At 54.7% G+C, this 57671-nt stretch carries 48 protein-coding genes (2 of these 48 running past the window's edge); 25 read left to right on the top strand and 23 right to left on the bottom strand.

Annotation, left to right across the window (positions count from 1 at the left end):
* On the bottom strand, window positions 1–1073 hold the 5' portion of the coding sequence (gcvT, locus tag Q4G72_RS06230; RefSeq protein WP_303310689.1) for a glycine cleavage system aminomethyltransferase GcvT. Its footprint begins 34 nt before the window's first position; only the first 1073 of its 1107 coding nucleotides appear in the window; its start codon is at window positions 1071–1073; the stop codon falls past the left edge of the window.
* 252 nt (window positions 1074–1325) lie between these two features.
* Between gcvT and Q4G72_RS06225 the strand changes: the two genes are divergently transcribed.
* The 3 genes from Q4G72_RS06225 to Q4G72_RS06215 are packed head-to-tail and all read left to right on the top strand — an operon-like array spanning window position 1326 to window position 3779.
* On the top strand, window positions 1326–1691 hold the full coding sequence (locus tag Q4G72_RS06225) for a CZB domain-containing protein (RefSeq protein WP_303310540.1): 366 nt from the start codon (window positions 1326–1328) through the stop codon (window positions 1689–1691).
* Window positions 1692–1734: 43 nt separating this feature from the next.
* Entirely contained in the window at window positions 1735–3273 is a 1539-nt protein-coding gene (locus Q4G72_RS06220; protein WP_303310539.1) for a sensor histidine kinase, read from the top strand.
* 56 nt (window positions 3274–3329) lie between these two features.
* Window positions 3330–3779, top strand: a complete 450-nt coding sequence (locus tag Q4G72_RS06215; protein ID WP_303310538.1) for a response regulator — start codon at window positions 3330–3332, stop codon at window positions 3777–3779.
* A 56-nt stretch (window positions 3780–3835) separates the two neighbouring features.
* On the opposite strand, the gene rnhB is transcribed toward Q4G72_RS06215, so the two are convergent.
* On the bottom strand, window positions 3836–4411 hold the full coding sequence (rnhB, locus tag Q4G72_RS06210; protein ID WP_303310537.1) for a ribonuclease HII: 576 nt from the start codon (window positions 4409–4411) through the stop codon (window positions 3836–3838).
* A gap of 78 nt (window positions 4412–4489) precedes the next feature.
* Window positions 4490–4729: a hypothetical protein gene (locus Q4G72_RS06205; RefSeq protein WP_303310536.1), complete on the bottom strand. Its 240-nt coding sequence runs from the start codon at window positions 4727–4729 to the stop codon at window positions 4490–4492.
* Window positions 4730–4983: 254 nt separating this feature from the next.
* On the opposite strand from Q4G72_RS06205, the gene Q4G72_RS06200 reads away from it, so the two are divergent.
* The 8 genes from Q4G72_RS06200 (at window position 4984) to prfB (ending at window position 13555) form a co-directional block, all read left to right on the top strand.
* A complete protein-coding gene (locus tag Q4G72_RS06200; RefSeq protein WP_303310535.1) occupies window positions 4984–5598 on the top strand; it encodes an NUDIX domain-containing protein in 615 nt (204 codons plus the stop codon).
* A 43-nt stretch (window positions 5599–5641) separates the two neighbouring features.
* On the top strand, window positions 5642–6499 hold the full coding sequence (locus tag Q4G72_RS06195) for a lysophospholipid acyltransferase family protein (RefSeq protein WP_303310534.1): 858 nt from the start codon (window positions 5642–5644) through the stop codon (window positions 6497–6499).
* 28 nt (window positions 6500–6527) lie between these two features.
* Window positions 6528–6815 (top strand): Asp-tRNA(Asn)/Glu-tRNA(Gln) amidotransferase subunit GatC, encoded by a 288-nt coding sequence (gatC, locus tag Q4G72_RS06190; protein WP_303310533.1) that lies wholly within the window; start codon window positions 6528–6530, stop codon window positions 6813–6815.
* Between the two features lie 78 nt (window positions 6816–6893).
* Entirely contained in the window at window positions 6894–9878 is a 2985-nt protein-coding gene (locus Q4G72_RS06185) for a tetratricopeptide repeat protein (RefSeq protein WP_303310532.1), read from the top strand.
* Between the two features lie 11 nt (window positions 9879–9889).
* Window positions 9890–10612: an ABC transporter ATP-binding protein gene (locus Q4G72_RS06180; RefSeq protein WP_303310531.1), complete on the top strand. Its 723-nt coding sequence runs from the start codon at window positions 9890–9892 to the stop codon at window positions 10610–10612.
* A gap of 99 nt (window positions 10613–10711) precedes the next feature.
* Window positions 10712–11260, top strand: coding sequence for a cob(I)yrinic acid a,c-diamide adenosyltransferase (locus Q4G72_RS06175; RefSeq protein WP_303310530.1), 549 nt, complete (start codon window positions 10712–10714; stop codon window positions 11258–11260).
* A gap of 53 nt (window positions 11261–11313) precedes the next feature.
* Window positions 11314–12378 carry a branched-chain amino acid aminotransferase gene (locus Q4G72_RS06170; protein WP_303310529.1) on the top strand — a complete coding sequence of 355 codons (1065 nt, stop codon included), beginning with the start codon at window positions 11314–11316 and terminating at the stop codon, window positions 12376–12378.
* 99 nt (window positions 12379–12477) lie between these two features.
* Window positions 12478–13555, top strand: a protein-coding gene (gene prfB, locus Q4G72_RS06165) for a peptide chain release factor 2 (protein WP_303310528.1) whose coding sequence is annotated in 2 segments (ribosomal slippage) — window positions 12478–12537 and window positions 12539–13555 — 1077 coding nt in all. Because the reading frame shifts where the segments join, the coding sequence is not laid out codon by codon here.
* 103 nt (window positions 13556–13658) lie between these two features.
* Here prfB and Q4G72_RS06160 read toward each other — a convergent pair.
* The gene (locus Q4G72_RS06160; protein WP_303310527.1) at window positions 13659–15128 is read right to left on the bottom strand and encodes a SusD/RagB family nutrient-binding outer membrane lipoprotein; all 1470 of its coding nucleotides are present in this window, start codon (window positions 15126–15128) and stop codon (window positions 13659–13661) included.
* Window positions 15129–15141: 13 nt separating this feature from the next.
* A complete protein-coding gene (locus tag Q4G72_RS06155; protein ID WP_303310526.1) occupies window positions 15142–18438 on the bottom strand; it encodes a SusC/RagA family TonB-linked outer membrane protein in 3297 nt (1098 codons plus the stop codon).
* A 706-nt stretch (window positions 18439–19144) separates the two neighbouring features.
* Here Q4G72_RS06155 and Q4G72_RS06150 point away from each other — a divergent pair.
* Both Q4G72_RS06150 and Q4G72_RS06145 read left to right on the top strand, forming a co-directional pair.
* Window positions 19145–22300: a SusC/RagA family TonB-linked outer membrane protein gene (locus tag Q4G72_RS06150; protein WP_303310525.1), complete on the top strand. Its 3156-nt coding sequence runs from the start codon at window positions 19145–19147 to the stop codon at window positions 22298–22300.
* 38 nt (window positions 22301–22338) lie between these two features.
* Window positions 22339–23733, top strand: coding sequence for a SusD/RagB family nutrient-binding outer membrane lipoprotein (locus Q4G72_RS06145; RefSeq protein WP_303310524.1), 1395 nt, complete (start codon window positions 22339–22341; stop codon window positions 23731–23733).
* 69 nt (window positions 23734–23802) lie between these two features.
* Here the strand turns inward: Q4G72_RS06145 and Q4G72_RS06140 are convergent, their stop codons facing one another.
* From Q4G72_RS06140 to lon, 4 genes are all read right to left on the bottom strand, one after another.
* The gene (locus Q4G72_RS06140) at window positions 23803–24531 is read right to left on the bottom strand and encodes an SDR family NAD(P)-dependent oxidoreductase (protein ID WP_303310523.1); all 729 of its coding nucleotides are present in this window, start codon (window positions 24529–24531) and stop codon (window positions 23803–23805) included.
* A 107-nt stretch (window positions 24532–24638) separates the two neighbouring features.
* Window positions 24639–26051 (bottom strand): ATP-dependent protease ATPase subunit HslU, encoded by a 1413-nt coding sequence (hslU, locus tag Q4G72_RS06135; protein WP_303310522.1) that lies wholly within the window; start codon window positions 26049–26051, stop codon window positions 24639–24641.
* A 149-nt stretch (window positions 26052–26200) separates the two neighbouring features.
* A complete protein-coding gene (porQ, locus tag Q4G72_RS06130) occupies window positions 26201–27265 on the bottom strand; it encodes a type IX secretion system protein PorQ (protein ID WP_303310521.1) in 1065 nt (354 codons plus the stop codon).
* 70 nt (window positions 27266–27335) lie between these two features.
* Window positions 27336–29843: an endopeptidase La gene (gene lon, locus Q4G72_RS06125; RefSeq protein ID WP_303310520.1), complete on the bottom strand. Its 2508-nt coding sequence runs from the start codon at window positions 29841–29843 to the stop codon at window positions 27336–27338.
* A 273-nt stretch (window positions 29844–30116) separates the two neighbouring features.
* Here lon and Q4G72_RS06120 point away from each other — a divergent pair, with 273 nt between their 5' ends.
* Window positions 30117–32114: an OmpA family protein gene (locus tag Q4G72_RS06120; protein WP_303310519.1), complete on the top strand. Its 1998-nt coding sequence runs from the start codon at window positions 30117–30119 to the stop codon at window positions 32112–32114.
* A 67-nt stretch (window positions 32115–32181) separates the two neighbouring features.
* On the opposite strand, the gene Q4G72_RS06115 is transcribed toward Q4G72_RS06120, so the two are convergent.
* The 7 genes from Q4G72_RS06115 to Q4G72_RS06085 form a co-directional block, all read right to left on the bottom strand.
* Window positions 32182–32679 (bottom strand): DUF6702 family protein, encoded by a 498-nt coding sequence (locus Q4G72_RS06115; protein ID WP_303310518.1) that lies wholly within the window; start codon window positions 32677–32679, stop codon window positions 32182–32184.
* Window positions 32680–32812: 133 nt separating this feature from the next.
* On the bottom strand, window positions 32813–34123 hold the full coding sequence (gene rseP / locus Q4G72_RS06110; RefSeq protein WP_303310517.1) for an RIP metalloprotease RseP: 1311 nt from the start codon (window positions 34121–34123) through the stop codon (window positions 32813–32815).
* A 124-nt stretch (window positions 34124–34247) separates the two neighbouring features.
* The gene (locus Q4G72_RS06105; RefSeq protein WP_303310516.1) at window positions 34248–35417 is read right to left on the bottom strand and encodes a 1-deoxy-D-xylulose-5-phosphate reductoisomerase; all 1170 of its coding nucleotides are present in this window, start codon (window positions 35415–35417) and stop codon (window positions 34248–34250) included.
* Window positions 35418–35482: 65 nt separating this feature from the next.
* The gene (locus Q4G72_RS06100; RefSeq protein ID WP_303310515.1) at window positions 35483–36055 is read right to left on the bottom strand and encodes a hypothetical protein; all 573 of its coding nucleotides are present in this window, start codon (window positions 36053–36055) and stop codon (window positions 35483–35485) included.
* 101 nt (window positions 36056–36156) lie between these two features.
* Entirely contained in the window at window positions 36157–36606 is a 450-nt protein-coding gene (locus Q4G72_RS06095) for a 3-oxoacyl-ACP synthase (protein WP_303310514.1), read from the bottom strand.
* A gap of 19 nt (window positions 36607–36625) precedes the next feature.
* Complete coding sequence (locus Q4G72_RS06090; RefSeq protein ID WP_303310513.1) at window positions 36626–37471, bottom strand: endonuclease/exonuclease/phosphatase family protein; 846 nt, start codon at window positions 37469–37471, stop codon at window positions 36626–36628.
* An 89-nt stretch (window positions 37472–37560) separates the two neighbouring features.
* Window positions 37561–39057: a GH3 family acyl-acid amido synthetase gene (locus tag Q4G72_RS06085; protein WP_303310512.1), complete on the bottom strand. Its 1497-nt coding sequence runs from the start codon at window positions 39055–39057 to the stop codon at window positions 37561–37563.
* Window positions 39058–39229: 172 nt separating this feature from the next.
* Here Q4G72_RS06085 and Q4G72_RS06080 point away from each other — a divergent pair, with 172 nt between their 5' ends.
* Entirely contained in the window at window positions 39230–39661 is a 432-nt protein-coding gene (locus Q4G72_RS06080) for an OsmC family peroxiredoxin (RefSeq protein ID WP_303310511.1), read from the top strand.
* Between the two features lie 101 nt (window positions 39662–39762).
* Window positions 39763–40251: a hypothetical protein gene (locus Q4G72_RS06075; RefSeq protein WP_303310510.1), complete on the top strand. Its 489-nt coding sequence runs from the start codon at window positions 39763–39765 to the stop codon at window positions 40249–40251.
* 66 nt (window positions 40252–40317) lie between these two features.
* On the opposite strand, the gene dnaA is transcribed toward Q4G72_RS06075, so the two are convergent.
* The 3 genes from dnaA to Q4G72_RS06060 all read right to left on the bottom strand — a co-directional run bounded on the left by dnaA (window position 40318) and on the right by Q4G72_RS06060 (window position 43729).
* A complete protein-coding gene (gene dnaA / locus Q4G72_RS06070) occupies window positions 40318–41820 on the bottom strand; it encodes a chromosomal replication initiator protein DnaA (protein WP_044514885.1) in 1503 nt (500 codons plus the stop codon).
* Between the two features lie 141 nt (window positions 41821–41961).
* A complete protein-coding gene (locus Q4G72_RS06065; protein ID WP_303310509.1) occupies window positions 41962–42882 on the bottom strand; it encodes a bifunctional metallophosphatase/5'-nucleotidase in 921 nt (306 codons plus the stop codon).
* A 91-nt stretch (window positions 42883–42973) separates the two neighbouring features.
* Window positions 42974–43729 carry a 5'-nucleotidase C-terminal domain-containing protein gene (locus Q4G72_RS06060; protein ID WP_303310508.1) on the bottom strand — a complete coding sequence of 252 codons (756 nt, stop codon included), beginning with the start codon at window positions 43727–43729 and terminating at the stop codon, window positions 42974–42976.
* A 336-nt stretch (window positions 43730–44065) separates the two neighbouring features.
* Here Q4G72_RS06060 and Q4G72_RS06055 point away from each other — a divergent pair, with 336 nt between their 5' ends.
* The 5 genes from Q4G72_RS06055 to Q4G72_RS06035 all read left to right on the top strand — a co-directional run bounded on the left by Q4G72_RS06055 (window position 44066) and on the right by Q4G72_RS06035 (window position 50551).
* On the top strand, window positions 44066–45847 hold the full coding sequence (locus Q4G72_RS06055) for a methylmalonyl-CoA mutase family protein (RefSeq protein WP_303310507.1): 1782 nt from the start codon (window positions 44066–44068) through the stop codon (window positions 45845–45847).
* Between the two features lie 161 nt (window positions 45848–46008).
* A complete protein-coding gene (scpA, locus tag Q4G72_RS06050; protein WP_303310506.1) occupies window positions 46009–48129 on the top strand; it encodes a methylmalonyl-CoA mutase in 2121 nt (706 codons plus the stop codon).
* Window positions 48130–48346: 217 nt separating this feature from the next.
* Window positions 48347–49231, top strand: coding sequence for a hypothetical protein (locus tag Q4G72_RS06045; protein ID WP_303310505.1), 885 nt, complete (start codon window positions 48347–48349; stop codon window positions 49229–49231).
* 83 nt (window positions 49232–49314) lie between these two features.
* Window positions 49315–49758: a hypothetical protein gene (locus Q4G72_RS06040; protein WP_303310504.1), complete on the top strand. Its 444-nt coding sequence runs from the start codon at window positions 49315–49317 to the stop codon at window positions 49756–49758.
* 55 nt (window positions 49759–49813) lie between these two features.
* Window positions 49814–50551 carry a metal-dependent hydrolase gene (locus Q4G72_RS06035; protein WP_303310503.1) on the top strand — a complete coding sequence of 246 codons (738 nt, stop codon included), beginning with the start codon at window positions 49814–49816 and terminating at the stop codon, window positions 50549–50551.
* 27 nt (window positions 50552–50578) lie between these two features.
* On the opposite strand, the gene Q4G72_RS06030 is transcribed toward Q4G72_RS06035, so the two are convergent.
* Window positions 50579–51067: an ankyrin repeat domain-containing protein gene (locus Q4G72_RS06030; RefSeq protein ID WP_303310502.1), complete on the bottom strand. Its 489-nt coding sequence runs from the start codon at window positions 51065–51067 to the stop codon at window positions 50579–50581.
* 561 nt (window positions 51068–51628) lie between these two features.
* On the opposite strand from Q4G72_RS06030, the gene Q4G72_RS06025 reads away from it, so the two are divergent.
* Window positions 51629–52435, top strand: a complete 807-nt coding sequence (locus Q4G72_RS06025; protein WP_303310501.1) for a M57 family metalloprotease — start codon at window positions 51629–51631, stop codon at window positions 52433–52435.
* Between the two features lie 84 nt (window positions 52436–52519).
* Here the strand turns inward: Q4G72_RS06025 and Q4G72_RS06020 are convergent, their stop codons facing one another.
* Window positions 52520–53470 carry a YitT family protein gene (locus Q4G72_RS06020; RefSeq protein ID WP_303310500.1) on the bottom strand — a complete coding sequence of 317 codons (951 nt, stop codon included), beginning with the start codon at window positions 53468–53470 and terminating at the stop codon, window positions 52520–52522.
* Window positions 53471–53651: 181 nt separating this feature from the next.
* Window positions 53652–54044 (bottom strand): hypothetical protein, encoded by a 393-nt coding sequence (locus Q4G72_RS06015; RefSeq protein WP_303310499.1) that lies wholly within the window; start codon window positions 54042–54044, stop codon window positions 53652–53654.
* Window positions 54045–54180: 136 nt separating this feature from the next.
* On the opposite strand from Q4G72_RS06015, the gene Q4G72_RS06010 reads away from it, so the two are divergent.
* The 3 genes from Q4G72_RS06010 (at window position 54181) to meaB (ending at window position 57035) form a co-directional block, all read left to right on the top strand.
* On the top strand, window positions 54181–54726 hold the full coding sequence (locus Q4G72_RS06010) for an NUDIX hydrolase (protein WP_303310498.1): 546 nt from the start codon (window positions 54181–54183) through the stop codon (window positions 54724–54726).
* Between the two features lie 93 nt (window positions 54727–54819).
* A complete protein-coding gene (locus Q4G72_RS06005; protein ID WP_303310497.1) occupies window positions 54820–55902 on the top strand; it encodes a WD40 repeat domain-containing protein in 1083 nt (360 codons plus the stop codon).
* Window positions 55903–56027: 125 nt separating this feature from the next.
* Complete coding sequence (gene meaB / locus Q4G72_RS06000) at window positions 56028–57035, top strand: methylmalonyl Co-A mutase-associated GTPase MeaB (RefSeq protein ID WP_303310496.1); 1008 nt, start codon at window positions 56028–56030, stop codon at window positions 57033–57035.
* 47 nt (window positions 57036–57082) lie between these two features.
* On the opposite strand, the gene Q4G72_RS05995 is transcribed toward meaB, so the two are convergent.
* Window positions 57083–57671: the end of a M61 family metallopeptidase gene (locus tag Q4G72_RS05995; RefSeq protein ID WP_303310495.1), read on the bottom strand. The gene runs 1217 nt beyond the window's last position; the window shows 589 of its 1806 coding nt (coding positions 1218–1806); its start codon lies off the right edge, out of view — the gene reads right to left on this strand; it ends in the stop codon at window positions 57083–57085.

Here is a 57671-nt window from a genome sequence, read left to right as displayed (position 1 = left end):
TTTACGACCGTAGCCGGCTGGTTTTTGCCGCGAATCTGTACAAAGATTTTGCTACCGGGGGCACTCAGCTCGGTTTTCACATAGCCCAGGCCAATGCCTTTGCTGAGCGAGGGAGACTGGGTGCCCGAAGTTACTTCGCCCACCTTTTCACCGGCTTCGTTCACCAGCTCATAGTGGCTGCGCGGAATGCCGGGACCGTCCATCAGGAAGCCCACCAGCTTGCGCGAGACGCCCTGCTCTTTCTGCTGCTTAAGGGCAGCGGAGTTGGTGAAGTCTTTGGTGAATTTGGTAATCCAGCCCAAGCCGCCTTCCAAGGGAGAGGTCTGGTCGTCGATGTCGTTGCCGTAGAGGCAGTAGCCCATTTCCAGGCGCAGCGTATCGCGCGCACCCAGCCCGATGGGCTTCAGGCCGTAAGGCAGGCCCGCTTCCAGGATTTTGTCCCACACCTGCTTGGCGTGCTCATTGGGAATGTACAGCTCGAAGCCGCCCGCGCCGGTGTAGCCGGTGGCCGAGATGATGACATTGGGTGCACCGGCAAACGTGCCCTGCACGAAGGAGTAGTATGGAATGCTGCTCAGGTCAGTGTCGGTGAGGGACTGCAGGGCGGCAATGGCTTTGGGGCCCTGCACGGCAAACAGGCTCAGCTCGTCCGAGAGGTTTTCCATCTCGGCGCCTTTGGTGTTGTGCTGCTGAATCCAGTTCCAGTCTTTGCTGATATTGGAAGCGTTTACCACCAGCAGGTAGTCTTCTTCGGCCAGCTTATACACCAGCAGGTCGTCTACAATACCGCCTTCGTTGTTGGGCAGGCAGGAATATTGTGCTTTGCCGGGCGTGAGCTTGCTGGCATCGTTGCTGGTCACGCGCTGAATAAGGTCCAGTGCCTGCGGACCGTGCACCCGAAACTCGCCCATGTGCGATACATCAAAAATGCCTACGGCGCGGCGCACCGTGTGGTGCTCCTCAAGATCAGAAGAGTAGCGCACGGGCATATTGTAGCCGGCAAAGGGCACCATTTTCGCGCCCAACTGCTGGTGCACATCATTTAAAGCAACGGTTTTCAGATCTTCGGCCATTCGGGGTAAGAAGAAGGTGGGTGAGGAATCGAGGGAGGTAGCCGGCGGGCCGGCAAAAGCGGGAGCGAAATTAGCCAAAAGTAGTGGGCCGGAATGCTTTTGAGAGAAGGCATTATCTTTGTGGCCCGGTGGCCAGCTACTACGCCTGCCCGCCGGTTGAGCCTGGGTCGCGCTTTTCGACGCTGTGTTAGCCATTGTTCTGGTGGCCTTTTTTCTCCTTCGTTACAGATCAGCCAGCGTATATCTTCCCCTATGAGCAACGAACTGAAACAGGATTTTGAAACGGCTACCGTTAAGCACCTGCTTTTCAAATCGAAGCTGCGCTCTTTCCTGCATGGTTCTGATACGGATGAGGCACCCATTCGGGACCCCGAAGTCTGCTTACTGGGCCAGTGGATCCGCAACCACGGCCTACCGGTGTATGGACAGCTGCGCGAAACCCAGGAGCTGGACCACCAGCATCGGCTGATTCATCAGGTAGCCAACCGCTTAATGGATCTGAAGCTGGCCGGGCGCCCGGAGGAAGCGCTGGCACGTTTTGTCGAAATCGAGCAGCTTTCGGATAAAATTGTAACCCTACTCCAAACCATGCAGCAAAAGCTGCGTAACGGCGCCTAATCTACGCCAGGCTACAGGGGCCTGCTGCGTTGCTTGCCCGTGCATGAAGTTAAACCTCGCCACCAAGCTCTTTGCTGGTTTTCTGGCCATTCTGATTCTGTTTGCAGCCGTAGTGGCCGTTAACTACCAGCTTTCCCGCAAGGTATTGCGCAACCTGGAGCGCGTAGAACAGTCGCAGCGCATTACTTCTGATGCCACCTCCCTGGTGCGCAACATTATAGATATGGAATCCGGCTTTTACGGATTTATGCTGGTAGGCAATGAAACCATTCTGACCCCCTACTACCAGAGTGAACGGAAGCTGATTGACCGGTTTGCGCACATGAAGCAGTTGCTGGACCCGGCCAGCCCGCAATATGCCCGCATTCAGCGCGCTGAGCGGCTATACCACCAGTGGTCCGATTATTCGCACCTGCTGATAAGTGAAAAGCGCGCCGTGTTACGCCGGATTCCTGAGCAAACCGGCCTGACTCGGGTGGAGCACCGGGGACTGATGGAAGACCTCTCGGGCAAGAAAATCACCGACGAAATTCGCACGCTGTTTCGGGGTTTTGAAATGAGTGAGGATGAGGCCCGCATTGAACTGCGCGAAAAGCTGGCCCAAAGCGTGAACCAGACGCGCCTGCTTTCCATCATTATTACCCTGCTGGCCTTTATTCTGGGTCTGCTCTGGGCCACCTATATCACCCGCCTTATTGCCCGGCGCATCTCCTCTATGGTATCCCTGGCCACGCGCATTGCCGGCGGCGACTATACCACCCGCATTATGGATACGGAGCATGATGAAATGAGCGAGCTGGCTTCCTCGCTCAACGTTATGTCTAACACCATTAATACCACCGTGACGCAGCTGGAAGGCCGCAATCTGGAGCTCGACCAGTTTGCCTACGTGGTATCTCATGACCTGAAGGCCCCGCTTCGGGGTATTGAAAGCGCTACCCGCTGGATAGAAGAGGATATGGGGCAGGAACTGCCCACGCATATTCAGGAGTTTTTGCTGCTGATGCGTACCCGGGTGCACCGCATGGAAAACCTTATCAGTGGTATTCTGGAGCTGGCCCGGGTAGGCCGCACGCCTCAGGCCGAGGAACGGGTGAACGTGCGCGAACTGCTGACCGAAACGATGGATATGCTCAGTGCGCCGGAAGGGTTCCAGTTGAAGCTACCAGCCTACCTGCCTACTATTACCACTTCCCGGGTAGAGCTACAGCAGGTATTTGCGAACCTGCTCAGCAACTCCTTTAAGTACCACCACCAACCGGAGCAGGGCACCGTAAGTATTCGCTTCAGCGAAGACCGCCAGTTTTATACGTTTACGGTGAAAGACAACGGCCCGGGCATTGCGCCGGCCTACCATGAGCGGATCTTCGTCATCTTCCAGACCCTGACCGAGCGAGACACGTTGGAGAGTACCGGCGTAGGCTTGGCCATTGTAAAAAAGTTGGTGGAGCGCCAGGGCGGCACCATCCGCGTGGAGTCGGAAGAGGGTAAGGGTGCGGCCTTTACGTTTACCTGGCCCAAGCCGCACACACTGGGGCCTGAACCCGCGCCTAGCTTTGCTTCAGCCATTATTCCTCGCTAGCCGTATAGTCGTCGAAATCTATTTTCCCACCCCGCCCTATTGCGTTTTCTCTCGCTATGTCAACATTTGCCGCTGAGCCCAGTATTCTGCTAGTTGAAGACGACCAAATGGATATCATGAATGTGCAGCGGGAGCTGCGCAAACATGCCGTTGACGTACCATTACATATAGCCCGCAATGGCCGCGAAGCACTGAACCAGCTGCGGGGCGAAAACGGGCAGGAGAAGATTTCGAAACCTAGCGTGGTAATGCTCGACATTAACATGCCCAAGCTGAATGGTCTGGAACTGCTGGATATTCTGCGTTCCGACCCTGAGTTTGTAGGCTTGAACGTGTTTATCATGACCACCTCCGACCTGGAAACCGACCGTCTCAAAGCCCGTGACCTGGCCGTAAGCGGCTACATCATCAAGCCCCTCAACTTTGATAAGTTTGGGGAAGGCGGCTCCACGGTAGATGGCTTTAGTTTGTTTCTGGACCTGCTGCAGCTCAAGGAGAGAAGATAGTTCCAGCAGAGCATTCTTAAAGGTGGGCCACAGTTCATGGCGCAACCAGAGCTAAGCTACAGCAGCCGGAAGCCCATACGGTGGTGCTCAGTAGGCCCGTATTCCCGAATTGCAGCCCGGTGCCGGGGTGTGGGGTAACCAGCGTTTTGCTCCCAACCATATTGCGGATACTGCTTTGCCAGCTGCTGCATTCGCTCGTCGCGGAAGGTTTTGGCCAGTACCGAAGCAGCGGCAATACTTTGAAACGTAGCATCGCCGCCAATATGCAGGCTGTGCTCTATGCCGAAATATGGCCGAAACCGGTTGCCATCCACTAACAGATGCGCGGGTGTAACGGCCAGCAACGCTACAGCGCGGTGCATAGCCAGATAGCTGGCCTGTGCAATATTGATGGCTGCAATTTCCTCCGGAGAGGCTTCGGCTACGGCCCAGGCCACCGCATGCCCACATATTTCAGTGCGGGCCTGCTCCCGGCGCCGGGCGGTCATCTGCTTGGAGTCGTTGAGGTAGGTGCAACTAAAATCAGATGGCAGAATAACGGCGGCCGCAAATACGGGCCCGGCCAGGCAGCCCCGGCCAGCCTCATCCAGCCCCGCTTCGTGGGGGTGCCCTGTGTGCGTCACTAGTAGCATAGCCCGCAAAGGTAACCATGAAAAAGCCTCCCTGTGTAGTCAGAACACAGGGAGGCTTTTTCGTTTGATCGTAAGTGGTTAATGTCGGCCAGCGGTGCTGCCTATCTCGTCAGTGCCCGGTTCGCCCCGGCGGTTGCCTTGCTTATCCCGTGGCCCTTCATCTAAGGCCTCGTCTTCATCGGTACTGATGTATACGTTGGTAGTGGGCCCTAGCCCACCGTTTTGTTCAGACAGCGCAGCTTCTACCTGCGCATGCTTCAGGTTGAAGAGTGGGTCGCCGGCTTCTGGTGCTGCCGGCTTTTTAGACTGATTGGCCATAGATGCAAAAAAAGCGGCCGGAATGTGGACGGCCAGCCATTGTTCTGGTACGGCAACGCAAACCGGGAGGTTAGGCTACTATGCCACCAGGGGGCTGCTCCTGCTAACAACAAATTCACCTAAAAAGCGGCTTTTCACGCTTGGGAGCGGAAAACACACCTACCAGCGGCCATAATTATGTTAACTATGCGGAGCGCTGGTGCTTGCCCTAATCCTGCCGTACCTTTACAACGTTGGCACTATCCCAATCTGTTATGCATTCCTCTTCTTATCCAGCTCCCGACGAAACGCACAACCCCTGGCAAGTGCTGTCCACGGAAATCATGTACCAGAATCCCTGGATTCGGGTGCGCGAAGACCAGGTAATAAATCCGGGAGGAAGCCCAAGTATTTACGGGGTGGTATCCATGAAGAACAAGGCCCTCGGAATTGTCCCCATTGATGCGGAAGGCAATACCTGGCTGGTAGGCCAGTTCCGTTATCCACTGAATGAGTATAGCTGGGAAATTCCCATGGGCGGCGGTCCGGTGGAGGAAGACATTCTTCTATCGGCCCAACGGGAGTTGCAGGAGGAAACCGGCTTTACGGCCGGACGCTGGACGCGCATTGCCCGACTACATACTTCCAACTCCGTGACGGATGAAGAAGGCTTTGTTTATCTGGCGGAAGACCTCACACCCGGCGCAGTAGCTCCTGAGGAAACCGAAGTATTGCACCTATGGAAATTACCGCTGGCCGAAGCCGTACAAATGGTGATGAACGACCGAATTACGGATGCCATCAGTGTAGCGGGCCTGCTTAAGGCAGAACGAGTATTACAAAGTCGGGCGCAGGCGGCCGCAACTATTTCCGGGGGTATTGCAGTTTAGCTACCACCCACCAGTATATGTAAGCACTTTGTTTTCTTAGCATATGCGTAATCTACTGCGTTTTCTCACACACCGGATATATACTACCTGGAGCACCTTCTGGTTTGTACTTCCCTTTGTAGTCACGTATCCGGCGCAGTGGGTGTTGGGTCAGCGCCCGTCCTGGTACCGGTACCTGCATAGCTTTAACCGGGGCTGGTCGATCTTCTCCATGCGTATGTGGGGTATGCCGGTGGAAGTAGTGCGCGAGAATCCGCTACCAGCCTCGCAGCCCTGCGTGTATGTGGCCAACCACAGTTCTTACATTGATATTCCCCTGCTGTTTAAGGCCATTCCCGGATATCTCAATATTATGGGCAAAAGCGCCCTGGCCAAAGTACCGCTGTGGGGCCCTTTGTTTGGGCGCGTGTATATCACTGTAAACCGGGAAAGTGCTGTGAGCCGGGCACGGTCCATTATTCAGGCCCGCAAAAGCCTGGAAGAAGGCCGCTCCGTGGTGATTTTTCCCGAAGGCACTATTTCCAAAAAGCCCGGCCAGGAAATGCTGCCGTTCAAAAACGGCGCCTTTCAGCTGGCAATTGCCGCCGGAGTGCCCATTGTACCGGTTTCAATGCCGCTGAACCACCGCTTCCTGCCCGATCTGGACGGCAAGCTGCGGGTGCGCTATTCCCCACTCCGCATTACGCTGCACACGCCAATTCTTACTACCGGCCTTACTGCGGCCGATGCCCCCGCTCTGGCAGAGCAGGCTTTTCAGGCTATTGCCAGCGGCTTTCTGCCTGAGGCGGCTGGTATCCCGGAGCCTTCTTACCTGCGTTTACCTAAGCCGGCGCCCCCCGTTCCGGCACCCCAACAGGAGCCTATTGGGCCCGATGCAGAGTTAAGTCTGCACAAATCGTAATTTTGCCTCTCCCTAACGCCTTTCTGTTTTGAGCACCGACCTTGCTACCCTCCGCCAAATAGCTCACCTCTCCCGCTTGGAGCTTACGCCCGACAAAGAGCAGCAAATGCTGGGCGACCTGAATAAAATCCTGGACTGGGTAGATCAGCTGCGTCAGCTTGATACTACTTCGGTAGAGCCGCTCATTCATTTGTCGCACGAGATAAACGTGTTGCGGCCAGATCAGGCGGAGAACAGTGTATCTCACGCCGAGGGTCTGCGCAATGCTCCGCGCAAGGATTCCGATTACTTCCGCGTACCAAAAGTACTCGAGTAACTGGTGCCCACGCCTGTTCTCCCTTCGCCGGCAAGGCCTGCCACCTTGTGGCAATGGCCTACCTTCTGGCCTCTGCTTTTGCTGGTAGCCGCCGTGGCCCTATGGGCCCTGTGGCAATATGCTACGGGTGCCGATGCCACCGTGCCGGTTTCTACCATCCCGGCCCTGACCGACGTTCCCATAACGGTGGCCCAGGTACCTATAGGGCTGCATACGCTGCCGGTACGGGCTAATGGCTACCTGCTTACCGAAACCCACACGTCCATTGGCCCTATTATCCGGCCCTGGCTGGCCTTGGCTTGGGTAGCGGGACTGGGCCTTTGCCTGGCATATTGGGTAGCAGTGGTCACTACCCTGGCCCGCCCGGCATTTATCGGTGGAATGGCCCTGGTTATCTTCCTGCTAATGTCGCTCAACGCCGATTTACTGGGCGTTTTCAATAGTCAGGAACAATATTTCCTGATGCTAAGCCTGGCTGTATTAGGCGGTTTAGCATTTGCGCTACATTCCTTTTGGCCAACTGTTTCGCTGGGTAACCGGCTGCTATTGTTTGGGGGTTTGGTAGGTGGGCTGGGTTGCATCCTCTTTCTAAACAGCCCCGTTTCTGCAGAGCAAACTGCCTTGCATTTAGCCAGCTACGGTACGCTAGCCGGTATAGCCGCCTTGGTGCTGCTGGTTCTGTGGGTAGGTTTTGAAAATATCCGGGGCCTGCTCTGGCTAAATACTCAGGCCGAAAACCCCGGTAGCCGGTTTGGCCTGCTCCCTTTTCTGCTTACCAGTGCGCTGTACCTGGGTATTCTGGCCCTCTACTTCTTTTCTGATGGGCAAGTAGAAGTTTTACCCGGCCTACACCTGGAGCCATTTATCTTCCTGCTGACGGCCATTCTGGTAGGGGCCTTAGGCCTGCGCCAACGGGCAGCCAGTTATGGAAGCGTGATAAGCTACTGGCCTGGGGCGGCACTGCTCTACGGCACGTTGGTAGCTTTTGCCCTCGCCTCCCTAGGCTATGCCTTTGGCACCGCCAACGACCCGCTGCTTACGGCAGCCCGCGACTTCACTGTCTTGGCGTTCCTGCTGATGGGCGCGGCGTTTTTGCTGTATGTACTGCTGAATTTTGCGCCGCTTATCCGGCAGCGTCTGCGGGTATACCGGGTAGTGTTTGAGCCTCGCCGCTTTCCGCTGTACGCTGCGCTCATTATTGGCCTGGTAGGCATAGTTGGGGTGCTGTTACGCAATAATCTGTTCCTATATAACCAGGCGCAGGCTGGCTATTACAATCATTTAGGTGACCTTACCCGCTACCAAAGTGAGCAGCAGCCTACTACCGATGCCCTGGCCTTATTAGCTGAGCGCTACTATGCAGAGAGTGACGCTCTGGACCGCTTCAATCACAAAGCCAGCCTGGGCCGTGCAGCTCTTTATCATGCCCGCGGCCAGCGGCAAAATGAGATAAATGCTCTGCGTCGCGCCCTTATTCGCGCAGCATCGGAGAAGGTTTCTTTGCGGCTTTCAGCGTTGTTTGACCAGCCTAAGGATTTTTTTGACCGCCAACGAATTCTACAGGAAGGCCTGCACAGTACCCCAGGTAGTGCCCGTCTTAATAGTGACTTAGCCCAGCTATACACCCGCTCATCCCTGACTGATTCGGTGACCATTTATCAGCAGCGGGCCACCGCACTGGATGGTGGCAATGCGGTGGTGCAAAGCAACCGCCTGGCTTTCCTTATCCAGCAGCATCAATGGCCCGCTGCTGTGGCGCTTACCCGCCAAGCCCCCTCTTCCCCAACCGACGCCTGGCAGAGCAATGCTTTGCTGCTGGCAGCACTGCACCACCCGCGTACGGTCACTTTACCTGGCCCACCTGCTGATACGGTGCTAGCCTTGCCCGCTTTCACCCGGCTTTATCATGAAGGCCTGTTGCGCGCCTCTCGCCGCGACACCACCTTGCTTCCGGCCTTGGCTAACTTGCTGAAATATGCTGGTAACGATGCGTATGTGGAACAGGTAATCTTTCTGCGGGCTCTCACACAGTATTATGGCGGCCATTTAGTAGCCGCGCAGAACACGCTGCTGCCACTTACTGCGGCGCAAAGCCCCAGTGCCGCTTATTATCAACACTTGCTGGGGTTATGGCTACTGGAGCAGGGTGCTGCTTCTACGGCTGCCCGTCATTTTGAGCAGGCTCAGCAGTTGGGCCAGAATAATGCGGCTCTGGCCCGTGCTTATGCATTGGCGCTAGCCAGCCAGCCAGATTCTGCTCGCCGCGCAGCTACCACAGCCGTAGCTCTGGCCGACAATCCTACCGCTGCCCAGGCCCTGCAATTACTCACACTACTTCGGGCAACGTCCGCGGAAGCCGTAGCAACCTCATCAGCTGATTCTGCTAAAGTTACTTATCTGGCATTGCTGGGAAGCCAGCTCACGCCGGCTCAACGCACCCTGCTGTTTCAATCAATTCGTACCGAGAATCTGCGGCAGGCAGGGGCGTTTGCGCAGGCCCTGGCGGCTTTGCGGGCACATCAGCCCACAGAAGTAGCTCCGTTGCTTAAAGCCTACGCCCCTACAATAGGAACTCGTACTGAAGTTGCCTCCCGCTGGAATGCGCTACGTGGCCAGTATGCCCTACTTACTGGCCAGACGGAAGTTTTGCGCCAGCTACTGGCACAAGGGTACTTTGCGACTCCAGAACAAGCCTACCGGCTCTATTTTCGGGCTGCTACGGCTGCCTCTCCTACCCAGGCCAGTCGGCTGTATCAGCAGCTGATGCAGCAAGCACCTTATCTGGAAGAGGCAGCACTGGCTGCCGCTCGCCATTTTACTGAGCAGAAGCAGCCGCAGCAGGTATATAATGTATTATTGCGCGGCCTGGAGTATAATCCAGAGTCTGTTCCGGTTCTAAAATCCTATATTCTGGCTGCATTAGAGGCCGGCTTACCGGATTATACCACAGCGCCATTGGCCAAGCTACGGGCATTGCTTTCACCCGCAGAATATATTACCTTTCATACACAGTATAACCGTCGGCGGGTTGCCCTTGCACCAGCTCCTGCCCCCTGGCACTAGCCCCTTTGCATATGTTGACTCCAGTTATTGAAACGCACGACATATCGAAGGTGTACCAGATGGGCACCGAGCGTATTCATGCCCTTCGCTCCGTCACGATTACCATTCAGCGGGGCGAATATGTGGCATTCATGGGCCCTTCCGGCTCGGGAAAGTCCACCCTTATGAATATTATTGGCTGCCTGGATACTCCTTCCGGCGGGCGGTATATTCTCAATGGGAAAGATGTCAGCCACATGAGTGATAATCAGCTGGCAGAAGTGCGCAACAAGGAAATTGGGTTTGTTTTTCAAACTTTCAACCTGCTACCCCGCGCCTCGGCCCTCGATAATGTGGCCCTTCCGCTGATTTATGCCGGTTACAGCAAATCAGAGCGGCAGGAAAAGGCTATGGATGCTTTGCGCAGTGTGGGCCTGGAAACCCGCGCCAAGCACCGCCCCAATGAGCTATCCGGTGGTCAGCGCCAGCGCGTAGCCATTGCCCGCGCCCTGGTAAATGACCCCAGTATTATTCTGGCCGACGAGCCTACCGGTAACCTCGATAGCAAGACCAGCTACGAAATCATGGAGCTGTTCGAGGCCCTGTACGTAAAGGGTAATACCATTATTATGGTAACTCACGAAGAAGATATTGCGCATTATGCCCACCGGGTAGTACGCCTGCGCGACGGCTTGGTAGAAAGCGACCAGCCGAACTTAAATGTGGCGTCGCATCATCATTTCTCTGCTCAATAATTAGTTTACTGATTTACTGGCAGTAGCATCTTTCTTCACGTATTGCTGCAACCAGAAGAATAGCGTCCTGTTTATAGGGCATCGACCTTCTCTCCCTGCATGAAAATATATACCAAGACCGGCGACCAAGGCCTTACTTCTTTGATCGGCGGTACCCGGGTACCCAAATCCAGTCTTCGGATTGAATGCTACGGCACGGTAGATGAAGTAAACTCGTATATAGGGCTGGTGCGCGACCAGGAAGTGAATGCAGGCCGCCGCGACCTGCTAAAGGAAATTCAGGACCGGCTGTTCACTATTGGCTCCTCACTGGCGGCAGATCCGGAGAAGTCCCGGATGAAAATCCCGGACCTGCGTGCGGAAGATATTACCCTGCTGGAGCAGGAAATGGACCGTATGAACGAAGCGCTGCCTGAATTGCGCGAGTTTATCCTGCCTGGGGGCCATCAGGCCGTGTCATTTGCCCACGTGGCCCGCTGCGTGTGCCGCCGCGCTGAGCGTTTGGTAGTAGCCCTGCGCGAAGATTCCTTTGTGGCCGACTTGGTAGCTATTTACCTCAACCGCCTTTCTGATTACCTGTTTGTGCTTAGCCGCACTATGGCGCATGAACTGCAGGCCGAAGAAGTCACCTGGAAACCCCGCCTCTGACATCTTCCGTTAGATACAGTATTCCCCACCCACCCGTTTTTACCACCACTTGTATGCTTGACACCCTCACCATCCGGACGCAGCGCACTTCTGCCTCGCGTCTGCCGGAACTGGACCTCGACCACCTGGAATTCGGCAAAGTATTTTCCGACCATATGTTTGTGGTTGATTTTAGCAATGGTGAGTGGCAGGAGCCTCAAATTGTTCCTTACGGCGACATGACCGTGAGTCCAGCCAACTCGGCCCTACACTATGGTCAGTCCATTTTTGAAGGCATGAAAGCCTACAAAAACGAGCAGGGGGACATTGCGTTATTTCGCCCCTATGATAATCTGCACAGACTGAATGCTTCGGCGGAGCGCATGTGCATGCCAACCCTGCCGGAGGAGCTGTTTATGCAGGGCCTTACGCAGTTGATTCGTTTGGATGCAGGTTGGGTACCCAATGTAGCTGGCACAGCTCTTTACATCCGTCCGTTCATGTTTGCTACGGATGGCATGTTAGGGGTGCGCCCATCGGATAGCTACCGCTTCATGATTATTACCTGCCCGGTGGCGGCCTTCTATAACAAGCCACTACGGGTACGTTTTGAAGAGAAATACGTGCGCTCGGCCGAGGGCGGTGCTGGCTATGCCAAGAATGCCGGAAACTATGGTGCTGCTATGTATCCCACTAAACTGGCACAGCAGGAGGGCTACAACCAGCTTATCTGGACGGATGCTTCTGAGCACCGCTACGTGGAAGAATCCGGCACCATGAATGCCATGTTTGTGATTGATGGCCGGCTTATTACGCCAGCGCTGAGCAGCTCCATCCTGGATGGTATTACCCGCCGTAGCGTTCTGCAGTTAGCCCATGACTGGGATATGCCCGTTGAAGAGCGCAAAGTATCGGCGCGCGAAGTGCTGGAGGCGCATACGAACGGCACGCTGCAGGAAGCCTTTGGGGTAGGCACAGCCGCTACCATTGCACCTATTAGCGTTATTGGGCAGCATGGGCAGGATTATACGCTTCCGGCTACTACAGCGGCCTCCTTCTCCAAGCGGGTAGCCGCTGAGCTGGATGCTATCCGTACCGGCACTGCCCCGGATACGCACGGCTGGATGGTACAGGTATAATTCCCCTTCGCCAAGAGCTTAAACGCCCGCAGCTGGCTTTTGCCGGTTGCGGGCGTTATGGTTTAGTACATTTGCCAAACACATTACTCATTTTACTCCATGACCAACGACCAGGTGAAGGAATTGAAGGGCCGCGCTGAGGCCCTGAGGAGGTACCTTTGACTACGATGCCCGAAAAGAGCAGGTAGCCGAAATAGAAAAGCTCACCACGGCTCCCAACTTCTGGGATGATTCCAAAAAAGCGGAAGCTACGCTCAAGGACCTCAAATCCATTAAAGTCTGGACTGATGACTTTGAAGCAGTAACCAAAGCCGTGGATGACGTGGAAGTGCTCTATGATTTCCACCGGGAGGGCGACGTTTCGGAGGAAGAAATGCAGCGGGAGTTTGCATTAGCTGAAAAAGCTGTCGAGAACCTGGAGTTCAAGCGCATGCTCTCCGATGAGGAAGACCAGCTCTCTGCCATCATTGAAATTAACCCCGGAGCGGGCGGCACCGAAAGCCAGGACTGGGCCGAAATGCTGATGCGCATGTACATCATGTGGGGCGAAAAGCACGGCTTTACGGTGCGCCAGGTCAGCTACCAGCCTGGCGAAGGAGCCGGCATCAAATCAGCCTCCCTGGAAATTGATGGCGACTTTGCGTACGGCTACCTGAAAAGCGAGATAGGTGTACACCGCCTGGTACGCATGTCGCCTTTTGATAGTAGCGGCCGGCGGCATACCTCGTTTGCTTCGGTATTTGCCTACCCAGTGGTAGACGACACCATCAACATCCAGGTAAACCCTGCCGACATTACGTGGGATACTTACCGGGCCGGTGGAGCTGGTGGCCAGAACGTAAACAAAGTGGAAACTGCTGTACGTCTTACCCACGCCCCCTCCGGTATCATTATAGCGGTGCAGATTGAGCGTAGCCAGCTTATGAATAAGGAGCATGCCATACGTATGCTCAAATCCCGCCTCTATCAAATTGAGATAGACAAGCGGAACGCAGAGCGTGACAAAGTAGAGGCGGGCAAGAAACGGATTGATTTCGGCTCCCAGATCCGCAACTATGTTTTGCACCCCTATAAGCTCATTAAAGACCTGCGCACCGGTATAGAGCGTACCGATGTGCAGGCCGTGCTGGATGGTGACCTGGATGAGTTTATAAAGGGGTTCTTGATGCAGAACTAACCACACTTCTGCCGTTCTATAGCTAGTGCCTGCTTTTGCTTTGCAATAGGCACAAAAAAAGAGGCTGCCAAAATTGGCAGCCTCTTTTCTATTGTATCTGGAATTAGAATTTATCCCAGAAAACAGGAGTAGATGCCTCATCACCACCAATAGCAGCTTTAGCCGCATTGTAGTTTGAGGTGTTCAGGTTCTGCTCCGGAATCGGATACGTGTAACGCTTTGGAATGGCCGTCAGAACAGAGTTAGTGGCAATCGTCAGTTTTGGATAATCCAGACGACGATACTCTTTCCAGGCTTCAACTGGCTGGTTGTACAGCGCAATCCACTTTTGAGTACCAATAGCCTCTTTAGCAGCCTCATTAAAACCAACAGCTGTTGCAGGGTAAGGGTGCAGCAATGCATAAGCATCTGCTTCTTCTTCGCTATTTCCCCATTCAGTGATAGAAGCTACAATACCAGCACTGTAATGCGCAGCGGCAGTACCTTCTACATTCAGACCACGGGCAGCAGCTTCCGCCAACAGGAACTCTGTTTCGGAGTACGACATCAGCGTGCCGGGGAACTGCTGGTCACGCAGCTTGTCGCCGGGCAGTGAGTACACAAAGTTATGTGGGTTACCAGCGATACCGCCTTTGTAGCCACCCACTCCTTTTACTTCATTGAAGTAGTCATCCAGACGGGGGTCAGGCATTGCAGAGCCATTGCTCAAAGCCTTCAGGAAGAAGTCTGTAGCAATGAAGTCCGTACGGCCGCTCTGCACCAGATCCTCCCACAAGGGGTTGGTGTTAGGCGAAGTTTTGTCGAATACCAGGCTGGCGTTTTCATCATTTGATGAAATGAAATGAGCGCCGGCAGTAGTCAACTGGTTAACCATAGCCCTAGCCTGAGCATCATCAGCATCAGCAATGGTCAGAGCCAGACGCAGCTTCAGGGAGTTGGCAAAACGCTGCCACTTATCCAGGTCGCCGTGGTAGATCAAATCACCGGAGGCGAAATCATCACCCAGCTCAGCGTCTTCCTTATTCAGGTTAACAATAGCTGCGTCCAGACGCTTGATCAGGTCATTATAGATGGCCTTATCATCATCGTAAGCAGGACGGGGCTTATTGAAGTCCAGCGCTTCCGAATAGGGAATATCACCGAAGTTATCTACCAGGGTAGACCAGGCCAAAACCTCCTGTACCTCAATGGCACCGGTTTGAGCAGCTTTGCCACCTTCGGAAATTACCGTGCTAGCAGAAATTGTCTTCTTGCTTTCCTGCAGGTCACGCAATACATCCCGGTACAGTGTGTTCCAGAAAGCATTGTTGATCTGGCGCGTTACGAAATCGTAACGGCTTTCATCAGGATAAGTCGTTTCAGCCAACTGCTGTACCCACAAACGGAAGGGGTTCAGGTTTACGCTGGTGCTTACGAAGGCACGAGCGAGGCTACGCTGTGCGCTCGACATGAGCGTAACACCCGGTACCTGAGTAGCCAGCTTGGGGTTTTTATTATAGTTATCATCTAGGCCGTCCACGCACGATGACATGAGCATCAGTGCCGGGAAACCTAACCAGAGAAGTTTTTTCATATGAGGGTACTGATTAGAAACGGAACTTAATGTTAGCACCAACCGTGCGCGTGGTGGGGTAAGCACCACTTGAATAGCCTTGGCCGAAGTTACCGGAGCTCAGCGATTCTTCTGGGTCAGCATCTGGCAGGTTCTTGTGGATGATCCACAGGTTGCGACCAATGATTGACAGATCGATGCCTTTGAAAGCAGCTACTTTCGAAACGATAGAAGAAGGCAGCGAGTAAGTCAGGTTAACCTCTCTCAGTTTCACGAAGCTGGCATCATAAACGAAAGCGCTGGTAGGCTGACGAACATAGCCATAAACACCATAAACCTGGTTGCTTACGCGAATAGTGTTAGGTTGTCCGGAAACATCCTGACCATTGATAACAGTTCCCTGATCGTAAACACCGGCATTGATAATACCACCCGAGTTAGGAGCATAGGTAGAGCCACTTGTGCGGATCAGTGGATCACGCGAAGGGTTACCCAGGTCGTTGTTACCAGCAGTTTCAGGCGTCATACCCGTAGCCAGGCCGTAGTAGCGGTCCAGCGAGAACACCTCACCACCTTTACGAACGTCAATCAGGAACGACAACGACAGGTTTTTGTAGCTAACCGAGTTGTTTACACCACCCGTCCAGTCGGCGGCAGGGTTACCAACTTCCGTGTTAGCACCGGTCTTCTTATAGTATGCGCTGTAGTTACCAGCAGCCGTTTTGGTTACGGTTACTACTTTGTTGCCATTAGCGTCATATACGAAGTCCGTAGCGCGGAACGTGCCGAAAGGACGACCTACCGTAGCGTTAGACGAGATACCACCCTGGTAGCTGGCAATTACAAGGTTGTCTACACCATCAGCCAAAGAAACTACCGTGTTTTTGTTGCGGGTCCAGTTGGCGTTGATGGTCCAGTTGAAGTTGTCGTTACGAACTGGAGTTACAAAAGCAGTCATTTCGATGCCTTTGTTTTCTACGTTACCTGCGTTTACGAAGCGCGAACCGTAGCCGGTTGCCGACGAAATCGTGATTGGAATGATCTGGTCAACGGTGTTCGTCTTATAGACGGTAGCGTCGAAGCCAAAACGGTTCTGCAGGAACTGCATTTCCACACCAGCTTCGTAGCTCTTCGTACGCTCAGGCTTCAGATCAGGGTTGCTCTTGGTCAGAGGAACCGAGAACAGCGCGGTAGAGCCGAAAGCGGTAGGCTTGTCGTAGTTATCCGTGGTAGAGTAAGGCGAAGCATCAGAACCTACTTCAGCGTAGTTAACACGGAACTTACCATAAGACAGCCAAGGCGAGTCTTTCATCAGCTCCGAGAACACAAAGCTGGTAGCTACCGATGGGTAGTAGTATACGTTCTTGCCTTCTGGCAGCGTGCTCGACTGGTCACGACGAGCCGTCAGGTCCAGGAAAGCCAGGTCTTTGTAGCCAAAAGTTGTGCTGGCGAAAATGCCGTCAACTGCTCTTCTGGTATCAGACTCCGTAGGAGGGTTGATTGGGTCAACGCTGTTCGACAGGCTGTACAGGTGGGGTACCACCAGACCGTTGTTAGTAGACGCGAAGATTGTGTTTTGACGCTCACGGCGCATGTTAGCACCTACCAGACCCGTAAAGTTGAAGTCCTCAGTGATGTGCTTCGAGAAGTTACCAATCAGGTCGTAGTTGGCTTCGCGAGCGGTACGGTTGTAGCGGTTGTAGCCCGAGGGGTCAACAGCGCCAACAGCGCTACGCTCTTCCTGCAGCTCGTCGTAGGTATCCAGCGTTACGCGGCCCATCAGGTTAAACCAGTCAGCGAACTTGTAGGTAGCCGAAACGTTACCGAACGTGCGGGTACGGTTATCGGTTTCGAAGTTCTCGTAGCGCGTGAAGTAAGGGTTGTCCCAGTAGATAGGAGTTGGATCATCAGCACCGTATTGGTTCCAGGTAACGTTCTGGCCGTTACGGAAGTAGGCCTCACGCTGAGCTTTCAGGTCAACGTTGGTCTGCCACCACTGACGCATGTTGGTCATGATGTTCTTCGAGTCGTAACCCGTGCCATAGCGGCCTTTGCCGTCAACGCGCGAGAAGTTTACCGAAGCACTGGTCGTCAGTTTAGGCGACACGTTCAGCGAGCCAGCGAAGTTCAGGATGTTCTTGCTGATTTTGCTGTTCTCGAGGATACCACGGTCATCCGTACGGGTATAACCCAGTTTGAAGGTTCCTACATCGTTACCACCATCGATGGTGATGTTGTTGTTCAGGGTAGTAGCCTTCTGGAAGAAGCTGCCAGCACCATTTTTAGCAGCTACCCATGGGGTGGCTTTGTGGAAGTTGGGGCCAGCTGGGTCGAAAGCATCCCACTGATAAACCAGCAGGTTTGGATCGAATTTACCACCAAACGAGGCATCTTCCGTCAGAGGAGCAATCAGGTCGTCTTCACCATCACCGTCAACGTCAGCCAGCTCAAAGTAGCCGCTTTCGTCAGAGTAGTAGTTGCCGTATCCGGCGCCGTACTGCTGCTGGTGCTTAATGAAGGTGCTCTTGTCGTATTTACCAACAGTGGCACCGGTGTTGATGGTGACACCCAGACCTTTGCGGCCTTTTTTGGTGGTAATCAGGATTACGCCGTTAGAAGCGCGCGAACCGTACAGAGCAGTAGCAGCAGCTCCTTTCAGTACGCTCATCGAAGCAATATCATCGGGGTTGATGTCAGCGGCAGCGTTACCGAAGTCATAACCGCCACGACCCGTCTGCTGGTTAGAGCCGTTGGTGTTGGCGTTGCTGATCGGCACACCATCCACTACGAACAGAGCCTGGTTGTTACCACCAATAGACTTGGTACCACGGATAACTACGTTGGTAGAGCTACCCAGACCGTTACCCTGACGAACGTTCAGACCGGCAACTTTGCCCGACAGACCGTTGATGAAGTTAGGGTTACGAGCTTGGGTAATAGCATCACCTTCAACCTGCGTAGCCGCGTAAGGCAGCGAGTTGCGGGAACGTTCTACACCCAGAGCAGTTACTACAACCTCACCCAATTGCTTGGTGTCAGGTGCCAGGCTGATATCGATAGTAGAAGCGCTACCAATGGGGCGCTCAATAGAGATATAGCCAATCGAAGAGAACGTCAAAACAGTAGCTGAAGCAGGTACTGACAGCGAATAAGTACCATCAGCATTGGTTGAAGCTCCGGCGGTGGTTCCCTTAGCCAGAACGGTCACTCCCGGCAGTCCCTCACCGCTCTTGCGGTCAGTTACTCGTCCGGAAATGGCCCGATCCTGTGCGAAGGCCTGCTGCAACAGGCTTACCATCAACAGGATGGACATGAATAAGATTTTTTTCATGTGCTTTTGATTTGGTGAGTGAAAAAGGTGAAAGGTGAGTAAAAGGTGAAAAGTGTGAGGGTAGTAGGGTTACAGTTGGCAAGTATAAAAGTAAATAAGGCATAATCCAACTACTATAAGTTGGATTACATGCGAAAAAAGCTGCCTAACAACTCGAAAACACCACTCTGCTCCATATGCTGTCTTAAGTACAGCTAATACAACCTCCTCTGATCAATTCCTTAGAAATATACCACTATTTTAAATAAGAGAGATTTTGTCTCCCTAAAAATCTATTTGTGGCCCTGGCTCCTCACTATAAAACAGGACTTGGAAATAGTGGGCTATTAGCTAAACCAAGCCCAGACCCTTATTCAGCAGGGGTTTCTGTACAGGTAGGCCGCCCTACCCCCATTTCTTATTCAATAGCTACTTCCCAGCAAATCCTTGGCTGCACTGCTGATTAGGCACCAGTCTGGATGAGCGCAGAAGCACCATCAGGTATGATACAGTCTGATCTAAAACCGTTGTCCCTAGTACGTCTTGTGCTGACTGGGCCAATATCTGTTTTAGCGACACAAATGAAATCAGCCCTATTGTATTGATTAACAGATTAAGTAGCAGGACACGTGTGGAATTTGCCTCAGGGTGGCATCAGAAAATGGCGCAATAAGAAATCATATTATTATAAGATTTAATTGTCCTTTTCACTTAATCAAATGCAGCCATGATGGAGAAACGACTACTCCTGTGCTTCCTGGCATTGACTATGTTAGTCCAGGTGGGATTATCGCAGGACCGAACAATTTCGGGCAGAGTTATCGACCGGCAGAATAACCAGGGACTGCCAGGGGTTACCGTATTGGCCAAGGGCACTACTGCCGGAGCCTCTACGAATGCTGACGGCACTTATTCACTAACGGTACCCGCCTCGGCTACTACCCTGCAGTTTAGCTTTGTGGGCTACCGCAGCATTGAGCGCAGCATCGGAAACAACACTTCTATAGATGTAGCGCTGGAAGTAGATACAAAGCAGCTCAACGAAGTAGTAGTAACTGCTTTAGGCATTGAGCGTGAGAAAAAGGCGCTAGGCTACGCTACGCAGGATGTACGGGGCGACGCGCTGGTGCAGTCCGGAGAAAAAAACATTGTGGAAGGCCTGGCAGGCAAGGTAGCCGGGGTGCAGGTTATTGGCAGCGCGGGCACGCCCGGCGCCTCTTCCAAAATTCTGATTCGCGGCAATAACTCCTTCACCGGGGAAAACCAACCCTTATTTGTTATTGATGGTATTCCGCTGGACAACTCCTATTCAGTAACAGAGGGTCAAGACTACCCTTTCAATGCCAATCTGAACGGCGTAGGCTATTCTAACCGGGCTATTGATATCAACCCCAATGATATTGAAACCATGACGGTGCTGAAGGGCCCGGCAGCAGCGGCACTTTATGGGGTACGGGCGGGTAACGGCGCAGTGGTTATCACCACTAAGCGGGGCCGGGCCGGGCAAAAGCCTAGTGTTTCTTTCCGCACGGAGCAGGAGTTCAGCCAGGTAAACCGCACCCTTGATCAGCAGATGAAATATGCGCAGGGCGTAGGTGGGGGAAATCAGCGGGATGCGGCAGGCAATATTGTTACTCCCTCTTATGTTACCTGGACTGCCGGGGAAGACGGCATATTTGAAACCGAAGATGATGATATCGGCACTAGCCAGACTTGGGGGCCTACAAATGAATCGTTGGGCATTACCCCTACGGATAACGTAGACAAGTTTTTCCGGACTGGTTTTTCTACTACGAATGATATAGCCGTATCAGCAGGAAACGAACGAGGTGCCGTACGCTTTTCCCTAGGCCAGTTGCATAATGAGGGGATTGTTCCGGAAACCAAATTTGACCGTTACACGCTGCGACTAAGTGCCGATACCAAGCTAAGCGAGAAAGTAGATGCCGCCGGCACTATTAACTATGCCAACACCGGGGGCACCAGGGCACAGCAGGGCAGCAACGTTTCCGGCGTCATGCTGGGTCTGATGCGGGCCCCCAGCAGTTTTGATCTGTCGGCGGGCTTTGAAAACCCCGATGGTACCCCGCGCAACTACTTTCAGGGCTATGACAATCCTTACTGGACGGTTAATAACAACCCTACCAAGGATGATAATAGCCGGGTACTCGGCAACCTCACCCTTACCTATAAGCCTTTCCCCTGGCTCCGGATTACAGAGCGCGGTGGTGCGGACATTTTCACTGACCGCAGAAAAACCGTGTTTGCCGTGTATTCCAACGACCCGCCTGAACCCACTGGCGAAATTCGGGAAAACACCCAATACCACCGGGAGCTGTATAATGACCTAATTGCCAACGCCACGCATGATTTTTCAGAAAAGCTGTTCGGTAGCCTGACCGTGGGTGGCAACCTGGATGAGCGTTTTGACCAAAGCCTGTTTGCGCGTGGCCGTAATCTGGCAGTGCCTAAGTTTTATAACCTGAACAATGCTTCAGATCGGTATGCGGATGAGCAACGCACCACTATTCGTACGGGTGCTTTGTATTATGACGCCAACTTCTCTTTTAATGAAACCTTCTTCTTAGGCACTACCGGCCGGTATGAAACGGCTTCTACGTTCGGCCCGGATTTTAAGGGCTTCTTCAACCCGTCGGTAAACGCTGCGGTAGTGCTCAGTGAGCTAGGTGGGTTAAAGGATATGGCGTTTCTGAACTTCCTTAAAATCCGGGGCGCCTATGCCCGTGGCGGCAACATTCCGCCTGCCTACGGCACGCGCACCTATTTTCTGGCACCCTTCTTTACGGATGGCTTTACCAACGGCTTATCCTTCCCCTACCTCGGGCAAAATGGCTCCGGCCTGGGCTCTACTTTAGGAAACAGCAAACTGAAGCCGGAATTGGTTATTTCCCGGGAAGTAGGCGCAGAAATACGGCTGCACGATGAGCGCATCCTGCTCGACTTAACCTACTACCACAACAACTCGAAAGACCTGATTGTGGCCCGCCCGGTTTCCAGCGGCTCCGGGTTCCTGGCTTCTTTAGAGAACGTAGGCGAAATTCAGAATAAGGGCATTGAAGCCGTGGTAACGCTGGTGCCTTTCAGAAGCGAAAATGGCTTCAATTGGAACATGCTGTTCAACTTTACCCGCAACCGCAGCAAAGTGCTGGCACTGGCCGAGGGAATTGAACAGCTACAGATTGAGCAGGCTTTTGATATCAGTGCCTATGCTATTGTGGGGCAGCCTTACGGCGTATTATATGGCACACGCTGGGAGCGGAATGAAAACGGCGACCTGCTGATTCAGCCCAACGGCTTGCCCCGGCTGGCTGCTACCACCGGCAATGTGGGTAACCCCTACCCTGACTATACCCTGGGTATTCGGAATAACTTCTCTTACAAAAAGCTGAGTCTGTCGGCGCTGCTGGATATCCGCAAAGGAGGCGCTATCTGGAACGGCACTACTGCCCGCCTCAACCGGTTGGGCATTTCCAAGATAACCGAAGACCGGGAACGGGACTATGTAGTACCAGGAGTTAAGACCGATGGCTCGCCGAACGATATTGCCATTCCTGCCTTTACTTATTTCCAACGTTACCTGGGCGACAATGGAGGCGCACAGGAAACGCAGGTGCAGGAGGGCAGCTGGGTGCGTTTGCGGGAAGTTACGCTGTCTTACAACTTCGGTCAGCCCAAGTTCCTCTCCTTTGTGCGCGGGCTGGAATTGTATGCGGCAGCTACCAACCTATGGCTGAAAACCGATTATGAGGGTATTGACCCGGAAACCAGCCTCACAGGTTCAGGCTCCAACATTACTGGTTTCGATTACTTCAACATGCCGAATACCCGCAACTATCGTTTTGGCCTCAAGGCCGATTTCTAGGCTGGCGGGCATTCTGAGCTTAACTATAGCGTATAATCATGAAAAAGCGACTCGCCATACTTCTGGCTTCCGCGCTGCTCGTTGGGCAGACGGGTTGTAACCTATTCACCGATGGGTACGACATCAGCCCTAATAGTGCGTCCACTGCCACCCTACCGTTATTAATGTCGGGTTCCCAACTGGAGCTCATCAACATTTATACCGGGCAGATTGATAGGATTTCAAATGTGTTCATTCAGCGTCTGGCAGGTACTGATCAACAGTATGCTACCTATGCTACCTATAATATTAATGAGACAGATACCAACAACGACTTCGACTCTATCTATCAGGGAGGGCTGATAAATGCCCAAAATATGATAGACCAAGCCACCGCGGAAGGCTCTCCTTATTATGTAGGTATTGGCAAAATCATGAAAGCCATGTTGCTGGGCATTGCTACCGACGTTTTTGGGGATATTCCCAACCGGGAGGCGCTGCAGGGCAAAGGCAACTTTAACCCCGCCTACGATTCCCAGGAAATTGTGCTGCAGGATATTCAGACGCTACTATCAGAAGGTATTACGGAACTGCAGAAACCAGCCAGCAGCAACAAAAATCAACCTCGCGCCGATGATCTTATTTTCAATGGCAACATTGAAGGCTGGATTAAAACCGCCTGGATTGTGAAGGCCCGTTATGCCAACCGCCTTAGCCGCCGCGACCCATCGGGCTCGGCTACCCAGGCGCTGGAATTTCTGGATGCCGCGTATGCTGCCGGGCTCAATAGCTCTGCCGATGATGCCAAAGCGCCCTTCGGCGGTACTGGCTCCGACCTCAACCAGTTCTACGCCTTCAACAATGCCCGCCCCAACTACGTGAAGATGGGCGCCCGGCTGGTAGATCTGATGCAGTCTTTGAATGATCCGCGACTGGCGGTGTATGCCACCGAAGACACCAACGGCGAAATTAGCGGCACTCCGCTGGGCACTACCGATCAGTCCACCTCGGACATTGGTGAATTTTTTGCCTCTCCGGCTGCTTCCATACCAATGGTTACTTATGTAGAGGCAAAGTTCATTGAGGCCGAGGCCGCCCTACGGCTGGGCCAGCTGCCACGGGCTCAGGCCGCTTATACTGAAGCCATAACGGCGCATTTCAATGAGCTGGGTGTTCAGGGTCAGCTGCCAGCGTATCTGGCGGCCAATGGTACCCTAAGCGGGACCAATGCACTGGCTCAGATTATGACCCAGAAATATATTGCCACCTTTCTGCAGTTGGAAGGCTGGGCCGACTACCGCCGTACCAAACTACCCGTGCTCACCCCTGACCCCACCGGTATTATTGATATAGTTCCGGAGCGGCTCCCTACTTCCCAGAATGAACGGGTAAACAACAAAAACGCTACCGTAGTGCAGGACCTGACCGTACCCGTGTATTGGGCGCAACCTTAGCTTTTTCCTTTTCAGCACACAAAAGGCCACCTCTGCGGGTGGCCTTTTGTGTGCATACGCCCGCCAAAACTAGATATCAGTGAGGCGGAGCACCACCATTTCCTCTGCTACGGTGGGGCGCTGCAGCCAGGCTACAATCCGCTGGGCTACCTGCTCGGGGTGCTGCAGGTTTCCTTCTGTGTGGTGCGCCACAAAGGTGGCTGCCTGGCTGAACTGGGTTTCATCGGCGGTCCGGATCTGTTCCTGCATGCTGGTATCAACCAGGCCGGGCGCCAGACTGCGGATGCGTAGGTTGCGGCCCCGCTGGTGTTGCTCCTGCTGGGCAGTGCGGGAAAACATATCAAGCGCGGCTTTAGAGGCGCAGTAAGCTCCCCAACCATCTACGGGACGCTGCCCGGCACCGGAGCTGATGTTGAGAATAGTTTGCGGAATAGTCAGCTCAGCGTAGCGGTTAATGAAGGTATTCATCAGCATGGCCGGCGCTACTACATTCACATCAAATACAAACTCGTAGTGCTCAGCCGGCAGCTCGCCGGCATAGCCAATTTCGCCCAGCACGGCGGCATTATTAATCAGGGTGATGCTGCTGGCCTTCGCACAATCCGGAAACACTTTGTGCAGGTTGTTTTGCACGGCCAGCATATCCGACAGGTCCAGGGGCTGGTGGTGGTAGCGTGCGTGCTCAATGGTAGCGTGGCGCGAGACTCCAATAACTACGGTTTCGGTTTGCTGCAGCACGGCTTCGGCCAGCGCTTTGCCCAAGCCGCGGCTTGGTCCGGTAATAATATAGTAGTGCATAGAGCGAGGTAAGGTGAAGGGGTCAGCAAAAAGTACGAGGGAAAAAGAAAAGAGGCAGCCTTAGCCACCTCTTTTCTCTGCGAAGCCAATGATAAGCGCAGAATTGCTTACAGAATATACTGAGACAAGTCACGGTTGCGCACCATACCTCGCAGCCGCTCTTCTACCAGCTCGCGGGTAATCAGAATATGCGCGTTGGGGCCAATGAGGTCCGGCACATCAAACAGGATATCATTCAGCAAACGACTCATAACCGTGTGCAGGCGACGTGCGCCAATGTTTTCTACCTCCTCATTTACTTCAAAAGCAATTTCGGCCAGGCGCTCCAAAGCGGCATCCTCAAAAGACAATTCCACTTCCTCCGCCTTCAATAAGGCTTCATACTGCTTGGTTAGGGCATTTTTAGGGTCTTTCAGAATTCGGAAGAAATCATCTTTAGTGAGGCTCTGCAGCTCTACCCGGATGGGAAAACGCCCCTGCAGTTCCGGAATCAGGTCGGAGGGTTTGGCCACGTGAAAGGCCCCGGCAGCAATAAACAGGATATGGTCGGTATTGATGACGCCGTATTTGGTACTCACGGCCGAGCCTTCCACAATGGGCAGCAGGTCGCGCTGCACACCTTCCCGGCTTACATCGGGGCCGCTGCCGCCGCCTTTGCTGCTGCGGCTGGCTACTTTGTCTATTTCATCAATAAAGATGATGCCCGCGTTTTCCGCCTGCCGGATGGCTTCGTCCTTCACCTCATCCATATCAATGAGTTTGGCCGCTTCTTCATCCAGCAGAATCTTGCGTGCTTCGGCAATGGTTACTTTGCGCTTGCGCGTTTTCTTGGGCAGCATACTGCCCAGCATATCCTGCAGTCCCGCTAGGGAAGCATCATCCAAACCCGTTGGGCCGCCTACTACACCAATGCCGGGGGTGGAGCTCTGTTGCACTTTGATGTCAATTTTACGGTCGTCCAGCTCACCAGTGCGGATTTTCTCGCGGAAACGCTCCCGGGTACGCTCATTCAGCTCGTAGTCTGAATCCGGAGCAGCACCGGCCTCGCCAGCAGAGTAACCTACGGTGGGGCGGGAAGCTGGCGTGCCACTGATGGGTGGAATCAGCGCATCCAGAATAATATCCTCCACCGCCTGCGCCGCCTGGGCCTTCACCTCTTCCTTGCGGCGCTGCTTTACCATATTCACCGACTGCTCTACCAGGTCGCGCACCATGCTTTCCACGTCGCGGCCTACGTAGCCGACCTCCGTAAACTTGGAGGCTTCTACTTTGGTGAAGGGCGCATCGGCAATGCTGGCCAAGCGGCGCGCAATTTCCGTTTTGCCTACGCCCGTAGAGCCAATCATCAGAATATTGTTGGGCACTATCTCGCGCTGCATGTCGGCAGGAGCGTGCAGGCGGCGCCAGCGGTTACGTAGCGCAATAGCCACGTGCCGCTTGGCCTCATGTTGCCCGATGATGTATTTATCCAGTTCGGCCACAATTTGCGTGGGCGTCAGAAACGTGGTGGAGTTCAGCATAGCGTGCAGGTAGAAAGCAGAGCCGGAAAAAGCCCGGCAGTAAACGGTAGGATAGAAATTGCAACCAATGGGTTGTCTGACCTTGGTTTCTAAATGGCGGACCTTGCCGAAAAGCAGTGCGCTTTACGCAATTATCGTCAGCAACAGATTCAACTGCCGCTGTCTTTTTTGAAAATGGAATTCAGGTTGCGCGCCAGGGTGAAGTAATTGCTGGCGCCACTCACGTGATAATAGGCCCGGGTATAGTCCAGCTGAAACTGACTTAGCCGAAACGTTACCCCAAAGCTCAGACCCGCTCCGCCGGAACGAGTGTCCAGACGCAGTTCGCGGCGGCGCAGATGGTTATAACCCAGGCGCACCTGAAAGTTCTTGCTCAGCAGCAACTCCCCTCCCACTACAAAATGCCGTGCAATCTGGTCGCCCACTGACTTTTTAGGCTTGATTTCCTCATTGTTCTCGCCCAGCTTGCCGCGCTGGGTAGAGTCCAGGTACACGATATCGAACTGCTGCAGATGATGTGCCGTGAGAGAAAAGCGCATAGGCATATGCTCAGGCTTAATACTAGCGCCCAGCTGTACATCCAGCGGCAGGGGTTCCCTATCGGAGCCAGCGTAGGGCCGCAATTGGTAGCCCAGGTTCTTCACAGCCACGGCCACCGTAAAATCGGTGGTGGGGTGCTTAAACAGGCCGCCGGCATCCAGCACGGTACCCACCGAATGGTTGCCGGCAATGCCCGATACAGCCAGTTTAGCGGTACCACCCAGCGTAAAATGGCCGGTGGTTACTGCTTTGGTGATGCCCAAGGCATATTCATTCACTGAAAACTCGCCCAGGCTGTTCCCAGCGGCATCAAACTGCTCAAACTTGCCATAGTTCAGGTAAGTGAGCCCCAGGCCCAGCCGGCCCAGCCGGGTCGAATTGAGCACATACGCTGCCGTACTCTGGCGAATATCGGCCAGATAATCGGTGTAAGCCAGGGAAGCCCGGCCATCCATTTCTTCGTTCAGCAGCGCGGGGTTGCCCTGCAGCATAGTGGCATCGGCATCCCGGGAGCTAACATTTACGCCACCCAGCCCAGCCAGTTTGGCGCTACCCGGCAGCGTCAGAAACTCAAAAGCATGCTGCCCTCCCACCTGCGCCTGGGCACCAAAACCAGGCAGACAGAGCAGCGCCAGCCCTAACAGCCATATACTCAAGTCACGCCCCTGCTTCATCTTTCTAAAGTAGCCGATTTTATAAGAGCAGGCATGAACTGTTTGCCAGGTGAACACTGGGCTTTGGTAATTACTGCACTTCCACGCTAGGGCCCAGAGTAACGGGTGTTTCTTCCCGTACTACCAGCTTCATGGGGTGCGGTACCAGTTCATCCAGCAGGGCCACTTTCAGCACATCATCTATCCGGTCTGCGTAATGAATGGTGAGGTCCTTGAGGTATTCTTCGGGGATTTCCTGAATGTCTTTGCGGTTTTTGCTGCACAGAATAATATCCCGCACCCCGGCCCGCTTGGCGGCCAGAATCTTCTCCTTAATGCCGCCCACCGGCAGCACTTTGCCGCGCAGGGTAATTTCACCCGTCATGGCCAGATGGCTGCGCACGCGGCGCTGGGTAAATACCGAGGCAATGCTGGTGAAAATGGCAATACCAGCGCTGGGGCCGTCTTTGGGCACGGCGCCTTCCGGGAAGTGAATGTGGAGGTCGTACTGATCGAAGAGGCGGTAGTCAATGCCCAGCTCATCGGCGCGGCTGCGCAGGTAGCTCAGCGCCGTTACGGCCGATTCCTTCATGACGTCGCCCAGCTGACCGGACAGCGTAAGCTTGCCCCGGCCCCGGCTCAGCAGGCTTTCAATGAAGAGGATATCACCCCCCACGGAAGTCCAGGCCAGGCCCGTTACTACCCCGGCCGTATCGTTGTCCTGATAGATATCCCGGTCGAAGATGGCCGCACCCAGGATTTTGGCAATGTCCTTCGGCTCCAGCGTTTCGGGGAATGGCTCCTTCATAGCCTTGTGCTTGGCAATGTTGCGCGTAATCGCTCCCAGCTTGCGCTCCAGACTGCGCACCCCACTTTCCCGGGTATAGTCGTCGATGACGCGCTGCAAAGCGGGCGTGGTAATATTTACGTCCTTCACACTCAGGCCGTGCTCAGTCAGCTGTTTGGGCCAGAGGTGCTTTTTGGCAATCTGGGTTTTCTCCTCCAGCGTGTAGCCCGTCAGGTCAATGATTTCCATCCGGTCGCGCAGGGCGGGCTGAATGGTGTCCAGGGAGTTTGCCGTGGCAATGAACAGCACCTTGGAGAGGTCGTACTCCACCTCCAGGTAGTTGTCGGTGAAGGTCGAGTTCTGCTCCGGGTCCAGCACCTCCAGCAGGGCCGAGCTAGGGTCACCGCGGAAGTCGGAGGCAATCTTGTCAATTTCGTCGAGCACGATAACCGGGTTGGAAGCGCCGGCCTTCTTGATCTGGGCAATAATACGGCCGGGCATGGCCCCCACGTAGGTTTTGCGGTGCCCGCGAATTTCGGCCTCGTCGCGCACCCCACCCAGGCTCATGCGCACGTATTTGCGCCCCAGCGCTGTGGCAATGCTGCGGCCCAGGCTGGTTTTACCCACGCCGGGCGGGCCATAGAGGCACAGGATCGGGGCCTTCAGGTCCTGCTTAAGCTTGAGCACGGCCAGGTACTCAATGATGCGCTCCTTCACCTTCTCCATGCCGTAGTGGTCCTGGTCGAGGATTTTGCGGGTGCGCTTGAGGTTAAAGTTATCCTTGGTGTACTCGTTCCACGGCAGATCCAGCAGAAACTCCACGTAGTTCATGTTCACCGGAAACTCGGCGGCCTGCGGGTTAATGCGGCCCAGCTTATCAAGTTCCTTCTCGAAGTGCTTGGCCACAGTGGCCGGCCAGCTTTTGGTTTTGGCCCGGGAGCGCAGCTTGTCAATTTCCTGGTCAGGACCATCAAAGCCTAGCTCATCCTGCAGCACTTTTATCTGCTGGCGCAGGAAATAGTCACGCTGCTGCTGGTCAATGTCAATATGAACCTTGGTCTGGATGTCGCGCTTGATTTCCAGCAGCTGGATTTCCTTCAGCATCAGCTCTAACAGCTGGGTGCCACGCTGCACTCCGTCACTGATTTCCAACAGCTTCTGCTTCACGCCCACTTCCACGTTAATGTTGGAAGAGAGAAAGTGCGTGAGGAAAGCCGGCGAGTCAATATTATCCAGGGCTACCTGGGCCTCCTGCGGAATTTCGGGATTCAGCTTCAGCATTTTAGCCGCCGCGTCTTTCAACGAAGCCACCAGACCTTTCACCTCCTTGGAGTTTTTGGCCGGAAAGGTCTCGGGGAAATAACTTACCCGGGCGGTTAGGTACGGGCTTTCCTGCACCTGCTCCTGCACCTGGAAGCGGCTTTGCCCCTGAATGATGATGGTGGTATTGCCATCAGGCAGCACCAGCAGCTTCAGGATGCGCGCCAAGGTGCCAACCGTGTAGAGGTCGGTCAGGGTAGGGTCGTCGCTCTGGGTGTTTTTCTGCGCAATGACGCCCACCAGCTTGTTTCCCCGATAAGCTTTGCGCACCAGCCGGATGCTTTTCTTCCGCGTGACCGTAACGGGCAGCACGACGCCCGGAAACAACACCGTGTTACGTACCGGCAGCAGGGGCAATACCTCGGGCATGTCGCCTTCCAGCATGGTCTGCTCAGGGTCAGTGGCTACAATGGACACCACTTCTTCGGAGTCGTCGGCGAGAAGTAGCACAGGGGCAAACGGAAGCTTATGCGAAGAATTATCTTGGCTCATAAGGAAAGACGGAGGGAGCAGCGGTGCCAGATTGACAGCCAATAAGGCCAGCACCACAGCCAGAAGCAGAGATTCTAATCGAAGGTACGGCTTTGACAAGTGCCGTGCCATGCCTGCAGGGTGCCATTTTTGGCATCTGCTACTGTCGGGGCGGCAGGCTGGGCTCTATGTCCGCTTTTAGCGGTGTCATAAATACCCGGAAACGTAGAAAAACTCCTATTTTTGATGCTACCCTATTTCCCTTCGGCCCCCACCTGGCCGGTATTGTATTCTATGCTTCGTTTTATTCGTGCTATTCTGGTGCTGCTGGCCTTGGCCGGGAGCCTGCAGGCAGTCCTGGCGCAGTCGGCGCCGCGGGTGCGCCCTTTAACAGCTAAAAAGATCCGGCAGCTGCGGCTCCGACCCGATGGCACCCCGGAGTTTGCCAACGTAAACCGCCTGCCTTTCTTCTACAATAAAAAGGAGCTTAAAGCCATTCAGCAGGCCGAAAAGCGCAAAAACTGGAAGCTGGCCCGCACCCTGCTGGAGCAATATGTAGCCCAGTTCGGCATCGAGAACTTCTACCGGGACACCAACATGCTCTGGCGCCTGGGCCAGCTCTGCGAGCGGAATGGGCAGGAAGAAAAGGCGAAAGCCTATTATCGTCTGGCCCTGAAGCACCACCGTCAGGATGTGCGCAAAATTCAGCTGTATTATGATTCGCTGGAGAAAAAGGAAATTGATCTGTATGTGCCCCTGCAGGAGTATTATGCCCTGGTAGAATACCGGAAAAACATAGCCACCTTCCACCCACCCAAAGGCGTGTACACCAGTATGGGCTCCGGCATCAACTCCGATGCGCCGGACTATGGCCCGGCCTTAACAGAAGGGGGTAACACGCTTATTTTTTCCTCCAAGCGCAAAATGCGCGGCATCCATGGCGTGGTAGATGAGGATTTGTACCTCTCCCGGCGGGAGGGTGAATACTGGGCCGATGCGGAGCCCCTGCCCAAGCCCATCAACTCCACTTTCAATGAAGGCTCGGCCTGCCTGACCAAGGACGGCAAAACCATCTTCTTTGCCCGTTGCGAATGCACGGAGTGCCACGGCAACTGCGACCTGTATACTGCCACCCTGAAAGACGGCGAATGGAGTGTACCCAAAAGCCTGGGCACCGACGTCAATTCTCCCGCTTGGGACTCACAACCCACCCTCTCGCCGGGAGAGGACACCTTGTATTTCGCCTCTGACCGGCTGGGTGGTTTTGGGCTTTCCGACATCTGGTATACCCATAAGCTCAAGAACGGGGAGTGGTCGAAGGCCCAGAATATGGGCCCGATTGTGAATACCCGGGAAAGTGAGGTGAGCCCGTTCTATCATCCGCTGTATCACGTGCTGTACTTTAGCTCGCGGGGTCAGCTGCTGAACTTTGGCGACTTCGATATCTATAAAACCTACCGGGTACGGGGGCGCTGGCAGGAGCCGCGCAACATTGGACCGTTAGTGAATGGCAAAGGCTCTGAGTATTACTTCACCATCGATGCCGACTCCCGGAACCTATATTATGCCCGCTCTGAACAGAAGGACATAAAAAACCTGGACCTCTACTCCTTCCCACTGCCCATGGAGGCCCAGCCGCTGGCCACCACACACGTAGAAGGCTCTTTGGTTGACTCCGTATCCAGCAAGCCCTTGGGCGGCATTGTAAGCGTGATTGATACCGATGACGGCATTGAAGTAGCTAGTAAATACCTGCGGGAAGACGGCAGCTTTGACTTCGACCTGATTGAGGGCTCCCACTACGTACTGCTCATTCAGAGCCCTGATTTCTTTAGCGTGGAGAAAAAGCTGGAGCTGAAAGGCGATACGGTGATGAAGCTCATGACCAACTCCTTCCAGTATGGCATACCGATGATTTTCAAGAACATCGAGTTTGATCAGGACAAGGCCAGCATCCGTCCCAGCATGTATGCAGTGCTGGACCGCATTGCCCTATTTATGGTAGACCATCCCACCTACCGCCTCAGCATTACGGGCCACACCGACTCTAAAGGCGACCCGGACTTTAACGAAAGGCTCTCGCAGGACCGCGCTGAATCTATTCGGCACTACATAGAGCAGAAAGGCAAGCTCAAACCCAACCGCATCGACAGCTTCGGCTACGGCAGCACCAAACCGCTGAAAGACCCCGAAGCCACTGAAGAAGATGCCCGCACCAACCGCCGCGTAGAGTTCCGCCTCATTCGTCCCGATGAGGACAAGAAGGACGCCGGTGGAGGATCTGGTTGGTAGAGTGGGGAACAAAAAAACTGTCATCCCGAGCAAAGCTCAGGATGACAGAATATTAAAACGCCTCTGTTTACCAGCTAAATGTTTGCTCTTCCTCCCCACCCCGGAACAAGGTGCTTTGCTTTTTACCGCCGGCTTCCAGATTTACGATGTTCATTTCATCTGAAAACTGATCCAACAGCAGCTTATGGTTGAGGGTGAGGCTAGTGAGGGCGCGGGGCAGCTTTACTGTGCAGTAGAGCCAGTGTGCATCGCCCTCATGCTGCATACCCAGATAGGTAAGTGGCAGGGTTTCGCCGGGCTTGGTGCCGAAGCGCAACGTGCGGGTGAGGTATGCGGCCGTTAGGGGCTTGGTTTGGGTGGCCGGCATGTGCAGCAGGCTGATGGGCTTGGGTTGTCCTTGAGAAAGGGCCTTTTCAAAGTCATCGGTAAACACCTTCAGGGCAATTTCCAACTGTTGCTTCTGGGCATTATAGCGCACATCCATGATGCTGGCATGGTAGGCATGCGCCATGGCGGCCAGGCTGATGCTCAGGAGGCCTATTAAAAGGAAAACGAAACGACGCATACGAAGTGGGCTACAAGAAAACTCCCCTTCCGGGAGTGGGCTTTGAGAAGGCCGAAAGATGAACAGTACGCTATTCAACAATCAGACCAGCCCGCGCCTACAAACCACGGAAGGGGAGCAATGGGTTCAGCCTTTAAAACAGAGACTTGAATAGGTCGTTGAAAATCACGAAGACCATTAGGCACAGAATCAGGGCCATACCTACTTTCTGGGCGTTTTCCAGGAAACGGTCGGAGGGCTTACGGCCCGATACCATTTCGTAGGTCAGGAACAGCACGTGGCCACCATCCAGGGCCGGAATGGGCAAGAGGTTCATGAAGGCCAGCACCATGGAAAGCATGCCGGTCAGCGTCCAGAACTTCAACCAGTCGAAGGTGGAGCCATACTGCTGGGCAATGGCCATGGGCCCACCCAGAGACTTGCGGGCCGAAGCTTCACCCCGGAAAATCTTGCCAAAGGCCTTCACCTGCGTGCTGACAATGCCAAATGCCTGCTTGGTACCAGCTGGCACCGACTCCAGTAGGCTATACTTGCGGGTAGCATATTCCAGCAAGGACTTAGGCCGGAACCCTACTTTACCGTCTTCATCTACCTTTACCTTGAGCGATACGGATTGGCGGTTGCGCTCTACCAGTAGCGGCGTTTCTTTGCCGGCATTGTCTTTCAGCGCCTGCTGCAGCTCAGGAAAGAACTGAATGGGCTTATCGGCTACACGCAGGATACGGTCGCCGGCCAGTAGCCCAGCTTTGGAAGCTGGCTGACCCGGTACTACCTCACCCACTACAAAGGGGTCCAGCGGCACTACAAACAAAGACTGATCCTGGTCGGCCAGGCGGTCCATGAAGTTCTGGGGCACAGAAATATCCACCAGCTGGCCTTTCCGCTCTACGGTGTAGTAGCTGCCGGAGCCCAGCACCACATCAGGACCATACACGTCATTGAACTCCGTGAAGGGGCGACCATTGATTTTCACAATTTTGTCGCCGGTCTGGAAGCCAATTTCCTTGCCTAGCTCATTGGGCACCACACCAAAGCGGGCCTCCGAAGCGGGTAGGTAGCTCTCCCCATAGATGTAAGTGAGCAGTGAGAAAATGAGAATACCGGTTACTACGTTTACGATGATACCGCCCAGCATCACAATGAGGCGCTGCCAGGCTGGCTTAGCCCGAAACTCGTAGGGCTGGGGCTCCTGCTTCAGGCTTTCCGTGTCCAAAGACTCATCAACCATGCCCGTGATTTTCACAAAACCACCCAGCGGCACGGCGCCCAGCATATATTCTGTTTCCCCAATTTTTTTACCAAAAATCTTGGGTGGAAAGCCTATGGAAAACTTTTCCACGCGCATTCCAAACCACTTAGCCGCCAGCATGTGCCCCATTTCGTGCACGCCCACCAGAATTGTCAGCCCCAGAATGAGCTGGCCGGCCATTACTAAATAATCCATTCAGTTTGTTGAGTTGTCAGGTGTTGGGTATTGTTAATTCTGCTTGTTATCCGGGAATGCCAGTAGGATTACCTTATGTGTAACCTCAGCTCATGTTAGGAGGATAAGTGCTTGGCTGGGTTAGCTAGCCCACCAGTTCCTGCGCTACGCGGCGCGTTTCCTGGTCCGTAGAAACATAGTCATCCAGCGAAGGTTCGGCAAGGTACGAAACCCGCGCGAGGCACTCCTCCACGATGTCGGGCATTTGCAGGAAGCCGACCTGGTCGCGCAGGAAGGCGGCCACAGCAATTTCATTGGCTGCATTCAGCACGCAGGGCGCATTGCCGCCCCGGCGCATGGCTTCAAACGCCAGCGGCAGGTTGCGGAAGGTGGTGCGGTCAGGCTGTTCAAAGGTGAGCTGCGGATAATCCAGAAACGAGAAGCGGGGAAAGTCGGACGGCAGCCGCTCGGGGTAGCCCAGCGCATACTGAATAGGCAGTTTCATATCGGGCAAGCCCATTTGCGCTTTCAGCGAGCCATCCTGAAACTGCACCAGCGAGTGAATAATGCTTTGCGGATGCACTACCACGTCAATCTGGTCATTGGTCAGGTTGAAGAGCCATTTGGCTTCAATCACCTCCAGCCCTTTGTTCATCAGGGAAGCCGAATCGATGGTGATTTTGGCGCCCATGTCCCAGTTAGGGTGTTTCAGGGCCTGCGCTTTGGTTACTTGCGCCAATTGCTCGGCGGTGCGCCCCCGGAAGGGCCCACCGGATGCTGTGAGAATGATTTTTTCGATGGGGTTGCGCTCCTCCCCTACCAGGCACTGAAAAATAGCGGAGTGCTCGGAGTCTACCGGATACAGGCCCACGCCGTGCTGCTTTACCAGCTCGGTAATCAGCTGACCGGCTACTACCAGGGTTTCTTTGTTAGCCAGGGCAATGGATTTCCCAGCCCGAATAGCGCGCACCGTAGGCAACAGCCCGGCATAGCCTACCATGGCCGTCAGGACGATGTCAGTATCCTCCCGGCCCGCTACATCGGCCAGGGCGGCGGCACCAGCCAGTACTTCGGTTTCCGGCTGATTGGCCAGCGCCTCACAAACCGCCGCGTACTTGCTTTCATCACCAATCACCACAGCGGCGGGCCGAAACTCCCGCGCCTGCTGCACTAGTAAATCGGCGTTAGATTGCGCGGACAGGGCCGTAACCGAGAATCGGCCGCGGTGACTACGAATAACGTCTAGTGCCTGCGTTCCGATGGAACCGGTAGAGCCAAGCAGGGTAACGCGTTGGGGGGAAACTGAAGTGGGCATTGAAGGACTGTGGTAAGCCGAAGCAACGTAAAGGTACGGGAAGAACTGCCAGCTTCTTCGGCCAGTTACTCTGCTGAGCGGGGTACTTGCCGCTGGCGCTGGTACGTGCTCTTATCAACTATTTCGAACTGCTCATTTTTCACTGTGTACCGCGTTACCAGAGAATCCAGCAGGTAATTCGCGTTAGTGGGCGTTTCACTTACAGGCTCTTCGTGTACCTCCACAAATTGAAATACAGTTGGTGATTCAAACCAGCCATAAGCCTCGTGCCTGACTTCGCCATCCGTAGCAACAAATGCAACTACCTGCCGACTGATGAGTTTATTATGCGAGTCGTACGCCAGACGTAATAAATCGGTCTTATACTCCCCGTCATAAGTTAACACGGTAATGACTTTGCGAGCAGGCGTATTCTGCTGCACCGAATAGAAATAGTAGGGCGCATAAACACTGTGCTCTACTTTATGCTGCAAATATTGACGCTCCTCAGCAGCGGTCAGGGTCACCAGCTTATCATCTTTATCTACTATTCGAAAGCTATCCAGCTTCGCCACCTTAAACTTTGCAGGGCGCAGAAAATCATCTGATACGGGCGCTGAGACTGAGGTTGTTACCGTCGAATCTAGCAGGCTATCCATTTTTTTAGCAGAAGACTTACCGACCTCAGAGACTACCGTTTTGGATTCGCAGCCTGCAATGAATAAGAGGATTACTATAAAGAGTGTTCTAGCCATTGGAGCTACTGGATGGCGCTAATTTGCACTGGCTTGCCATTGAAAACCGCCTGCTCCCCGGTACGCTTGCCGCTCAGCGCCACCGTTACCGGCGCGGCCGCTGAAACAGCGAAGTAATCCTGCCCATCTACCATCACCTTACCGGCGCTGATGCTGATATAGAAACGGCCCATACTGGTGTGCACCAGCGCGCCGGGGCGCACTGTGTCGCAGGATTTTTCGGGCTGGATGCGGTCCAGCTCGCCCTGCAGCTGTTTGGCCTGCTGGAGCTGCACGGCATTTCGGTCCCGCTCGTTCTGGGCCATGGCGCGGCCGGTTTCATACTTGTCGCCGGCGCTGCTCTTAGTTTCTGAGTTGGCCGACTCCTGCGCGGCCTGCATGGCGTGCTGGCAGGCTTCAATGCGCTGCTGAACGTATTGTTGGCAAGCAGAGAAGAGGGCGAGTTTTATGGGCATTTTTCTGGATATCTATTCATTACGGCAGCGTCACGGTGACGACCACCGGAAAATGGTCGGACGGGTACCGACCGCGCAAGGAATCAGTCAGCACCCCGTAGTTCAGCACGGAGATGCCCTGACTGACAAAGATGTAATCAATTCGGTCCGTAAGGGGCGCATCCAGTTTGAAGGCGTTGAAGGTGCCCGTGGGGCCGTACGGAGGCTGCGCGGTTACCTGGTACGCGTCGCGCAGCAGCGTTTGCATGGTCTTGATCTGCTCGGTGTCGGGCGTGGAGTTAAAGTCTCCTGCGCAGATAACCGGGGCGCTTTTGGCAATTTCCTGAATCTTTTGCACCATCAGCCGGCCCGACTGGCGGCGGGCTTCCACACCCTGATGATCAAAGTGGACGCTGAAAAAGAAGAACTCCTTTTTGGTTTGCACATCCCGGAATTTGGCCCAGGTGCAGATGCGGTTGCAGCACGTGGCATCCCAGCCCTTAGACGGTTGATCTGGCGTTTGACTCAACCAGAAATCACCGGTTTGCAGCAGCTGCAGCCTACTTTTCTTGTAGAAAATCGCCGAATGCTCGCCGGCTTCCTTGCCATCCTCGCGGCCATGGCCCACAAAGGTGTACTCCGGCAGCTCCCCCAAATCCATTAGCTGGCCGCGAAAACCCTCCTGCGTGCCGAATACGTCGAAATCATGGTAACGAACCAGCCCTTTGACCATTTCCTTGCGCAAAGGCCAGGCATCGGGGCCGTCACTGGCAATGTTCAAACGCAGATTGTAAGTGGCCACCCGCAATGGCACCGCCTTTTTCGGGGCCGCTAGGAGAGGGCCGCATAGCAGCAGGCTCAGGAATAAAAGAACGAATGGGCGCATATACAAAGAGGGTTTTAAAGTGCCATTTGACAACGCGGCTACTTTGTTAAGCCAAAACGAAAAGCAGGTATTTCTAACAGGGTACAGGGTTAGCTAGCACTCAGCAGTCCATCCGCAACCTTCCTGTCGTTACTCAGCCGCGGCACTTTGTTCTGTCCGCCCAGCTTGCCTAAACTCTTCATGTAGCGTTGGAAGGCCCCTAGTGGTAAGCTTGTGATTTGGAGGGGAGTCAGGATGCGGCCCTTTATCAAATCATTATAGTACACGTTGCGCCGGCGTAGGCCCGCATCAAGTGCTGCCGCGAAACTGCCTATGTCTTGGGGTAGATGCGCAAACTCGATAAGCCATTCATGGTAGGAATCAACCAAGGGGTTGTCGCTGATGTGCGGGGCTACGGTAAATTCTACCACTTCTACCTCCGGGTGCTGCTGCATAGCATCACGCAGAACCTGCTCTACTTCTTCCCCAATAACATGCTCTCCAAAAGCCGACAGGTAATGCTTGATACGGCCAGTGACCACCACGCGGTACGGGGCAAGACTCACAAAGCGTATGGTGTCGCCAATGCTATAGCCCCAGAGCCCGGCATTGGAATTGAGCACCAGGGCGTATTGCTTGTCTAACTCTACATCGGCCAGGGTCAGGCGGGGCGGATTTGCCTCAAAAATGCGCTCAGCCGGAATAAACTCGTAAAAAATACCTGCATTGAGCAGCAGCAACAGGCCCGGATTGCCCGGCTCATCCTGAAAAGCCAGAAAACCCTCTGATGCCGGAAACAGCTCAATGTGGTCGATGGGGCGCCCAATAGTTTCAAACAGCTTTTTACGATAAGGCTCAAAGTTTACGCCGCCGTACACAAACAGATTAAAATCCGAGAATACCTCTCCTACCGGCCGGCCTGTGCGGGCTACAATCTTATCAAAATACATCTGCACCCAAGGCGGAATGCCGGAAATGAGGGTGATTTTCTGGCCCAGCATTTCGTCGGCTATGTGGTCCAGCTTTGTCTCCCAATCCTCAATACAGTTGGTAGCATAGCTGGGCAGTTGGTTGCGCCGCAGATAGGCCGGTACATGGTGGTTGATAATCCCGGAAAGACGCCCTGTAGGTATACCTCCTACATCCTCCAATACCGGTGAACCACTTAGAAAAATCAGCTTGCCATCCAGAAATCGGCTGCGGCCGGTGGCATGCACATAATGCAACAGGGCGTCGCGGGCACCATTGATGTGGTTAGAAATGCTGGCCTCCGTGATGGGAATATACTTTGCCCCCGACGTGGTGCCACTGGATTTAGCCAGATACAGGGGCTTGCCCGGCCAAAAAACGTTGGCTTCCCCTTGCTTCAGGCGGTTGAAGTAGGGAGCCAAACCTTCGTAGTCACGCACCGGAACCTGCCGGGCCAGGTCGGCAGGCGTCTTCATGGCCGCAAACTCATGGTCGCGCCCGAAAGCAGTTTGGGAAGCCTGCTCCACAATTTGCTTGAATACGCGCTGCTGAGTGGCTACCGGATTCCGCTGCCACTGTTGGTATTGGTGATATATGTAGGCAGCAAAAGGGCGGCTAAGAACAGATTTCAGACCCATGCAGAAGCTTGAATAAAGGCCAGGATGCGAAAAGCAGCCGGCCGGGCGGCGGAAACAACCGTCAAAAATACAGTTACTATGGCCATAAGCCAGCGCTTCTGATTGATCCTGCCGCTGGATTTTACCGTACCTACAGTCTTTAACGCAACTCTCTACTTAACTACAACCTCCCATGATCAATCAACGTGGCAATGCCGTTTGGAACGGCGACAACAAAGGCAGCGGCGAAGTTTCTACCCAAAGCGGCCTGGTAAAAGCCCCCTACTCCGTTGGCGCGCGCTTTGAAGGGCAGAAGGGCACCAACCCCGAAGAACTTATTGGGGCGGCGCACGCGGGCTGCTACACCATGTTTCTCACGGGCCAGCTGACCAAAGCCGGTGCCCAGGTAAAGCAGCTCCGCACGGAGTCTAAGGTGACGCTGGATACTTCCGGGGATATACCGAAAGTGGTGAAAATTACGCTGAAGACAGAAGGCGAAGTGGAGGGCATTACCCAGGAAGAATTTCAGAAGCAGGCAGAAAATGCCAAGCTACATTGCCCTATATCTCAGCTGCTGAGTGCCGTGCCGGAAATGGAGCTGGCCTCGGCTACGCTGAAAAGCTAACCTGCATTAGTACGGCAATGCCTCCGGTTAAAACCGGCTTCGCTCCCAGCGTTGCCGGTTTTTCGTTTACTTTGTAGGTCTGACAAGACTAATCTGCCTCTATGCCGCCAAAAACTACCCGAATACGCCTGCAGCCCGCCAATAACTCGCGCCTTCCCTTCTGGGGACAAATTGGTTTTGGCCTGCTCTGGATTGCTTATACTGTTGCTCTGATTGTGACCGACAGTGGCCTGAACGACTTGCATTTCCTGCATTATGTGTTCCTGGCCTTCAGCCTGGTGTATGTAGGCTACGTGCTGGTGCACAACGCCCCCATTTTTGGCACCCAAAGCTACCTGGAGTTCACGCCGGCCTACATTGTGCATAAGGCAGGGCTGTTCCGGCCCAAGCAGGCCTTCCCGGCCGAGGCCATTAAAGGCCTGGATCTGGCCCCGCAGCAGTTGCGCGTGCAGTTGCAGGACGGTGGTACCCACGCGCTCAGCCTGCGCGAGGTGCGGGGCGTAAAGCGTAAACGCTTCCTCCGCGACCAGGTCCGCAACTTTGCTGCCCAGCACAACATTCCGCTGCGCGACGCTCAGCCGGCCATTTAACAGCCTCAGCTATAAAAAAAGCCTGCTCCGGTACCGGAGCAGGCTTTTTTGTTGCGGTTAAGCAGACTATTTACCGGTTTTACCGTTGGTGAATTTCTTGCGCAAATCCTGAATTTGCCCCCGGAACTGCTTGTCCGAATCAATCAGATCAGAAACCGTCTGTACCGAGTGGATGACGGTGCTATGGTCGCGGCCGCCGAAGTGGTAGCCAATGCTTTTCAGGGAGTGGTTGGTATGCTCCTTGGCAAAGTACATAGCCACCTGCCGGGCCGTTACTACTTCTTTTTTGCGGGTTTTGTCTTTCAGCAAATCCACAGAAATGCTGAAGAACTCTGCCACGGTCTTCTGAATGAAGTCCAGGTTTACCTCGGCCTCTACGTCCTCAATAATGTGGCGTAGCGCCTGCTTGGCCATTTCCAGGTCAATTTCGCGGCGGTTGAGGCTGCTTTGGGCAATCAGGGAAATCAGGACGCCTTCCAGCTCCCGCACGTTGGTATCCACGGAATACGCCAGGTATTCCACCACCTGCGGCGGAATATCAATGCCATCCTGCTCCATTTTATTCTGGATGATGGCCATGCGCGTCTCAAAGTCGGGGCTTTGCAGGTCGGCGGTGAGGCCCCACTTAAAGCGGGAGAGCAGCCGGTCTTCCAGGCCCACCAGGTCGCGGGGCGGCCGGTCAGAGGTCATCACAATCTGCCGGCCTGCCTGGTGCAGGTGGTTGAAGATGTGGAAGAACATTTCCTGCGTCTTGTCCTTGCCCGACAGGAACTGCACGTCGTCCAGAATCAGAATATCTACCAACAGGTAGAAGTTGGCAAAGTCCTGCACCGCATTGCTGCGCAGGCTCTCGATAAACTGATTGGTGAACTTCTCCGCCGATACGTAGAGCACGAACTTGTCGGAGTTGCTGGCTTTGATGTGGTTGCCGATGGCCTGCACCAGATGCGTTTTGCCGAGTCCTACGCCGCCATAAATCATGAGCGGGTTGAAGGACGTGGTACCGGGCTTGTTAGCCACTGCCAAGCCTGCCGAGCGGGCCAGGCGGTTGCAGTCTCCCTCAATGTAATTCTCGAAGGAGTAGGTATTGTTGAGCTGCGAATGCAGGTAATTCCGGTCGATGCCCTTGGCCGCTTCGAAGGGGTTGCGCAACTGTTGCTGGGCCGGTGCGGCGGCGGCAGCAGCTACGTTACGGGCGGAGGCCGTCATGGCTCCTACGGCCAGCGAACCGGCAGGGGATGCGGCCTGCGTAGGCGCGGCTGCCTTGCGGGCCGTGGGGATGTTAACCGTGCGTGGCTTATTCTGGCTGTTGCCCTGATCTACTACAATAGAGTACTCCAGGCGGCCTTCGGGGCCTAGTTCCTGGTAAATGCCACGCTTCAGCTCCTCTACATAATGCTCTTCCAGCCACTCATAAAAAAACTGGCTGGGCACCTGAATGATCAGCACGTTGCCCTGCAGCTCAATGGGCACAATAGGCTCAAACCAGGTGCGGAAGCTTTGCTCCCCAATGCTGCTCCTGATGATGCGAAGACAGTTGGCCCAGACGGTACGGCAATCCTTCAACATCAATGAAAATGGAGCAAAAACGCTGGGTTAGAGCAAATAAGAAGAGATGAAAAGGCCTGTCCCCGGGAGGGCCATTTTTTTGAGGGAGACAAAAATGTGGAAAAGTCAGCAGAGAAAAAAACTGACTTCCGCTTGCGTTTATCAGGCGGCGTGCACGGGCAGCACTGAAGCCTGCGCTACGCTGGCCCGGCGGGTTCCCCGCTCAAAGGTATAATCCAATCGGCCAAGATTAATCCCGGACCAGCCCACCTGGTTAATCAGCGTTGCACGGCCGTCAGGGCTCTTAATAGGGTCGGGCGCATCTAAGAAGGTATGCGTGTGCCCGCCCAGAATCAGGTCGATGCCGCTGACCTGCGCGGCAAGCTTCCGGTCGTCAATTTTATTGCTTTCGTACTTATACCCCAGGTGCGAAAGGCAAATAACCATGTCGCACTTTTCCTGACCGCGTAGTTTGGCTACCATTTCCTTAGAAACCGCTACCGGCTCCAGATACTTGGTAGCACCGAAGTTGCGGTCGGAAACCAAGCCAGCCAGTTCAATACCAATACCGAACACGCCAATGCGGTGGCCGGCTTTTTCAAACACCTTATAAGGCTGGAAGCGGCCCGCCAGTGGGGTTTGGGAGAAGTCGTAGTTGGCAACGAGGAAGGGGAAGCCGGCGTTGGGCAGCTGCTTTTGCAGGCCTTCCAGGCCGTTGTCGAAGTCGTGGTTGCCGAGCGTGGAGGCTTCGTAGCCCATCTGCGTCATCAGCTTTAATTCCAGCTCGCCGCCGAAGAAGTTGAAGTAGGGTGTGCCCTGGAAGATGTCGCCGGAGTCCAAGAGAAGCACGTGCGGCTCCTGCTTACGAATCTGCTCAATGAGGGCTGCGCGCCGGGCCATACCACCCATACCGGCCCACTGGCTGGCATTATCGGGGAAGGGCTCAATGCGCGAGTGCATGTCGTTGGTATGCAGAATCACGAGGCGCGAAGCATCGGCGGCCGCAGCCGGCAGGCTCAGGCCCAGCAGGCTTAGGCTGGCAGCGCCCAGGGCGCTGTTCTTTATAAAGTCGCGGCGGTTCATCGTATGCAGTATCTGTTTGGAAAGCGGAGTTCTGATGGCGCGTCTTTATTCAACACACATTCAGAGCTCTTCATTCAGCTTTTTAAATTCCTTATTTCACTCGTCCTTCTACCTTGGCCACTACCGGCTTGCCCTGCTTGGTAAGGGCCTGTATGTGCTCGGCAATGGCGGAGCGCAGCAGCACCCCGGTTTTACGGGGCGTGATGGGTTTGAAAAACGTCATCTGGTCGCCGCCACCGGCCAGGTAATCGGAAATGGCAATGGTATAAGTGCGGGAGGCATCAAAGGGTTTGCCGCCGATGCGGATATCGGTAGGCTTGCCGTCTGGCGTTACGGTATAGGTGGCGTTGGAAAATGCCATTTTCACGTGGGCGCCATAATCGAACAGCTGCTGCACCACACTGCCGGGAGCATCCAGGACTACCAGCTCATTTTCAAACGGCATCAGCTCAAATACTGAACCTACCGTGATGTTTCCGGCAGGCAGCTCTGCCCGCAGGCCACCGTTGGTCATTACACCGAGGTCAATGGGTTGTTTGAGAGCCGTAGAAGCCCGCTCGCGCTGCAGATCAGCCACAAAGTTGGCCAGCGGCGACTCTCCCGGGTTCTTTTTAATAGCTACCGGGGCCGTACCCAGCACCACGTTCATCTGCTCTTCTACTTTCTGATGATAGGGCGCAATAACGGCCTCTACCTTGGGGTCCGCGGGCAGGGCTTTGCTTACGGGCTGGGCGGTAACAGTGGGCAGCTGCGCCGTGGCCTGGTACGGGGCCCGCTGGCAGGCCGAACCCAGAGCCAGCGAAGTGAGCAGGCCCAGGGTTGCTACGCGGGAACGAAATGAATGCATAGGTATGCGGAAAGAATCAAGAAGGAATGCAGCCGACAAAGGTACGGCAAGCAGATGGGAATGCCCGCCGGAAGCAAACAGCAAGCCAACCGCCAGGACGTAGATATGGTTATGTCCGGGCATAATTCTCCTCTATAAAGCTGAAATGCTAAAACCACCCAACCTAACAGAACGGGGCATGTATCAGCAAAGTAGAACAGCACCGCTGGGCAGGCACTTTAAAGCACAAAATGATGACCAATAAGTGCCGGCCCTTCCAAAACCATTATCTACGCCCGAAACAATATCTTTAGGCCGCTTTTCGAAGCTTGATTTCTCACCCCACCCTGCTGCCGTATGGCTGATTCTCCGCGTCCTGTGCCCGTTTCTTTCTCCGAGTTTGAACCCGTAACCACTGCGCAGTGGCAGCAGCGCCTGAGCCGCGACCTGAAAGGAGCCGACCTCACTTCACTGCAATGGCACACGCCGGATGGGCTAACTATTGAGCCTTTCTACCACCGCGAGGCGCTGGAAGTACTGGGTGGTCCACCCTCACCCCTTCTGCATACCTCTCCCGAAGGCTGGCGCAACGTGCCTACCTACCAGGTCCCCGCGAAAGAAAACGGCCATACTGCCATTGACAGGGCCGCCGCCGCCATTACGCTGGGCGCTACGGGCGCACATTTTGCGCTGGCAGATGCGCCCAGTTTTGATGTGGAATACCTGCATCAGCATCTGCCCCTGCACGCTACTTATGTAGGCTACACGGTGCACCAGAACCCTTCTGAGCTGGTGCAGCGCCTGCTGGCTACGGGCACCCCTACCCTGCAGGGTTTTCTGAGCTGTGACCCAATTACCAACCACGCACCCGACTTAAGCCTGCAGCTGATTTCTCTGCGCAAAGCCATTGCCCTTACGCAGCCCCACCCCGGATTTCATGCTCTGGCTCTCAACGGTGCGTACTTTGCCAATCGTGGTGGCAACATTACCCAACAGTTGGGCTTTCTCCTTGCGGCTGCCGCCGCGTATTTAAGTGAGCTGCCTTCGGCCCTGCTGTCGGTGGCGGATGTGGCCGCGGCTATGCAGGTACAGGTGGGCCTTAATCCATCCTACTTCCCTGAAATAGCTAAGCTGCGCGCCCTGCGCCGCTTGTGGGCTACACTGCTGCACGCGTATAGCGTGCCCATGCAGATAGCCGAGGCCCTGCCCATATTTGCTACCACCGCCACCTGGAGCCAGACTACGCTGGACGCGCATACCAATCTGCTGCGCGTTACGACGGAAACCATGGCGGCCGTGCTGGGCGGGGCCGATGCCGTAAGCGTAACACCCTTCGACAGTATATTTCATGAGCCCAACGAGTTTTCGGAGCGGCTCGCGCGCAACCTGCCTATTCTGCTCCGCGAAGAGGCTTTTTTGGGCCGCGTAGCTGACCCCGCCGCTGGCTCCTACTACCTGGAAACGCTGACCGACAAGCTGGCCAGTGAAGGCTGGAGCCTGTTTCAGAAAGTAGAGGCACAGGGCGGCCTGCCCGCTGCGGCCAGCATGGTGGCGCTGGAACTGCACGGCGCGGCCCAGGCCCAGTTCCACCGCATTGCTACCGGCGAGCAGGTGGTGGTGGGCACCAACCGCTTCCAGAACCCACAGGAGAAGTTCGACTTCAACCCCAAAAAGCTCCTGCGCAGCAAAAACTTCGACAGCACCCGCGCCACCTACCCCACCGAGGTACTACGGCTGGCTACGGCGCTGCACTTTGAGCGCCGCGAGAAGAAAAACAAGCGCGCCGCGGTGGTGCTGCTGGGCCCCGGCACCAACCAACTGATTCTGGAATCCTTCCTGCGCACGCTGCCGCACCAGGAGCGCCCGGAAATAGATGCTGCCCACCCGGCCGGTACCCTCTCCGTGCTGTTTTCCTCACCCGAGGAAGTGACGCTGATGTACGCCACGCCCACCCAATTCCGGGAGCTGGCGCGGGTGGTCTACCGCGTAGAGCCCTCCGACGACACCTTTGTACCGCCTACCCTGCTTACCGGCGACCTGGCTACACTGCAGGAAGGCGTGCGCCTCTACGGCTTCCAGGAATTCACAGTGCAGGGCTACAGCACCGAAGACGTACTGGCGCGCCTGCAAGGCCGCTAGACAAATCACTACCCCAGCACTGCTCCCCGTACCGAGTAAGTAAACTGTCATCCTGAGCTTGCGAAGGACCTTATATCAAGAGAACGAACCTCGTTAAAACGACTCGCTCAGACTTAACAAGGCCCTTCCACTGTCCGGATGACAAACCGTTAACACTCCCCATGAAACCCAACTTCGCCCAGATACCCTACAACGCCGCGCCCCTGCCTACTATTCCCGCGGAGGCCACGGAAACCAGCACGCCGGAGGGCATCAGTCTGCATAGCTTTTACACGGCCGATGACTTGGCGGGCATCAGCCACCTGGGCTTTGGCGCGGGCCAGGCGCCGTATTTGCGCGGACCCTACGCCAGCATGTATGTGCAGAGCCCCTGGACTATCCGGCAATATGCAGGCTTCAGCACGGCCGAGGAAAGCAACGCTTTCTACCGCCGCAACCTGGCGGGCGGGCAGAAGGGTTTATCAGTAGCGTTTGACCTGGCTACGCACCGCGGCTACGACTCCGACCACCCCCGCGTGGTAGGTGACGTGGGCAAGGCCGGCGTGGCTATCGATTCGGTGGAGGATATGAAGCTGCTCTTCGACCAGATTCCGCTGGATCAGATGTCCGTGTCGATGACCATGAACGGGGCGGTGCTGCCGATTATGGCGTTTTACATTGTGGCCGCTGAGGAACAGGGCGTTACCCCGGAAAAGCTGTCGGGCACTATTCAGAACGATATTCTGAAGGAGTTTATGGTGCGGAACACCTACATCTATCCGCCTGCGCCCAGCATGCGCATCATTGCCGATATCTTTGCCTACACGGCCCAGAACATGCCGCGCTTCAACAGCATCAGCATCTCGGGCTACCACATGCAGGAGGCCGGCGCTACCGCCGATATTGAGCTGGCCTATACTCTGGCCGATGGCCTGGAATACGTGCGGGCCGGTTTGGCCGCGGGCATGACCATTGATCAGTTTGCACCGCGCCTGTCGTTCTTCTGGGCCATTGGCATGAACCACTTCATGGAAATTGCTAAGCTGCGCGCCGGGCGTTTGCTATGGGCCAAGCTCATCAGGCAGTTCAACCCCACCAACCCCAAAAGCCTGGCCCTGCGCACCCACTGCCAGACCTCAGGCTACTCCCTTACCGAGCAGGACCCCTTCAATAACGTGGCGCGCACCTGCGTGGAGGCGCTGGCCGCGGCCCTGGGCGGCACCCAAAGCCTGCACACCAATGCTCTGGACGAGGCCATTGCCCTGCCCACCGACTTCTCGGCCCGCATTGCCCGCAACACGCAGCTTTACCTCCAGCACGAAACGGACATTACCAAAGTGGTAGACCCCTGGGGCGGTTCCTACTACGTGGAAAGCCTCACCAAAGAGCTGGCCGACAAAGCCTGGGCCCTGATGCAGGAAGTGGAAGAGCTGGGCGGCATGGCCAAAGCCATTGAAACCGGCCTGCCCAAAATGCGCATTGAGGAAGCAGCCGCCCGCAAGCAGGCCCGCATCGACTCGCACAAGGAGATTATTGTGGGCGTGAACAAGTACCGCCCCAGCGAGGAACACCCCATTGAGGTGCTGGACATTGATAACGCCGCCGTGCGCGAGTCGCAGATTGAGCGCCTGAACCGCATTAAGGCCCAGCGTGACAATGCCTCAGTGCAGGCTGCGCTGGACGTGCTGACGGAAGCAGCCCGCACCGGCCAGGGCAACCTGCTGGAGCTAGCTGTGCACGCCGCCCGCTTCCGGGCCACGCTGGGCGAGATTTCCGATGCGCTGGAGAAAGTATACGGCCGCCACCAGGCCACCATTCGCGCTATATCGGGCGTGTATTCTGCCGAAATGGACTACGACCAGGAATTTGCCAAGGCCCGCGACGCGGCCGACGCCTTTGCCCGCAACGAAGGCCGCCGCCCCCGCATGATGGTGGCCAAAATGGGCCAGGACGGCCACGACCGGGGCTCCAAAATCATTGCCACCTCCTTCGCCGATGTGGGCTTCGACGTGGACATTGCGCCCCTGTTCCAGACGCCTGAGGAAGTAGCCCGCCAGGCCGTTGAGAATGACGTGCACATCGTGGGCGTGAGCAGCCTTGCCGCCGGCCACAAAACCCTCATTCCCCAGCTCATTGAGGAGCTAAAGAAGCTGGGCCGCGAAGACATCCTCGTTATTGCCGGCGGCGTGATTCCAGCTCAGGATTACCAGTTCCTGTATGATGCCGGCGTGGCTGGTGTGTATGGTCCGGGGACAGTTATTGCCGTGGCCGCGCAGGAGATTTTGGAGAAGCTTAGTGAGTAGACAGAAGAATATTGGTGTTGATCATCCAACACCATATTCTTCTGTCTATTTGTAAAACAAAGAGTTACTTACATACCCCCTTTATATGTTTGAAAAGTTACAGACACTAAATATTACTCAGTTTACATACTATATACAGTTCTTAATTTTACCAATAATAATTTTCTTAATTGTTAATTGGATAGGCAAATTATCATTGTCATTTGGCTATATAAGTATGAATCTCTTCACCCAAAGAGACGAATCACCTGCATATAACATCACATTCAGAATATTATCACCTATTATATTTACTATTGTAATTTCTAGTCTATACTATTTTTTATCCTTTGATTATCTTGTACATAATATTTGGATTATTGTTCCTCTATATTTTGCATTTAGAATTATATACAATCTACTGCTACATAAGTGGCAATTAATAGACAAACGCAGAGAAATAATCTTATCAATAATATCAACTTTAGGGACCTTTGCAATTTATAAAAAATTTATCATAGTGCGCGCTAATCTTTTACCAGATCCAGCAAATTTAACTGGAGAGCTATGGATAATTATTATATTGTATATATACAATACTTTTAACAAAATCGATGTAGGAACGTCAGGATCAGAAATAAGAAGAGAAAAATACTATAATAAATATTATCGTTTATTTAAATACAAATATGGACATATAATTAATCAACTTCACCCTACTCCAATACTAGAATCATTAATATATGCTACTATTATGTATGAAAACTTTAACAGACCTCCTTTATTTAGAATAGCAGAAAGAGCCTTATTCCCATTCTTTACAAAGACAATTGGAATAATGCAAGTAACCACTAAACAAAGGATAACAGATAATGAAAGCGTAAGAATTGGATCTGCAATTATTAAAAGTGAATATATTCTACAATTACCTATTGTTAAGCAGAATTTTATTGATCAAGGCGTGACAGACCCGCCAGTAGGAGAAGTCCTTAATGCTACTACTGAAGTAATAAAAGAAGTGTTAAAAACTTATAATAAAGATAATGACTACATCTATGGCGTAATGGAACTTCATGAAATAATTTTAAAGAAGTTCTATCCTCAAGTAGAGATTATATGGTAACTCTAGACTATATCCAACAAACCAAATTTATTGATTAACGAGTCCCATCACTTTATCAAGCATTTGTTTTACCATCCTACTATATGCGCATAGACGACATAGACCAGGAAGACGCTGACATCGACTGGTTTGCTACGGATAGCAACGGTTATATCCTGCACGTAGCCTCCGGCGGCGGTGTCCTGCCTGAATCAGTAGCCGCTTCCCAGGAAGTGCTGCTGGAGCTGCATCAGTATTTCCTGACGCTAGCGGAAGCAGAATCGGCTGAGGCGGTGCCGCTGGAAGCGGGTGCGGAGCAGGATGCGCACTTTCAGGGTTTTGCCCGCTATGCACACCGGGGCCTGTTTTCCTTCGCCAAGGCCCAGCTCCACGACCGGGCCGATGCGCGGTATTACGTGGTTGCCCGGCCCGTTCGGCCGCTTACCGTGGCGGAGCTGCCCAAGCACATAGCCACGCTGCTGAGCCGAACCAAGCTGCCGGTTTCTGTGGCGCAGCAAACCTCGCTGGATATTTCCACCATCTTATAAGTACCATCGGCCCGCCAGTAGCGGGTCGGTTTGGTTTGTAGCTATGCCCATTTCCATGCCTGCCACTACACAACTGCAATTTCTGGGTCACGCCAGCTTTCGGATTACTACGCCCGAGGGCCGGGTTATTCTCATTGACCCCTGGTACACCAACCTGCAATTCACGCCTACTTATGCGTGGCAGCCGGAGCAGGTGGATCTGGTGCTCGTCACGCACGGCCACGGCGACCATTTCGACTTCGACCTCCCGGACTTGCTTATCCGCACCGGCGCCCGGGTAGCGGCGCCCGCGCCAGTTAGGTTTTACCTGCAGGAGCAAGGCGTGCCCGCGCCGCAGTGTGAGCCCATGAACATAGGCGGCAGTGTTGACCTCCCGGAAGGCCTGCGCCTGACCATGACGGCCGCCGTCCACCCCGCCCACATCGACCTGCCGGATGGCTCCACTGCCGTCCCGCACGAGGCCGTGGGCTACATTCTGCGCTTCTCCGATAACACCGTGCTCTACGCCGCTGGCGACACCGCCCTGTTCGGCGACATGCGCCTGCTTGCGGACCTCTACCAACCCACCGTAGCCCTGCTCCCCATCGGCGACCGGTACACCATGGGGCCGCGGGAAGCCGCTTATGCCGCCCGCCTGCTCCGGGTACCACAGGTGGTACCCTTTCATTACGGCACCTTCCCCTCCCTGGTGGGTACGCCGGAGCAGCTGCATTCCTTCCTTCAGCCGGAGGATGGCGTGACTCTACAGGTGCTGCAAGCCGGCGAAACCCTGGATCTGGGCAATTTGCGGTAAAGCGGGCACCACCTAGCTTAATTTCAGCTATTCTCTTTGCATCAACAGCAGGGCTTCCTCATTGCCCTGCTGCACGGCTAAATCATAGGCAGTGAGGCCGCGCACGTCGCGCACAGTGGTGTCGGCGCCGGCATCCAGCATCACTTTCACCAGTTTGTTGCGGCCGAATAGGGTGGCAAACATGAGGGCGGTGCCGCCGTTGCCGTTTTGCAGGTTCAGGTCGGCGCCGTGGGCAATCAGCAGTTGGGCTATTTCGGGGTAGCCTTTAAAGCATACCCCCATCAGAGCGGTGTTGCCGGCGCGGTCCTGCACGTTGGGGTTAGCGCCGGCCGCCAGCAACAGTCTGGTGGCTTCCAGGTGCTCATCATAGGCGGCCACAATCAGGGGCGTGAAGCCTTTCGCATCCTGGGTGTTGACGTCAATCTGCTGATCCAGCAGATGCTGCAGGTAAGCAACGTCTCCTTTGCGGGCGGCATCAAATAGCAGGTCTTCGGGGCGGTTGGAAGTAAAGGACATGTGGCGCCGGATAGATTATTAATAGTAGGAAGTACCAGCCATACGCAAAAGGGCGGGTGCGTTATCGTGTTTGAAGTTCGGTCTTTTGGTAAGAAAAGTTTGATGAGGTTGCCTGTTGCTCTGAAGATACCAGGCACAGAGGCCCACATTGTCAGGTAACCCCTTGACAGCTTGATAAAAACAGCTGCACCAGAGTACTTTCATCACGCAGCTGTTGGGCTGCAACAAGCCCTACACCTCCCTTTTAGGGTGGCTAAATAGTGTTGTCCTTTTTACCCTGCTTTTTAGGCGTTTTTTAACTCTTCTGCCTTTGCGGCAGGCGGGGTTGATTTTGCCTAATTGCCGTAAAAAAGGCATTTACTGCTTAAGCAGCACGTTATTAAAATTGCAATTGCATATCGATAATATTCCATTTTATCAGTGTCACGAATCAATTCTAAACTAACATATTCAAATCGTACAGAAAAGGTGCAAAATTTTGACATTTTGACAATTCATCAAATTTTAACCTACTTTTCAGCCATAATTTCAACCATCACCCCAAAAACCTTTCACATTTTTATGAAAACAACTAAACTATTTGCCTCCGCTCTTCTGATTGCCGGCACCACTTTCTTCTCAAGCTGCAGCAAGCAGGAAGAAGTAGCTACTAAAAATGCTATTAGCACTGAGACTATTGCCAAGATCCAGGCACTGGGCTTTAGCACCCATGACGTGAAGCGCGACGGTGACTCTTACATTGTAGAAGGTGACATCCGTTTGACGGACCGTGACCTGGCTGGTTCTTACAGCAACGGCAAGCTGCTGCGTGTTGGCGAAACCGAGCAGTATCGCACTACCAACCTGGTAACTGTATCAACTACCCGCACTATCAAGGTGGCTATCAGCACCTCGTTGCCAACAGCTTATGTAGCAGCTTTGGACGAGGCTGTTCGTCGCTACAACGCTGAAAACCTGACGTTGAAATTCCAGCGCGTGTCAACGGGTTACAACATCCTGTTCACGAAGGCTCCTACCAACGCTTCGTATCTGGCTTCGGCTGGTTTCCCTTCCGGTGGTAACCCCTACAGCCAGGTTCTGGTAAACTCAACCTACATGGGTTCTAACCCCGGCACCAACTATCTGGCCACCATTCTGGCGCACGAAACTGGCCACTGCATCGGCTTCCGCCACACCGACTACATGGACCGGAGCTATAGCTGCGGTGGTGCTTATACTAACGAAGGTGCCAGCACCGTGGGCGCTATCCTGATTCCCGGTACGCCTTCATCTCAGGATCCAAACTCTTGGATGCTGGCTTGCGTGGGCACGGGCGTTAACCGTCCCTTCAACTCCAACGACCGTACCGCGCTTAACTACCTCTACTAAGCCCGGGTTTAATGCTTAAAAAGGCCCCTGCCAACATTGGCAGGGGCCTTTTTTTGTGGTTTTAATTGACATCCTGGCCAAACCTTAATGAAAGGGCCGTTTCTTCACCAGGCCGCCTTTGGTATCGCGCACACTGCTCATTACCACAAAGGCTTGCGGGTCGATGCGGTCAATTTCATCCGTCAGGCGGGTGACTTCCAGGCGCGTGACTACCGTGAAGATGATATCAATTTGGCCGGGCTGTTGCCCGTGCGAGCCGTAGCCGCCCTTGCCGACATACAGCGTAGCGCCCCGGCCCAGCTTTTCCGTCACCATCTGCCGGATGCTCTCACTGCGCGCCGAAATGATGGTGACGCCAGTGTACTCCTCAATGCCTTCAATAATAAAGTCTACCGTTTTGGCCGCCGACAGGTAGGCTAAAACGGAAAACAGGGCAGTTTCTACTGAGAGCAGCCAAGCCGCAATGCCGAAGATGAAGATGTTGATAACCAGGATAACATCCCCTACTGACAAGGGCGTTTTCTTGCTGATGTACACAGCCAGAATTTCAGTGCCATCCAACACGGCCCCGCCCCGCACGGCCAGCCCGATACCGGCCCCCAGAAAAAACCCACCGAACACCGCTATTAGCAGCTTGTCCTGCGTGAGTAGCGGAAACGTGACAAGCACCAGCACCACGGCCAGTCCCAGAATGGTTACCAGCGTGCGCGCCGCAAATCCCCGCCCCAGCTGGAAGTAGCCCAGCACAATAAAGGGGATATTAATGAGTACAATGAGCAGTGGCAGAGAAATGCCGGTGAGTTGGCTGGTAAGCAAGGAAATACCCGTGACGCCTCCATCAATAAAACCGTTGGGCAGCAGGAAGCCCTTCAGGCCCAGCGCAGCGGAGAATATGCCCCCCAGCAGCATTGCCGCATGCAGCAATTCACGCCTCACGCGGCTAAAGGCAGGTTGCTCCGTGACAGGATGCTCAGATGTAAGGTGAGAGAAATCAGGGACACCTGGTGGTTGCGAGGCGTCCTTCCTCTTTTTCATTCGTTCTAAAATGAGTTGCTGCAGAAGCATCTTGTATCCTGTTAGCTTTCAGATAATAGCCACATTATTGCCCAGCACGCTTATGCGACTCAGGCAATAAGGACAAAAAGTAAACGGCTGACGCACAGGCTCGGCTTATGTAAGCTACCCTCACTATCCCGTCAGCGCTATCTGAAAACTACTAGGGCGCGTTGGGGGCAATATTTCCTAAAAGGGACCATGCCCACCGTATAGCTATAGTTTCGGCCGCTTTTTGCTGTTGCCAGCTGGCCAAGGGCAGGTACTGCAGCGGCTCCCACCCAGCACTGGAGCATATCCAGGCGGGCCCCATGCCCGATGGTCTTTCGGCTGCGGCGGGCATCAGGGCTTCCTGCTGCAGCCGGTGCGCTGCCAGAAGCCGCTTGCCCGCCGCAGTGCCTGTAGGGCTGGTATAAGGGCGCAAAACATGGCGTACTGCGGCTGCTTCCGTGGCTCTGGCAGGCAGCGGTTGGCTCAGCACTGCCCAAAGCACCCCTAGCAGCAGCGCGAATTGCCGGCAGTGCGGGAAAAGCAAGTTCGTAAACCAAAGACGCATGAGATGCAGCAGAAAAACGCAGATACCTTTCTGAGTAACGCCGTACGGCAGATGATGGTTTATTTGCCCCCGCAACGGCTACCGCGCCAAAGCGACCATATTAGCCATTCTTCTTCGTTATCTTCCATAATAAACTATGCCTGCTTTCGAAAGCGTACTTCCCCCTTTGCGTGAGGCCGCTGTGCTGGTTCCCGTGTACCGCGATGCTACTGGCTCCTTGCGGCTAGTGCTGGTGCGCCGGGGCGAGGGAGGCATTCATGGGGGCCAGTTGGCTTTCCCCGGTGGCAAGCGCGAGCCGCAGGACGCTTCTCTACAGGCCACTGCGCTGCGCGAAACCCACGAGGAGGTGGGCCTGCCCATCAATCAGGTACAGGTGCTTACCAAGCTGCCAGTTATTGTGACCATGGTTTCCAGCTTTCGCATCACGCCGTTTCTGGGGCGCATTCATCCGCCGGCCCGTTGGCTGCTGCAGTCATCGGAAATAGCCGAGGTTCTGGATGTGGCCGTAGCGGATTTGCTGGCACCCGAAGCGCATGCCACTGAAGAATGGAAGCTGCCGGGCTGGACCAGCCCCCGGCCCATTTCTTTTTACCGGGTGGGGCCATATGCCTTGTGGGGCGCCAGCTACCGCATTGTACAGCCCCTGCTCCCCCGCCTGCTGGCCAATGAGTGGGCCGTATAATCTACGGTGGGCATTAACACAGTTTGGCACGAAATTACGTTGCATGCCTAATACCGGCGTGATTCTATCCGTAGCCGCCGGCTTCTTCTGCATATGAAACGACTCCTGTTCTTATTGTTTGCCTGCCTGTCTGCCCTAACGGGCTGGGCACAGGCTGAGCAAAGCCTCTGGTATTTTGGCAATCAGGCCGGCATCAGCTTCGCTAGTGGCCAGCCCGTACCCTTGCTCGATGGCAAAATGAATACGTATGAAGGCTCCGCGGTTGCTACTAATGCCCAGGGCCAGCTGCTGTTTTATACCAACGGGGTAAGTGTGTGGAACCGCGAGCATAAGCTGATGCCCAACGGCCGCCACCTAATGGGCGACGCCAGCAGCACCCAAAGCGCCGTCATCGTCCCCGACCCTGGCAGCGGCAACGCCTTCTACATCTTTACTACGGACCTGCAGGGGCGCGGCAACGGCCTACGGTATTCCGTGGTAGATATGACCCGCGACAATGGCCTGGGCGACGTGCCCCGCGCCAATATGCTGCTCATTACGCCCGTGGCCGAAAAGCTGGTGGCCGTGCGCCACGCCAATGGCCGCGACGTTTGGGTAGTAGCGCACCGCTGGAACTCCAATGCATTTGTTTCCTACCTGGTAACGGCAGAGGGTGTGCAGGGTATGCCGGTGATGAGCAACGTGGGCAGCATGTATGCCGGGCCGGGCCGTAATGCCATTGGCTGCCTTAAATTCTCACCCGATGGTAAAAAGCTGGCCGCGGCGCTGTGGCGGGAGAGCAACAAGTTTGAGTTGTTTGACTTCGACCGTAATACCGGCATCATCAGTAACCCACAGCAGTTTGGACCCTACGAAGAAGCTTACGGCGTAGAATTCTCACCTGATGGCAGCAAGCTCTACGGCTCTAGCAATGGCGCGGGCGGCGGCGACGCCACCATCTGGCAGTTTGATCTGCGCACGGGCAAAGCCGAAAGCATTGGGAAATCAGCTAACCGAAAAGTAGGGACCCTACAGCTAGGACCTGATGGCAAAATCTACGTAGCCCGCGAGGATAACCCGTATTTGGGAGTTATTCAGAATCCTAACGCGGCCGGTGCAGCTAGCCAGTACGTAGATGATGGTTTCAACCTGGGAGCTAAGCGTAGCAAGCTGGGTCTGCCCAACTTTCTCCGGTAGTTCCGGCCGACATCCTGCCAATAAAAGTAGCGTAAGCCTTAGCTTGCGCAGCCATTGAATCGGAAACCTTTTCCTGGTTCAATGGCTGCCTCACCAGCTCAGGCTTACGCTACTTCCTTTTTCCCTTGGCCAAGCGCTTTTCCATTTCTGAATACACCGACGGCATTTTGGCCGGCAACCGCATGCTGCTCAGCCGCGCCATTACGCTGGTGGAAAGCACCCTCCCCAGCGACCAGCGCTTGGCCGAGCAGGTGCTGGACCGCGTGTTGCCGTACACCGGCCGCTCGGTACGGGTGGGGATAACCGGCGTACCCGGCGTAGGAAAAAGCACCTTTATTGAAGCCCTGGGCATGCACCTGGTAGAACAGCAGGGCAAGAGGCTGGCCGTGCTGGCCGTAGACCCCAGCAGCCAGCGCAGTGGTGGAAGCATTCTGGGTGATAAAACCCGCATGAACCAGTTAGCGGCCCACCCGCACGCCTACATTCGCCCCTCGCCTGCTGGCCGGTCCCTGGGCGGCGTGACGCGCAGTACCCGCGAGGCCATGCTGCTGTGTGAGGCCGCCGGACATGATGTCATCTTTGTAGAAACTGTGGGGGTAGGCCAGAGCGAAACCGCCGTGCATGGTATGGTAGACTTCTTTCTGCTGCTGATGCTGGCCGGTGCCGGCGACGAGCTGCAGGGCATCAAAAAAGGCATTATGGAAATGGCCGATGCCGTAGTCATCACCAAAGCCGATGGCGCCAATGAAATACCTGCCCGCCGGGCCCGCACCGAGTACCAGAATGCGCTGCACCTGTTCCCGCTGGCGCCCTCCGGTTGGAGCCCGGTGGTAACCACCAGCTCCGCTGTAACCGGGGCCGGCGTACCCGAGGTGTGGCAACTCCTGGAAACCTACTGCGCCCAAACGCAGGCTAGTGGCTATTTCCGGCAGCGGCGGCAGGAGCAGCATTTGCACTGGCTGCACGAAACTATTCGGCAGGGCCTGGAAGACCAGTTTTATGCCCGCCCTGAGGTGCTGGCGCACCTGGCTGGCATCCGCCAGCAAGTGCTGGAGGGTCGTAAGTCGGCGTTTGGGGCGGCGGCGGAACTGCTGGCCTTGTCCGGCAGCACAACGCCCCTGCCGCCCGGTTAGAACCGGCAGCCAGGGGCGTTTCAATTTTTTAGCCTCCGCTTATAGACCTATAGATTGGTCTGCCAAGCCTTACGCAATGCTAACTGCTCAGGCGTGGCCTCCGGATTCAAGGAAAAATTGTAAGTCTTTACCTCGTCTCGCACTAGTGTGCGGGCCTGCAAGGTTTGTTCCGTACCGTTGCGGCTGATAGTAAGCGCATAGTCAGAGCCTGGCTTGCGGGCCTGCACGGCGTCCAGCAGCTGCTTCAGGTTTTGGGGCGTGACTTTTTCCCCGTCAACAGCTACTATTTTGTCGTTGGGCTGAATGCCTTGCGCCTGCAGGTTGGCGGGCACTTTGCTGAACAGGATACCATCCTGGCCGGGCCGGAACCCCAAGCCTTCCATAGGAATCAGCCCTACTTTACGACCAGTGTTCAGCTTAGCATCGTAGCGAATACCCACCTTAGCGTAGTACTCCTGTAGTGGCAGCGGCTCGGCGTTTTCCACGTAGCGCGTGAAGAAGTCCCGGATTTCGGGATATGTCATCTTAGTGAAGTCATCGAAGAAGTCCTTCTCGCTAACCGGGCGGCTGGGGCCGTATTTCTTGGCCAGGTCCAGTAGTACTTCGCGCAGGCCGCGCTTACCGCCGGAAAGCTCC

The organism is Hymenobacter sp. BT730 (genome assembly GCF_030542105.1).
In the GTDB taxonomy this organism is placed as follows: Bacteria; Bacteroidota; Bacteroidia; order Cytophagales; family Hymenobacteraceae; genus Hymenobacter.
The sequence above is the reverse complement of the archived record's forward strand: the minus strand, read 5'-3'. Positions and strand labels throughout refer to the sequence as shown.

What these genes read in the sequence shown, in the direction of transcription:
- Q4G72_RS06225 (WP_303310540.1), top strand. Translation starts at nt 1,326, where the DNA reads ATGAGCAACGAACTGAAACAGGATTTTGAAACGGCTACCGTTAAGCAC.
- Q4G72_RS06220 (WP_303310539.1), top strand. Translation starts at nt 1,735, where the DNA reads ATGAAGTTAAACCTCGCCACCAAGCTCTTTGCTGGTTTTCTGGCCATT.
- Q4G72_RS06215 (WP_303310538.1), top strand. Translation starts at nt 3,330, where the DNA reads ATGTCAACATTTGCCGCTGAGCCCAGTATTCTGCTAGTTGAAGACGAC.
- rnhB (WP_303310537.1), bottom strand. Translation starts at nt 4,411, where the DNA reads ATGCTACTAGTGACGCACACAGGGCACCCCCACGAAGCGGGGCTGGAT.
- Q4G72_RS06205 (WP_303310536.1), bottom strand. Translation starts at nt 4,729, where the DNA reads ATGGCCAATCAGTCTAAAAAGCCGGCAGCACCAGAAGCCGGCGACCCA.
- Q4G72_RS06200 (WP_303310535.1), top strand. Translation starts at nt 4,984, where the DNA reads ATGCATTCCTCTTCTTATCCAGCTCCCGACGAAACGCACAACCCCTGG.
- Q4G72_RS06195 (WP_303310534.1), top strand. Translation starts at nt 5,642, where the DNA reads ATGCGTAATCTACTGCGTTTTCTCACACACCGGATATATACTACCTGG.
- Q4G72_RS06180 (WP_303310531.1), top strand. Translation starts at nt 9,890, where the DNA reads ATGTTGACTCCAGTTATTGAAACGCACGACATATCGAAGGTGTACCAG.
- Q4G72_RS06175 (WP_303310530.1), top strand. Translation starts at nt 10,712, where the DNA reads ATGAAAATATATACCAAGACCGGCGACCAAGGCCTTACTTCTTTGATC.
- Q4G72_RS06170 (WP_303310529.1), top strand. Translation starts at nt 11,314, where the DNA reads ATGCTTGACACCCTCACCATCCGGACGCAGCGCACTTCTGCCTCGCGT.
- Q4G72_RS06160 (WP_303310527.1), bottom strand. Translation starts at nt 15,128, where the DNA reads ATGAAAAAACTTCTCTGGTTAGGTTTCCCGGCACTGATGCTCATGTCA.
- Q4G72_RS06155 (WP_303310526.1), bottom strand. Translation starts at nt 18,438, where the DNA reads ATGAAAAAAATCTTATTCATGTCCATCCTGTTGATGGTAAGCCTGTTG.
- Q4G72_RS06150 (WP_303310525.1), top strand. Translation starts at nt 19,145, where the DNA reads ATGATGGAGAAACGACTACTCCTGTGCTTCCTGGCATTGACTATGTTA.
- Q4G72_RS06145 (WP_303310524.1), top strand. Translation starts at nt 22,339, where the DNA reads ATGAAAAAGCGACTCGCCATACTTCTGGCTTCCGCGCTGCTCGTTGGG.
- Q4G72_RS06140 (WP_303310523.1), bottom strand. Translation starts at nt 24,531, where the DNA reads ATGCACTACTATATTATTACCGGACCAAGCCGCGGCTTGGGCAAAGCG.
- hslU (WP_303310522.1), bottom strand. Translation starts at nt 26,051, where the DNA reads ATGCTGAACTCCACCACGTTTCTGACGCCCACGCAAATTGTGGCCGAA.
- porQ (WP_303310521.1), bottom strand. Translation starts at nt 27,265, where the DNA reads ATGAAGCAGGGGCGTGACTTGAGTATATGGCTGTTAGGGCTGGCGCTG.
- lon (WP_303310520.1), bottom strand. Translation starts at nt 29,843, where the DNA reads ATGAGCCAAGATAATTCTTCGCATAAGCTTCCGTTTGCCCCTGTGCTA.
- Q4G72_RS06120 (WP_303310519.1), top strand. Translation starts at nt 30,117, where the DNA reads ATGCTTCGTTTTATTCGTGCTATTCTGGTGCTGCTGGCCTTGGCCGGG.
- Q4G72_RS06115 (WP_303310518.1), bottom strand. Translation starts at nt 32,679, where the DNA reads ATGCGTCGTTTCGTTTTCCTTTTAATAGGCCTCCTGAGCATCAGCCTG.
- rseP (WP_303310517.1), bottom strand. Translation starts at nt 34,123, where the DNA reads ATGGATTATTTAGTAATGGCCGGCCAGCTCATTCTGGGGCTGACAATT.
- Q4G72_RS06105 (WP_303310516.1), bottom strand. Translation starts at nt 35,417, where the DNA reads ATGCCCACTTCAGTTTCCCCCCAACGCGTTACCCTGCTTGGCTCTACC.
- Q4G72_RS06100 (WP_303310515.1), bottom strand. Translation starts at nt 36,055, where the DNA reads ATGGATAGCCTGCTAGATTCGACGGTAACAACCTCAGTCTCAGCGCCC.
- Q4G72_RS06095 (WP_303310514.1), bottom strand. Translation starts at nt 36,606, where the DNA reads ATGCCCATAAAACTCGCCCTCTTCTCTGCTTGCCAACAATACGTTCAG.
- Q4G72_RS06090 (WP_303310513.1), bottom strand. Translation starts at nt 37,471, where the DNA reads ATGCGCCCATTCGTTCTTTTATTCCTGAGCCTGCTGCTATGCGGCCCT.
- Q4G72_RS06085 (WP_303310512.1), bottom strand. Translation starts at nt 39,057, where the DNA reads ATGGGTCTGAAATCTGTTCTTAGCCGCCCTTTTGCTGCCTACATATAT.
- Q4G72_RS06080 (WP_303310511.1), top strand. Translation starts at nt 39,230, where the DNA reads ATGATCAATCAACGTGGCAATGCCGTTTGGAACGGCGACAACAAAGGC.
- Q4G72_RS06075 (WP_303310510.1), top strand. Translation starts at nt 39,763, where the DNA reads ATGCCGCCAAAAACTACCCGAATACGCCTGCAGCCCGCCAATAACTCG.
- dnaA (WP_044514885.1), bottom strand. Translation starts at nt 41,820, where the DNA reads ATGTTGAAGGATTGCCGTACCGTCTGGGCCAACTGTCTTCGCATCATC.
- Q4G72_RS06065 (WP_303310509.1), bottom strand. Translation starts at nt 42,882, where the DNA reads ATGAACCGCCGCGACTTTATAAAGAACAGCGCCCTGGGCGCTGCCAGC.
- Q4G72_RS06060 (WP_303310508.1), bottom strand. Translation starts at nt 43,729, where the DNA reads ATGCATTCATTTCGTTCCCGCGTAGCAACCCTGGGCCTGCTCACTTCG.
- Q4G72_RS06055 (WP_303310507.1), top strand. Translation starts at nt 44,066, where the DNA reads ATGGCTGATTCTCCGCGTCCTGTGCCCGTTTCTTTCTCCGAGTTTGAA.
- scpA (WP_303310506.1), top strand. Translation starts at nt 46,009, where the DNA reads ATGAAACCCAACTTCGCCCAGATACCCTACAACGCCGCGCCCCTGCCT.
- Q4G72_RS06045 (WP_303310505.1), top strand. Translation starts at nt 48,347, where the DNA reads ATGAATCTCTTCACCCAAAGAGACGAATCACCTGCATATAACATCACA.
- Q4G72_RS06040 (WP_303310504.1), top strand. Translation starts at nt 49,315, where the DNA reads ATGCGCATAGACGACATAGACCAGGAAGACGCTGACATCGACTGGTTT.
- Q4G72_RS06035 (WP_303310503.1), top strand. Translation starts at nt 49,814, where the DNA reads ATGCCTGCCACTACACAACTGCAATTTCTGGGTCACGCCAGCTTTCGG.
- Q4G72_RS06030 (WP_303310502.1), bottom strand. Translation starts at nt 51,067, where the DNA reads ATGTCCTTTACTTCCAACCGCCCCGAAGACCTGCTATTTGATGCCGCC.
- Q4G72_RS06025 (WP_303310501.1), top strand. Translation starts at nt 51,629, where the DNA reads ATGAAAACAACTAAACTATTTGCCTCCGCTCTTCTGATTGCCGGCACC.
- Q4G72_RS06020 (WP_303310500.1), bottom strand. Translation starts at nt 53,470, where the DNA reads ATGAAAAAGAGGAAGGACGCCTCGCAACCACCAGGTGTCCCTGATTTC.
- Q4G72_RS06015 (WP_303310499.1), bottom strand. Translation starts at nt 54,044, where the DNA reads ATGCGTCTTTGGTTTACGAACTTGCTTTTCCCGCACTGCCGGCAATTC.
- Q4G72_RS06010 (WP_303310498.1), top strand. Translation starts at nt 54,181, where the DNA reads ATGCCTGCTTTCGAAAGCGTACTTCCCCCTTTGCGTGAGGCCGCTGTG.
- Q4G72_RS06005 (WP_303310497.1), top strand. Translation starts at nt 54,820, where the DNA reads ATGAAACGACTCCTGTTCTTATTGTTTGCCTGCCTGTCTGCCCTAACG.